Raw genomic sequence first — 56,169 nt, forward strand, 5'->3', positions numbered from 1 at the left:
AGCTCGCGGCGGGTCCCTGCAGCGGGGCCGAGAGCCGTCGGCAGAGGACCATCCAGCTCGACTCAGACCGCGGTGATGTCGAGGATGCGGACCGTGCCGTCGCCGAGGTTGGTGACGTAGGCCTGCCGACCGTTCGGCAGCACCGAGATGCTGCTGGGCGAGTCGCCGGTCGGGATCCGCGCCGTCACGACGTTGGTCGTGGTGTCGACGACGTCGACCGTGCCGTCGTCGACGTTGGCGGTGTACAGGTGCTTGCCGTCGGGGGCGTAGGTGACGTCCTGCGGGCGGAGCCCGATGTCCACCGTCGCGACGACGGCGTTGGTGGCCGTGTCGATCACCGAGAGCGTGTTGCTCTCGAAGTTCACCACCGACACCCGGGTGCCGTCCGGGGAGACGGCGAGGCTGTGCGGCGCCCTGCCGACGGGGATCTGGGTGATGAGCCCGTTGGTGGCCGAGTCGAAGACGGTGACCACCCCGGACTCGTGGTCGGCGGTGTAGAAGAACTTGCCGTCCTTGCTGAACGCCACCCAGTGCGGGTTGGGCGGCGTCGGGACGTTGCCGACGACCTCACCGTTGGTGGTGTCCACGATGTCGACGCGTCCGTCGTTGTGGCTGGGCACGTAGAGCAGGCGGCCGTCCGGGGTGGTCGCCGGGGCGTAGGGGCGGTGCCCCACCGGCACGGTCTTGGACACCTCGTTCGTCGCGGTGTCCAGGAACACGACGTCGTTGACCGTGAAGTCCTTGTTGAAGACCGTGACGTAGGCGGTCCTGCCGTCGGGGGAGAAGGCGATGAACTGCGGCGGCCCGGCGTCGATGGTGATGGTCGCGGTCACCGCCGCCAGAGCCGTGTCGAACACGGTGACCACACCGGCGTCGCGGTTGGCGATGTAGGCGAAGCGTCCGTTCGGCGCGACCTGGATGTAGCCGGGGGTGGCGCCGACCGGGACGACACCGCCCGCCGCCGGGATCGGGACGCTGGCCGCGATCTCCGGCGGTGGCGGGCTCTGCGCGGCCGTGGGCTCGGCGGAGGGCTGCGCGGCGGTGCCCCCGGAGCCGTCGGACCGGAGGAACACCACGCTGACCAGGACGAGGGCGGCGACCACGACGGCGACGAGGGCCATCAGCGCCAGCGTGCGGTTCCGCCGCCGACCGGGACCCCGGGCCGAGCGCCGCCGCCCGGCGTCGGGTGGAGGAGGGGACCCGTGCCCCGGGGCGCTGCGGGGGTCACCGCCTCCGCCGTCGCCGCCACCCGGGGCAGGTCCGCTCCCCGCCCCGCTGCCGCCGGTCGGCGACCCGCCGGCGGGGGGCGCGAAGCCCGCCGGAGTCGGCAGCTGGTCGACCGAGCGGTGCCCGCCGGCCCCTGAGGCGATGCCCAGGGCCCCGACCGGCGGGGGCGACACGACGTGGGTGGGCTGGAAGGCAGCCGGGGCCGGTGCCGCCGGGAGAGCCGAGCCGGGAGGCGCCGTGCGGAGGGCCGCACGGGCCGCCGCCGTGAACGCCGGCGTCGTCTCGTAGCGGTCGTCGGGACGCTTGGCCATCCCGCGGGCGACCACCTCGTCCAACGCTCCCGGGACGTCGGGCACGACGCTGCTCGGCCGCGGCGGCGTGCTGTAGAGGTGGGCGTACATCAGGGCCGGCAGTTCCTCGCCGGGGAAGGGGCGCGTGCCGGTCAGGCACTCGTAGAGCAGGCAGGCCAGCGAGTAGGTGTCCGCGCGGCCGTCGATGGGCTGGTTGGTGAACCGCTCGGGCGCCATGTAGTCGAGCGTCCCGACCGTGGCGCCGGTGATGGTCAGCGCCGTCCGGCTCGTGCCGATCGGGCGGGCGATGCCGAAGTCGACGACGTAGACGAAGTCCGCGGCCGTCACCAGGACGTTGGACGGTTTGACGTCCCGGTGCACCAGACCCTCGGCGTGCGCCGCGTCGAGTGCCTCGCCGACCTGCGAGATGAGGTGCACCGCGCGGGACGGGGGGAGCAGGCCGTCGCGGCGGAGCAGGGCCCCGATGTCCTCGCCGTCGACCAGCCGCATGTCGATGTAGAGCCGTCCGTCGACGTCGCCGTAGTCGTGGATGGGGATCACGTGCGGCTCGCGCAGCCGTGCCGCGACGTGCTGCTCCCGCCGGAAACGGGACAGGTACTCCTGGTCGTGGCGGAAGATGTCCGGCAGCACCTTCAGGGCGACCAGCCGTTCGCGCCGGGTGTCGCGGGCGCGGTAGACCTCGCCCATGCCGCCGCTGCCGAGCAGGGACTCGATCTCGTAGGGGCCGAACGTCCGCTGGGTCATGCCGGCTGCTCCCTCAGGCCTTGGCGGGGCGGCGCTGCGGGTCGAGCCGCGCGACGAGGACGACGGTCAGGGCGGCCAGCACGACCATGATCGCGATCAGCAGCGTGGCGTTGGAGTACCAGTCGGCCGCTGTCGGCGCCCACCGCGGATCGGCCGTGGTCGGGTCGAGCCGGCTCAGGTCGGTGGTGGCCGCCGTCATCCCGAAGGCCCACCGGGAGGGCACCAGCCAGGACAGCGGCTCGATGACCGCCCGACCGTGGACCGGGAACAGCCCGCCGCAGAAGACCAGCTGGACCATGATCACGAGGACCAGGAAGGGCATGCCGCGGTCGGCGTTGTCGATCGCGGCGGAGATCGCCAGGCCGATCATCATGCTGGTCCAGGTGACCCCGAGGACGGCCAGGAGCACCTCGACCCGTCCCCATGGGAGGACGACGGGGTCGTCGGGGCCCTTCCGGCCGGCCAGGCTGAGCAGGGTGAAGACGGCCGCCTGCACCCCGGTGATGACGAGGAGCACGATGACCTTCGAGACCAGGTACGCCCCGAGCGACAGGCCGATCGCCCGCTCCCGCTGGTAGATGGGTCGCTCCTTCACCAGCTCGCGTATCGAGGCGGCGGTCCCCATCAGGCAGCCGCCGATGATGAGCACGAGCAGCAGCTGGCTGGCCGACTGGATGGCCGACTGGGTGCCGGTCGCCAGCGCGGCGGCGACCGACAGCCCGCCCGAGCCCGGGACGGCGCGCGCCAGCAGGCTCATCACGATCGGGAGGACGGCGAGGGAGACCGCGTACTGCCGGTCGGAGACGATGACGGCCACGTACCGGCGGAGCAGTACCGACAACTGGGCCATCGGCCCCTGCTGGCGCGGGCTGCCGCCAGGGAGCTCCCGTGGGGTCCGCTGCCCGTCGTGCGGCGCGGGTGCGGCACGGCCGACGTTCCGCTCGTGGTCGGCGGACTCCCGGAACACGCGGGCCCAGTGCTCACCGGGAGCCGTGCCGAGCAGGATGAAGATGTCGGCGAAGTCGGCCTGGTCGAAGTACCGCAGCGCCTCGGCGGGCGGGCCGAACCAGGCCACCCACCCGCCCGGGGCCAGCAGCAGCAGCTGGTCGCACACCTGCAGGTTCGCCACGTTGTGGGTGACCACCACGACGGTGCGGCCGTCGTCGGCGAGCGACCGCAGCGTCCGCATGACCGACCTGTCCATCCCCGGGTCCAGGCCGGACGTGGGTTCGTCGAGGAACAGCAGGGACGGCTTGACCAGCAGCTCCAGGGCCACGCTGGTCCGCTTGCGCTGCCCTCCGGAGAGGCTGGTGATCGTCTGGTCGGCCTGCGCCGTCAGGCCGAGCTCGCCCAGCACCTCCTCCACCCGCTGCTGACGGTCGGCCTCGGTGGTGTCGGCGGGGAACCGCAGCCGGGCGGAGTAGGACAGCGCCTGCCGGACCGACAGCTGGGTGTGCAGCACGTCGTCCTGCGGGACGAGCGCGATGCGGTGCCGCAGCTCGTCGTAGTCCTCGTACAGGTCCCGCTCGGCGTACCGGACGTGACCGACGTCCGCCGGTCGGACGCCGATGAGGGCGTTGAGCAGGGTCGACTTGCCGGCTCCGCTGGGCCCGATGACCGCCAGCAGGCTGCGTCCGGGCAGCGTGAAGCTCACCGACTGCAGCAGCGTCCGCCCCTTGGGGGTGGTGACCGTGAGGCCGTCGGCCTCGAACGTGTTCTCGCCGGTGTCGACGTAGGCCATCAGCCGGTCGCCGTCGAGCTGCAGCAGCGCGTGCCCGATGCCGATGACGTCGCCCGGTTCCAGCGCCGCCTCGGTCACCCGCCGGCCGTTGACGTAGGTCCCGTTGCCGGTGCCCAGGTCGGTGATCCGGGGCCCGGCCGGGGTCAGGTCGAGCCGGGCGTGCCGGCGGGACACGAGCAGGTCGTCCAGGACGACGTCGTTGTCCGGCAGCCGGCCGACCGTGATAGCGGCCCCCCGCACCTGGTGCATGCCGGTGAGGCGGCCCTGCCCGGCCAGCCGGGACTCGGGGGCGGACCGTTCGCCGGCCCGGCGGGGCACCAGCTCGAGCTGCACCCCTTCCTCCACGCCGCCGAGCCGCACGGTCGTGGGGCTGGTCAGCGTCAGCCGGCTGATCCGCTCCGCGCCGCGGAAGGTGCCGTTGCGGCTCCGGTCGGTCGCGGTCCACCCGGCCGGTGCCGGCTCCAGGACCAGGTGCTGGCGGGACACGTTGGGATGGGCCAGCTCGAGGTCCACCCCCACACCGCGGCCGATGACGAACGAGCGGGTCGGGGACAGCACGAGCCGCCGGTCGTCGACGACCACCTCCAGCCCGGCGGCCGTGTCGCGCAGGTGATCGGCGGTCACCGGGCGCACCCCGCGGCGCGGTGACCGGCCCCGCCCCGCGGCCACGGGCAGCCGGGGAGCGCCAGACCGGAGCGCTGCTGCCCGTGCACGTTGCGCATCGCGACTCCCGGGCGACCGACGTCCTCGGCCGGGGACGGTCCTCGATGGGTCGCGGGCAGGTCAAGGGCGTGGTGGGCCGGTGCCGGACCCGAGGACGTGCGGACAGCGTCGCCGGGCGTGTCGGGGCAGCGGGAGGAACGGCTGTGACGATCGGTGACGGTCGTGACGTCGGACACCGCCGGGCACGCGCGTGCGCACCCATCCGGCCGGGCGGTCCCGCACGAAGACCGGGGCATGAGCACCGCCGCCCCGGAGACCGCCGGACACCCGCTGACCGGCTCCCCGGCAGTTCAGTCGCGCACAACAGGCCGGGCCCGGAGAGCTGACCTACAGTCCGGACCCGTGGGCCTCCCGATGCACGAGGACGCGACCGTGCGGGAGCTCCCCCTCCCCGGGCTCGCGCTGGGAGAGGTCATCGCGGCCCTCGATGCTCGCTACGACCCGGCCCTGGCGGAGGACTGGGACGCCGTCGGCCTGGTCTGCGGCGACCCCGCCGAGCCGGTGCGCTCGGTGATGTTCGCCGTCGACCCGACCACCGCGGTGGTCGACGAGGCGATCGAGGCCGGCGTCGACCTGCTGGTCACCCACCACCCGCTGCTGCTCACCCCGGTGCACGGTGTGCCCGCCGACGACCCCAAGGGCCGGCTGGTGCACCGGCTGATCCGCGCCGGCGTCGCCCTCTTCGTCGCCCACACCAACGCCGACCGGGCGCCCGACCACGGCGTCAACGACGCGCTCGCCGCCGCCCTCGGCCTGGACGGCGTCCGGCCGCTGGAGTCCCTCGCTTCGCCGGAGACCGACACCCTCGTCGTCTTCGTCCCGGTGGGCGTCAGCGACCAGCTGGTCGACGCGCTGTCGAGTGCCGGCGCCGGCGTGATCGGTGACTACACCCGCTGCGTGTGGCAGACCACCGGCACCGGCACCTTCATCCCCGGCGACGAGACGCACCCGGTCATCGGCCGGCACGGCCAGGTCGAGCGGGTCCCGGAGATCCGGCTGGAGATGGTCGTGCCCCGGGCCCGCCGGGCGGAGGTGCTCGGTGCCCTGCTGGACCTGCACCCCTACGACGAGCCGGGCTACGCCTTCTTCGAGAACTCCGCGACCGCCAGCCGCGCCGGGCTCGGCCGGGTCGGGAACCTGGCCCGTCCGGTGACCCTGCGGGAGTTCGCCGAGCGGGTGGCCGCGACGCTGCCCGACACCCCCGGTGGCGTGCGGATCGCCGGTGACCCCGAGCGGCTCGTGCGCACCGTGGCCGTCTGCGGTGGCAGCGGTGCCTCGATGGTCGAGGCGGCGGCCGCCGCGGGCGCCGACGTGTTCGTCACCAGCGACCTCGAGCACCACGCCGTGTCCGAGGCCACCGAGATGGCCGGGCCGGCGCTCTGTGACGTGGCACACTTCGCGTCCGAGTTCCCCTGGCTGCCCTGCGCCGCCGACCTGTTGCACCGCGACCTCGGTGCGCGGGTCCAGGTGCGGGTCTCCGCCCGGCCCACGGACCCGTGGACTTGGCAGGTCGGGGGTTCCAGCGGTACCAGTATCGGAACCAAGCGACTGCACTCGGCCGAGGACTCGGCCGACTGAGCCCGGAGGTCTCCTCCGGGGAGGAGGAGACCGTGTCCAGCGCAGACGCACCGCCCGCGGGGGTGGCGCCGCGACGCAGCGACCGCAGCCCGTGGAACTGGTTGCTCATCGTGCCGATCGTCGTGCCGCTGATCGTGCCGCTGTACAACAAGATCGAGCCCACGTTGTTCGGCTGGCCCACGTTCTACTGGCTCCAGCTGGCGTTCGTGGTCCTCGGCGTGCTCACGACCTCGATCGTCTACCGCATGACGCGCCGCAGCCCCGGCGAGCAGCAGGCCGCCCGGGACGCCATCGCCCGCGGCCGGACCGGCCAGGGCGGGGAGCGCCGACCGTGAACGTCGTGGAACTGACCATCGTCATCGCGGTCTTCGTGCTGGTCACCGTGCTCGGCTTCGCCGCGTCCCGGTGGCGGCGGGCCGAGAGCCTCATGCACCTGGACGAGTGGGGCCTGGGCGGCCGCAGCTTCGGCACCTGGGTGACCTGGTTCCTGCTCGGGGGCGACCTCTACACGGCCTACACCTTCGTCGCCGTCCCGGCGCTGATGTTCGGTGCGGGCGCGGCCGGTTTCTTCGCCGTCCCGTACACCGTCGTGATCTACCCGCTGGTGTTCCTGGTGGTCATCCGGCTGTGGTCGGTCAGCCACGTGCGCGGGTTCGTGACGCCGGCGGACTTCGTCCGCAGCCGGTTCGACTCCCCGACGATGGCGCTGCTGGTCGCCATCACCGGCATCGTCGCGACGATGCCCTACATCGCGCTGCAGCTGGTCGGCATCGAGGCGATCCTCAAGGCGATGGGCGTGGAGGGTGAGCTCCCGCTGATCGTCGCGTTCATCATCCTGGCGGTCTACACGTACAACTCCGGCCTGCGCGCGCCGGCGCTGATCGCCTTCGTCAAGGACGCGCTGATCTACCTGACGATCATCGTCGCGGTCATCGTGATCCCGTCGAAGCTCGGCGGCTGGGACGCCATCTTCGGCGCCGCCGAGGCGAAGTTCTCCGCCGGGTCGGGGGTGATCCTGCCGGCCACCGGGCAGCTGGGGTACGCCACGCTGGCTCTCGGCTCGGCCCTGGCGCTGTTCCTCTACCCGCACTCGATCACCGGCGTGCTGGCCGCCAGCAACCGGGACGTGCTCAAGCGGAACATGAGCGCCCTGCCGATCTACAGCCTGGCCCTGGGCCTGATCGCGCTGCTGGGCTTCATGGCCATCGCGGCCGGCACGCAGCCGATCGGCACCGACGGCAACACGATCGTCCCGGTGCTCTTCCAGCAGATGTTCCCGAGCTGGTTCGCCGGCATCGCCTTCGCGGCGATCGGCGTCGGTGCGCTGGTGCCGGCGGCCATCATGTCGATCGCCGCAGCCAACCTGTTCACCCGCAACATCTACAAGGAGTACCTGAAGAAGGACGCCACCTCGCGGCAGGAGGCCCAGGTCGCCAAGATCGCCTCGCTGGTGGTCAAGCTGGGCGCGGTCGCGGCCATCCTGTTCCTCAACCCGCAGTTCTCCATCGACCTGCAGCTCATCGGTGGCGTGATCATCCTGCAGACCATGCCCTCGGTGGCCCTCGGGCTGTACACGCGCTGGCTGCACCGGGGCGGCCTCATCGCCGGCTGGATCGCCGGGATGGCCACCGGCCTGGCGCTGGTCTACAACATCCCGAAGCTCAACCCCGACGGCACGGTCGCCCGCGAGCACTTCGGCGGGTCGTCGTTCGCCCTCAGCAAGCTGGGCTTCGACACCAAGGTGACGATCTACGCCGGGCTGCTGGCCCTGCTGGTCAACCTGGTGGTGACCGTCGTCGTGACGGCGGTGCTCCGGGCCATGAAGGTCGTCGACGGCGTCGACGGGACGGCGGACAGCGACTACACCGCGGAGCGGGAGGACCCCACCTTCCGTGACCTGCCCGACCCGCTGTCCGACGAGCCGCTGAGCGGCTCGCCTCCGGGGTCGGAGGGAGGGGCCACCGCGTCCAGGCGCTGAGCAGGAGGCAGCCCACCGGCCCCGGTCCGCACTCCGCGGACCGGGGCCGGTGGGTCTGCGGCACCCTGACCCGGTGCCCTTGCCCCGCGGGTAGGTTGACGGCGTGCAGGCTGACCACTTCGACCAGCAGAAGCTCCTGGCCCTCGCCGCGGAGGACGTCGCCCTCGCGCAACTCGCCCACCGCGCGCGCACCCTTCCCGAGCTCGCCGCCGTCGACGCGGCCCAGGAGGCGCAGCGGACCCTGTCCGACGACGTCGTCCGGGCCGAGACCGAGGTGCGTGACCTCGACCGCGAGCAGAAGCGGCTGGAGGGCGACGTCGACACCGTGGCGCAGCGCGCCGCCCGCGACCAGTCCCGGATCGACTCCGGCGGCGCGACGCCCAAGGAGATCACCGGGCTGCAGCACGAGCTCGAGTCCCTGCACCGCCGGCAGGGCGACCTGGAGGACCAGGTGCTCGAGCTGATGGAGCGCCGGGAGACCGCCGACGCCGCGCTGGCCGCGGCGCAGGGTGGGCTGGCCGGGGCGCAGGCCGACCAGGAGCGCGCCGAGCAGCAACGGGACGCCGCGCTGGCCGACATCGCCGACGCCACGTCCCGGCACCAGGCCACCCGGGCCCAGATCGTCGGCACGGTCCCCACCGACCTGCTCAAGCTCTACGACCGGGTCGCCCAGCAGACCGGCAGCACCGGCGCGGCACACCTGCGCGCCGGCCGCTGCGAGGGCTGCCGCATCGAGTTCTACGGCACCGAGCTGGCCACCTACCGCAACGCCGACCCGCACACGGTGCTGCGCTGCGAGAACTGCGGCCGGATCCTGGTCCGCAACGCCGAGTCCGGGCTGTGAGCGGGTCCTCCGCGGGCAGGCGTCTCATCGTCGAGGCGGACGGCGGGTCGCGGGGGAACCCCGGCCCGGCCGGCTACGGCGCGCTGGTGCGCGACGCCGAGACCGGTCGGCTGCTCGCCGAGCGGGCCGAGTCCGTCGGCCGGGCCACCAACAACGTGGCTGAGTACGGCGGGCTGGTCGCCGGGCTGCAGGCAGCCCTCGACCTCGACCCGGCGGCGAGCGTCGAGGTCCGGATGGACTCCAAGCTCGTCGTGGAGCAGATGTCGGGTCGCTGGCAGATCAAGCACCCGGACATGAAGGCGCTCGCCGTCCAGGCCCGGGACATCGCCCGGCAGCTGGGCGCGGTCCGCTACACCTGGGTGCCCCGGGCGCAGAACGGCGCCGCGGACGCGCTCGCCAACAGCGCGATGGACGGCAAGCCGGTGCGCCGTGACCTGGCCGCCGAGCCGGTGGTCCTCGAGGACGAGACGCAGCCGGCCACCGAGCCCGCGCCCGTCGTCGTCACCACGACCCTCCTGCTGCGGCACGGGCGCACCGAGCACACCCCGGAGCGCCGGTTCAGCGGCAGCAGCGACCTGCCGCTGTCCGAGCTCGGCCGGGCCGACGCCGCGGCCGCCGCCCAGCACCTGGCCGGCCGGGGCATCGACGTCATCGTCGCCTCGCCGCTGCAGCGCACCCGGCAGACCGCCGAGGCCGCCGCCGCGGTGCTCGGCGTCCCGGTCGAGGTCGACGGCGACCTGCGGGAGCTGGACTTCGGCGCCTGGGAGGGGCTGACCGCCGCCGAGGCGCAAGCGATGAGCCCGCTGGCGTTCCGCCGCTGGTCCGGAGCGCTGGACGTCCGGCCCCCCGGGGGCGAGTCGATCGCCGACGTCTCCACCCGGGTCGCCCGGGCGCGGGCCCGGGTGCTGGACCGCCACGCCGGGAAGACCGTGCTCGTGGTCAGCCACGTGACCCCGATCAAGCTGCTGCTGGCCGCCGGGCTCGGCGTCGGCGACGACATCGTCCACCGGGTGTTCCTGGAGGCCGCGTCGCTGTCGACGGTCACCTGGTCCTCCGACGGCCGCACGAGCGTGCGGCTGGTCAACGACACCTCGCACCTGGGCGGCTAGCCCGCCCGCACTGTGGCCACGGACCGGTCGCGCCGGGCCGCGGACGGCCAGGGGACACTGGTCGTGACAGGTGGACAGCGAGCACCGGGAGCACCGCCATGACCGCAACGACCAGCACCGCGCGCGCCACCGGCGACCGCACCATGTCCGACCTGGAGTACGAGACCTGGGCGGCCGAGGTTCGCCGGCTGGCCGACCAGCGCGGCGCCGTCATCCTGGCGCACAACTACCAGGTGCCCGAGATCCAGGACGTCGCCCACTTCACCGGCGACTCGCTGTACCTGTCCCGCGTCGCGGCCGAGACCGACGCCCGGGAGATCGTCTTCTGCGGCGTCCACTTCATGGCCGAGACCGCGAAGATCCTCTCGCCGGACAAGACCGTGCTGCTGCCCGACCACGCCGCCGGCTGCTCGCTCGCCGACAGCATCACCGCCGAGCAGCTGCGCGAGTGGAAGGCCGAGCACCCGGGTGCGGTGGTCGTCAGCTACGTCAACACCACCGCGGCGGTGAAGGCCGAGACCGACATCTGCTGCACCAGCTCCAACGCCGCCGACGTGATCCGGTCGATCCCCGAGGACCGCGAGGTCCTGTTCTGCCCCGACCAGTTCCTCGGCGCGCACGTCAAGCGGGTCACCGGCCGGCAGAACATCTCGATCTGGGCGGGGGAGTGCCACGTGCACGCCGGGATCAGCCCCAGCGACGTGCGGGCGCAGATCGCCCATCACCCGGACGCGGAGGTCCTGGTGCACCCCGAGTGCGGCTGCACCACGTCGGTGCTGGACCTGGTCAGCCACGGCGACCTGCCCGCCGACCGCACCCGGGTGCTGTCCACCGGCGGGATGGTCGAGGCCGCGGCGGCGACCCGGGCGCCGCAGGTGCTGGTGGCCACCGAGATCGGCATCCTGCACCAGCTCCGCTCGCTGAACGGCGGCACCGAGTTCATCCCGATGAACGCCCGTGCCTCCTGCCGCTACATGAAGATGATCACCCCGGCGAAGCTGCTGGCCACGCTGCGCACCGGCGAGGGGGCGGTGGACGTCGACCCGCAGGTCGCCGCCCGGGCCCGCCGCGCGGTGGAGGCGATGATCGCCATCGGCGAGCCCGGCCGCGGCGGGGAATGAAGGACCCCGTCGCCCCCCACGACGCGCTCCGCACGCCGTGGGTCCCTGCGACGGGGCCGAGGGGCGTCACCTGTCAGACCAGCAGCGCGGCCCAGAGGGCGGTGGTGGCGGCGATCATGGTCAGCGGGACGGTGGCCAGGCCGACGGCGCTGAAGCGGGCGGTGTCCGGGGCGTGCTCGCCGAGCACCCGCCGCCACAGCAGGTTGGCCAGCGACCCGGCGTAGGTGAGGTTCGGGCCGAGGTTCACCCCGATCAGCATCGCCAGCACGGTCGGGACGCCGCCGGCCGCGGCCACCGGCACCAGCGCCAGCGTGGCCGGCAGGTTGTTCACCAGGTTGGCCAGCAGCGCCGAGACGCTGGCGACGGCGAGGAGGGCGAGCAGCCCGTCCCCGTCCGGGAGCACGGCGTGCAGCACGGCCTCCAGGCCGTGCAGCTGCAGCACCAGCACGAGCACCGCCAGGCCGACCACGAACAGCCCGAACGGCAGGTTCGCCGCGACCAGCTGCTCGCGCAGCGTCGTCCGGCGGGTGGCCAGCTGGCGGACGCCCAGGACGAGGACCCCTGCGGCGGCCGGCCAGACCGGCGGGATCCCCACCAGCGAGGCGACGCCGAAGCCGAGCACGGTGGCGCCGACCACCACCAGCGCCAGCACGGGCGTGCCCGGGACGTCGTGCACCGGGACGTCGACCGACCCGCGGAGGTCCCGGCGGAACAGCCACCGCAGCACCAGGTACTCCAGCGCCACCGTGGCCAGCTGGGGCAGCACCATGAGCCCGGCGAAGTGCACGAAGGACAACCCGGTGGCCGCCACGGCGAGCAGGTTCGTCAGGTTCGACACCGGCAGCAGCAGCGACGCCGAGTTGGCCAGGTGCCCCACCGCGTAGCCGTGCGGCCGCACCGGCACCCGCATCCGCAGCGCGGTCGCGACGACCACCGGCGTCAGCAGCACGACCGTGGCGTCCAGGCTCAGCACCGCGGTGACCACGGCGGCCAGCAGCGTCACCCGGGTGAGCAGCCGGGTCGCCGAGCTGCCCGCCTGCCGGGCGGTCAGCGCCGCGGACCAGGTGAACAGCCCCTCCCGGTCGGCGAGCTCGGCGAGCAGCAGCACCACCACGAGGAACGCGACGGTCGGCGCCACCTCGCGGACGGTGGCCGTCGTGTCCTGCCAGCTCACCGCCCCGAGCAGGACCAGGAGCAGCGCACCCGGGACGGCGACGACGGCCGGCGGGAGCCACGGCGAGTCGGCGGCTGCCGCGGCGAGGGTCGCCGCCAGCAGGACGGCGGCCAGCAGCAGGGCGAGCGGGTCGGACACCGCGTCGGGCCGGTCAGCCGCGGAAGAACAGGTAGATCGACACCACGATGCCGAAGACGACGATCAGCACCCGCAGCGGCGTGCTCGGGATCCGGGTGGCGACCTTGGCGCCGAGGAAGCCGCCGAGCAGGGCCGCCGGCGCGCAGACGGCGACGTAGGCCCACTCGACCGGGCCCCAGATGCCGAAGACGACCACCGTGACCGAGGCGGTGACCAGCGAGATCGCGCTCTTCATCGCGTTGGCCAGCTTCAGCCGCCCCAGGCCGAGCCCGAGGACGCCGACCAGGATCACCCCCAGCGCGCCGCCGAAGTAGCCGCCGTAGACGGTGGCCAGGAAGAGCGCCACGTACAGCCACGCCGGGTCCCCGGTCCGGCCGCCGTCCTCCTGCCGCTTGAGCCGCTTGGTGATCAGCGGCTGGAAGGCCAGCAGGATGCTGGCTCCGAACACCAGCACCGGGACGACGGTGTCGAACGCCTCGCTGGGGGTGGTCAGCAGCAGGACCGACCCGACGATGCCGCCGAGCACCGCGACGACCGAGAAGCGGACCAGCCGCCCGCGCTGGCCGGCGTACTCGCTGCGGAAGCCGAGCACCCCGCCGATGTAGCCGGGCCACTGGGCGACCGAGTTGGTGACGTTCGCCGGCACCGTGCCCAGGCCCAGCCCGACCAGGACGGGGAAGAGGATCAGCGACCCGCCGCCGGCGATGGAGTTGATGCCACCGGCGAGGAGCGCCACCCCGGCGGCGATGAGCAGGTCGACAGCGGACACGACCGGCGAGCCTACGGTGTGCCCATGCCGAGGGACGCGCGAGCGCTGGCCATCGCGGCGGGGATGACCGGGACCGGCGTCTTCCACCTCGTCCGTCCGCAGGCCTACGACTGGATGATCCCGCCCGAGCTCGGCCGGCCCCGGCCCTGGGTGATCGGCAGCGGGGTGGCCGAGCTGGCCACCGCCGCACTGGTCGCCGTCCCGGCCACCCGCCGGATCGGGGGCTGGTCCGCGGTGGCCGTGCTCGTCGGCGTGCTGCCCGCCCACGCGCAGACGCTCCGCGCCTTCCGCCGTCAGCCGTGGAAGCTGGCCGTCGCCGCCGGCCGCATCCCCTTCCAGGTGCCGATGATCCAGGCCGCGCTGCGGGTCGCCCGCGGGGTGGATCCGAGCGGCCCGGTGATCAGGTGACCTGATCACCGGGCGTCCTCCCGCACCAGCGTTGGTGCGGGAGGAAGGTCATTGATCAGGTGACCTGATCGAAGTCCCGGCGGCTCAGCGGCCGCGGACCGGTGGCGGCTCGGGGTCGGTGAGCCGCGGGCCGTCCATCAGGCTGCCGGCCTGCTTGACCCGGCGCAGCACGGTGGAGGTCTCCAGGCTGCGCACCGGCAGGGCGCCGACCCGGTCGGTCAGGAACCGGTACAGGTGCGCGGTGTCCCGGCAGGTCACCGCCACCATCAGGTTGGCCGGGCCGGTCACCACGGCGGTGAAGGCGGTCTCCGGCTCCCGGGCCAGCGACTCCCCGACGTGGGCGATGTCGGCCGGCGCGACGCCGAGCCACAGCAGCGCGCTGACCGGGTGCCCGAGCAGCTCGCTGGCGATCTCCAGGTCGAAGTACAGCGCACCGGCCGACCGGAGGGCCTCGACCCGTCGCGCCACCCGGCTCTCCGACCAGCCGGTCACCCCGGCGAGCTCGGCGTAGCTGAGCCGGCCGTCGGTGGCGAGCGCCGCGAACAGCAGGTCGTCCTCCGGGTCCAGGGCCACCGGGGTGGTCGCGATCCGCGCGGACTCGTGGCTGAGTGCGGCGATCTGCTCGTCGGTGAGCGGGTCCTCGAAGCCGGTCCACTCGTAGACCCCGCCGACGTAGGCGTGCAGGACCGAGAAGGCGGCCAGGTCGATGACCTGCACCGTGCGCGGCAGCCGGTCCAGCAGCAGCGCGTCGCGCTGGCGGGGCGTGCGCGGCCGGGTCGAGCAGGTGATCTCCGCGCCGCCGGCGGTCAGGCTCACCCAGGAGACGTCGGGACGGCGGGCCAGCGCGTCGGCGACCGCGCCGGCCGCGGCCGGCTGCACCCGCATCCGGATGTGCCAGCTGGGCTCGGTCGCCTCCGGTGTGGTCAGCCCCAGCACCCGGACGACGCCGTCGGCGCGCAGCCGCCGCCACCGGCGGGCCACGGTCTGCTCCGAGATCCCGAGCACCGTCGCCACCCGGCTGAACGGCGCCCGCCCGTCGACCTGCATCGCGTGCACGATCTGACGGTCCACGGCGTCCAGCACGGTCAGCATCCTGCACCATGGTGCCCTCCGGTGGAGGATCCCGTCACCGATGCGATGCTGGTGTCTCTTCTGTCGCTGGGTCGTTGCACAGTGGGCGCATGCGCAAGTGGTTGCCGCTGGTCGCGATCTGCACCGGCACGTTCATGCTCCTCATCGACGTCACGATCGTGAACGTCGCCCTGCCGGACATGGCCCTGGACCTGGGCACGTCGTTCGACCAGCTGCAGTGGGTGGTGGACGTCTACGCGCTCGCGCTGTCCGCGCTGGTGCTCGGCGCCGGCTCGCTCGCCGACCTGTACGGCCGGCGGAAGGTCTACCTGGCCGGGCTGCTGCTGTTCGCGGTCGCCTCGCTGGCCTGCGGGCTGGCGCCGAACGCGGAGCTGCTGATCGGCGCGCGGGCAGTCCAGGGGATCGGCGGCGCGGCGATGCTGGCCACCACCATCGCGCTGATCAACACCAGCTACGAGGGGCGGGACCGCGGGACCGCCTTCGGGGTCTGGGGCGCCGTCGTGGGTGCGGCCGCCGCGCTGGGCCCGATCCTGGGTGGCGCGCTCACCGAGCTGTCCTGGCGGTGGATCTTCTTCGTCAACCTGCCGATCAGCGTCCTCGCCGTCGCGGTCACGCTGGTCGCGGTGCAGGAGGCGCGCCAGCCGAACGCGCCCCGGCCCGACGTCCCGGGCATCGCGCTGTTCACCCTTGGCGCCGGCGGCGTGGTCTTCGGACTGGTCCGGGCCGCGGCGGACGGCTGGGGCGCGCCGGTCGCCTGGGGGCCGCTGGTCGGCGGTCTCGTCGTCCTGGGGGTGTGGGTGCTCGTGGAGCGCGGCCGCCGGGCGCCGATGCTCGACGTCTCGCTGTTCCGCAACCGCTCCTTCAGCGGGATCATGCTGGGCGCGCTGCTGCTGAACGCGGCCGCGTTCTCCGCGAGCCTCTACACCTCGTTGTGGCTGCAGTCGGTGCTCGGGCTCTCGCCGCTGCAGGGTGGTCTGGTCTTCATCCCGCTGTCGGCCTGCAGCTTCGTCGTCGCCGCCCTCGCCGGCCGGTTCCTGCAGACGATGGCGCCGCGGCTGGTGCTCGGCGGCGGGCTGCTCCTCATCGGGGTCGCGTCGCTGCTGCTGGCCCTGGTCGACGCCGACTCGTCCTGGACGGTGCTCGTGCCCGGGCTCGCGGTGCTCGGCGTCGGGGTCGGGGTGGCCAACCCGACGCTGGCCTCCGCGGCGCTGGCGACGGTTCCGCGGGAGCGCAGCGGCATGGCCTCCGGTGCGGTGAACACCGCCCGCCAGCTCGGCTTCGCCCTCGGCGTGGCGGTGCTGGGCAGCGTCTTCACCGCCCAGGCGACCGCCGCGCTGCGGGACGGCGGTGCGCCGGACCCGGCGGGCACTGCGTCGGCGCTGACCGCCGGTCAGGCCGGCCAGCTCATCGGCTCGGCACCCGCCGAGCAGCGGGCCGGCCTCGCCGACCTGCTGGGCAGCGCCTACGCCGGCGGGCTGCGCGACGTCTTCCTGGTCTGCGCCGCCGCAGCGATCGTGGGCGGGTTGCTGGTCGTCTGGCTGGTCCGGGCGGCCGCGCCGGCGTCGGGTGCGCCGGTCGAGCGGCCGCACGAGGCGCCGGAGCCTGCCGCCAGGCGCTGAGCCCGGGCAGACTCCCGGCATGGCTCCTACGGCGTTCCCGGACGACTGGCAGCGCGCACTCGTCGTCGCAGCCCACCCCGACGACATCGAGTACGGCCTCGCAGCCGCCGTCGCCTCCTGGACGTCGGCGGGCAAGGAGGTGCACTACCTGCTGGCCACGCGAGGCGAGGCCGGGATGGCCGGGGTGCCGCCGGAGGAGGTCGGGCCGCTGCGCGAGGAGGAGGAGCGGCGGTCGGCCGCCGTCGTCGGGGTGAGCGAGGTGGAGTTCCTCGACTTCCGCGACGGTGTGCTCGTCGAGGGGCCGGACCTGCGGCGGGCGATCGCCGGCGCGATCCGCCGCCACCAGCCGAACCTGGTGGTCACCGGGTACTTCGGCGCGACCTGGACCCCGCCGGGCATGTCCCCGGGCTACCTGAACTCCCCGGACCACCGGGCGCTGGGCCAGTGCGTGCTGGACGCCGTCGCGGACGCCAACAACGAGTGGATCTTCCGGGACCTGACCGAGCCGCGGTGGCGGTCGCAGTACGTCGCGGTGACCGAGATGCTCGATCCGGCCCACCTGGTCGACGTCGGCGAGCACGTGGAGACGGCGGTGGCCTCGCTGAGCGAGCACCGGCGCTACCTGGAACTGCTGTCGGACACCCCGGTCGAGGAACAGGCCCGGCAGATCGTCGACATGGCGACCGCGGCCGAGGACGGCACGCGCCGGGTGGGCTTCCGGCTCTACTGGGGATGACCGGCGGGTAGGCTGCCGACCACGACGGACGAGTCGGCTGGGCGGTCGCGTCGGCGGGGGAGACCCCGTCGCCGAGGAACGTCCGGGCTCCACAGGGCAGGGTGGTCGCCAACAGCGACCCGGGGTGACCCGCGGGACAGTGCCACAGAGAACAGACCGCCAGTGCGTGCACTGGTAAGGGTGAAACGGCGGTGTAAGAGACCACCGCACACCGGGTGACCGGTGTGGCTCGGTAAACCCCACCCGGAGCAAGGTCGAGAGGGACGGCGGCTCGCCGCCGGCCTGCGCAGGCGTTCGAGGGCTGCCCGCCCGAGCCTGCGGGTGGACCGCTCGAGCCTGCTGGCAACGGCAGGCCTAGATGGATGGCCGCTCATCGGGATGCCGTGAGGCACCCGGGGACAGAACCCGGCGTACAGGCCGACTCGTCCGTCGCCCGCCGCTGAGCTGCGGTTTCCTCCTCAGAGGGCTGTGTCAGTCCGCACAGAGTCCGCAACCCGGCTGAGGACGGAGCCCACCGCGGCCTCGTCCGGTCGTCCGAGTCGGGCCAGAGATGGCTGTAGGTGTCGAGCGTCTCGGCGGCGCTGGCGTGCCCGAGCCGGGCCTGGACGGTCGTCACCGACTCCCCGTGCCGGATGAGCAGGCTCGCGTAGAAGTGCCGGAGGCTGTGCATGGTGACGCCGCCGAGGCCGGTCCGCTCCACCGCCGGGCGCCAGGTGCGCTCGGAAAGGCCATGCGGTGGATCGGGTCACCGAGCTCCGTGGCGAAGACGAGCCCGTCGGTCGGCCAGGTGGCGAGGTGAGCCGCCACGGCGTCGACGACGACCTGGGGAGCGGCACGACCCGGACGGAGGCCTGGGTCTTGGGCGGCGCGAGGAAGGGCGCACGGCTGCTGCTGACGTCGAGTCACCTCACTGCCACCGGGCGAACCGACCGTGCGCGGTGCGAACGGTGCGGCGTTCTCCAAAGGGAGAACTACCGAGTCTGGATGTCGAGCCATGCCCGCAGCTCGTCCGCCAGGGCCACTGGAGCGTCGTGGTGCATGAGGTGACCGGACGCTCTCACCAGGCTCAGCGTCGATCTCGGTATCGCATCATGGAGTGACGTCGCCCGATCGACCGGAATCCAGGTGTCTTGCTCTCCCCAGACGATGCGGACTGGTGGGCGAACATCACCCAGGCGGGGCCTGATCTCATCGGTGAACCGTTCGTCGGCCTGGGCGATCTGGCGATAGAAGGCCGGACGACCATCGTCGGTCAGCCACGGACCCGTCAGCTGGTCGAGTTCATCCCCGCGGAGACCGCTGTGGCTCGCGCTCTCGATGTAGGCCCGTAACGCACCTTCATGGACACCGGCAGGGAGATCCGAGAAGACGTCCGCGTGCTCCTTGACCAGGTTGAAGAAGGGCGATCCCCATGGACTCAGCGCGACGACGTCCACCAGGAACAACGACGCGAACTGCCGACCAAGCAGCAGATGCGCGCGGAGCGAGACCGCGCCGCCGAAGTCGTGCGCCACCACGTGTGGTGCGTTCAGGCCCCACTGGGCAAGCAGGTCGGCGAACAGCTCGCCTTGCACACCCAGGTCGACCGGATGCTCAGGCCTCTTGGACGAAAGACCGTAGCCAGGCATGTCCCACAAGTAGACGGTGAAGTCCCTGCTGAGAGCGTCGGCGAATGGCGCCCACAACACGGACGACCAGGGTGTGCCATGACAGAACACGACGGCGGGTCCCGAACCGGTCTTCGACCAGGCGACGACGCGTCCTCGCCACTCGATCCGCTCGCCCATCTCTGTCATCCCCGACCCCTTCCTTCCCTTGCCGTCCAGCACGACAGTGACCCTTCGCCTGGGCCTGCCGTCGTCACGTGAGCGACAGCCGTTGGCCGGGTCCCGCCCTGATGCACGGCTGTGCAGGGTGGCGCCAGAACGCTGCGAGGCGACGGCCCCTCCACGAGTGGTCGGCCCCCGGTGCCTCGGTCAGGGCACATCCGTCCTTGGGACTGACGCCGCACAGCGGAACCCGTCGCTGGTCCCACCAGGGAGGTGATGGGGTGCAGTCTGCACGTCCATGGACGTCACGCGGTGCCTTCTGCTTCCGTCGAGCCGGGTTCATCGACTGGCCGATGCTGGTGACCGGTCGACCACGAGCCCAACGGCGAGAGCTCCCAGGACGGCCCCCATGAAGTAGCGCTGCAGGCGGAGCCACGACGGTCGGGCGCCCAAGAACGAGGCGATGGCTCCGCCGAACACGACGATGAGGGTGTTGACCGTCAGAGCGATGACGATCTGGGTGCCCCCGAGGACCAGACTCTGCGCCGCGATGGAGCCGCGGTGGGAGTCGATGAACTGGGGCAGCAAGGACACGTACAGGACCGCGATCTTGGGGTTGAGGAGGTTGGTCACCAGCCCCATCGTGAACAGGCGCCACGGTGAGTCGACGGGCAGTTCCCCAGGAGCAAAGGCGTTCGTCCCGCCAGGGCGGACAGTCCGCCAGACGAGGTAGAGCAGGTAAGCGGCGCCGGTGAGCTTGAGGACCGTGAACGCGGCCGGGACGGCGACGAAGACCGTCGCCAGCCCGGCGGCCGCAGCGCCCAGGTAGACGAGGAAACCGGCGGCGACCCCGAGGAGTGAGACCAGCCCGGCGCGGCGCCCTTGTGTGACGGACCGCGAGACGAGGTAGATCATGTTCGGTCCCGGCGTCAGCACGAGCCCGAGGGCGATGACCGCGATGCCGGCGATGGCGTTACCACTGACCACGACCGGAAGTCCCTCCGGTGTTGCAGACGGCGGCAAGATCGAGCGCTCTCACCGCACCCACGACATCACCATGTCCCGCGCCAGCGCGTTGACCGCGGTGGCGCCCCACTCGGCCCAGCTCGTGACCACGCTTCTTCATGCGCCCGTGCCTCACGCACCCGTCCGGGCGTGCGCTTGCACCGTGTGCCTGGTGGGCCTGACCAGAACGAGCCGTACCGATTCCGGCGTTCCGCGGGACTGAGGACCGGACCCTCACGACGGCGTCCCCACGCGCGAGGCATTCAGCCCAGCTGCCGGCCGTTCCGGGCCGGGAGTCGGTGTGGCGGCCGCTGTCCCCCGCCCGCGCATCACGGTCAGGAGGCGGTGGACCAGCCGCCGGGCTGCACGGGGCCGCCGGTGTCGCACCGATGCCACCAGCGCCCCGCTCGGACTCGCGGAGCAGGTCCAGCCGTCGTCGCCTGGCCATCTCCTCGGCGGTCCACGAATGCATCGCTCACTCCCGATGTCGGAAAGACGGTGGGCACGGGCGGTCAGAGAGATGGCGCCGTTCCCGGGCAGAAGCCGGCCCCGGTGGGCATGGATCTGAGCTCTCGGCCGTCGAACCTGCGTCTCCATGCTCGACCTGGCTCCCCCGGACAGACAGTGGCAGATCTGCCGCTTCTAGCGGCATCTCTGCCACCGGCGCGTGCTTCGAACCGCCGAGGCGAGTCCGAGGCTCAGGGTGGTGAGATCCCGAACGTCTGCTGGGCGGGGTGTTGACCGCTGGAAGACCTGCTGGCTGGAGATCCTCAGCTGGACCTGGTGGGAAGCCGCCGAGCGGGCCGCGCGGTCAACGGCTCAGAGCCGCGCTCCACGAGCGCGGCGCCGACCTGTTCTGGCCGTCCGCCGCGGGCGCTGCTGCTCAGGGGCCGCGACGCGCGCGGTTCGTGTCGCGCAGCACGGCCCAGGCGTCGGAGACGGGGCCGACGTGGCCGAGCTTGTCGGGGTTGACGACGGACCGGATCGCCTGGACACGTCCGTCGAGGATGTCCAGCGCGAGGGTCGCGACAACTCTGCCCTGGCCGTCGCGCAGAACCGCGCCGGGCTGTCCGTTGATCTCCCGGGGCTCGGCGGCGCCGCCGATGTCGACGAAGGCGGGCACGTTCGCGGCGAGGACCCTGGCGACATCGTCGGCGCCGTAGACGCCGCTGCCCCACAGCGGGGCCTTGCCGCCGGCGTCGCCGATCATCTGGACGTCGTCCGCGAGCAGGGACCGCAGCGAGCTCACGTCGCCGTCCTTGAAGGCGGCGAAGAACCGCTCGGCGAGCTCGCGCCGTTCGTCGCGGTCGGCCTGGAACCGCGGGCGTCCCTCGCCCATGTGACGCCTGGCCCTGGCGGCGAGCTGGCGGCAGGCCGCCTCCGACCGCCCCACGGTCGAGGCGATGTCGGCGTAGCCGAAGCCGAACACGTCCCGCAGGACGAACACCGCCCGCTCGAGCGGGGTGAGCTGCTCGAGCACCAGCAGCGCGGCCATCGAGACGGAGTCGGCGAGCTCGGCGGACCGCTCCGGGTCCTGGTAGGGGTCGGCGAGCAGCGGCTCGGGGAACCAGTGGCCCGGGTAGGCCTCGCGGCGGACGCGAGCCGCGCGCAGGACGTCGATGGAGATCCGGGTGACGACCGCGGACAGGAACGCCTTGGTCGAGTTGGGCTCGGCCGCGGACCCGTGGTAGCGCAGCCAGGTCTCCTGGACGGCGTCCTCGGCGTCGTTGACGCTGCCCAGGAGGCGGTAGGCGATGGAGAACAGCAGTGGCCGGAGCTCCTCGAACCGCTCGGACCTGTTCACGACAGCCCTTCTCTGAAGCCCTGGCGCCACGACGGATACCGCAGCGTCCAGCCGAGCTCCCGCTTGGCCTTGGCGTTGGAGAAGCCGCGGCCCTCGACCATCATCATGACGGCGACGTCGCCGGCCGCGGCCCGTCCGAGCCACTTGGGCACGCGCATGGGGCGCTTTCCGCCGGCGGACTCGGCCAGGTACGGCAGCCACTCGCTGGCGGGCGCGGGCTCGTCGTCGACGATGTTGAACACGCCGGCGGCCCTGCGCTCGACCGCCAGGACGGTGGCGCTGGCGGCGTCGTCGAGGTGGATCCACGAGCTGTACCCGCCGCCGTCGCCGATGAGGGGGTACTGCCGCTTACGGACGAGCTCGACCTGATCGTCGGTCGCCCCGGGGCCGTAGAGCGCGCCGTACCGCAGGGCTGCGCCGCCCGCGGCGATGACGACCTTCTCGAGGTAGCGGACCGCCTCCATCGGCTCCTGCGCCGGGGTGCCGGCGTGCGTGTCCAAGGGGTCCTCCTCGGTCTTGACCCAGCCGCCCTGGCGGATGCCGTTCCAACTGGCGTAGCTCTGCGCGACGACGTGAGGCCGGCCGGCCGCCTGCGCGGCGGCGAGCAGGTGATCAGTCCCTTCGGTGCGCAGCCGGACGGTGAGCGAGAACCACTTGTCGAAGTGCTTGATGTCTGGCTTGCCGGCGTGGGCCGGGGCGATGGCCGTCATCTGGTGGACGATGGCATCGGGACGGGCTGCGGCGACGGCCTCGCCAACGGACGCCGCGTCCAGGCCGTCCATGACGATGGCCCTGGCCCCGAGCCTCTCGAGCAGGGCGAGCCTGTCCTTGCTGGTGGTGGTGGCGGTCACCTGGTGGCCGCGGGCCACGAGCTGGGGGACGAGCCTGCGGCCGAGCACTCCGCTGCCGCCTGCGACGAACACGTTCACGTCGATCACCTCTCTGTCGTGTCGGTGGACGTGACCCGAGACGAGCCAGCCCGCCCCGCTGTGACATCCGGGCGGCCCGGCGTGCGGCGGCGGCGCGCGGCCCGGCGTGGGCTCGGACGTGACTGACGAAGGCTCCTTCGCATCCCGTACCGGCAAACGGCTCACCCTCACCAACACCGGCCGCGCAGCGGGGAACCAGGTGTCGCAGCACTCGTACAGCTCGGCGGTGGCGCCCGAACCCCCGTGCAGCAGCACCTCGAGGTCCGGGTTGGTGCCGACCCGCTCGGTCCACACCCGGAAGGTGCCGCTGGCCGTCTCGATCGGGACGAGGCGCGACCCTCCGGAGACGACGGTCCGGGGGTCCCAGCCGGAGGTGTCGAAGCAGGACGGGAGGGGCGTGCTCGTCATGCTGGCCCCCTGCCCGCCCCCCGTCGGTCGACGCGGGGCGCTCCCTGGCAGACGAGGAGACCGCGTGGACGTCGGGCTGGACGGGCTCGTCCCGGAAGAGCTGGAGAGGCACGTCCCGGAGAGCCGGGCGTTCTACGCCGCGCGGGGGGAACGGCGAGGGCCCGCGTCGCTCGAGGAGCTCCGGGCGGTGCGCGCCCAGCACGCCGCGCCCCCGCCCGCCGGGGGCGTCACCGTCGAGCAGGTCGTGGACTCGGCTCGGCGGGAGGTCCGGCTGCGCATCTCCCTGCCGGCGCGTACGGAGGTGCGCGGCGTCCACCTCGACATCCCCGGTGGGGGCTTCTACCTCGGGCCCACGGCGGGCGGGGACGCACGCAACGCGGCGCTCGCCGAGTCGCTGGGGATCGCCGTGGTCAGCGTCGACCACCGGCTCGCGCCGGAGGACCCCTGGCCGGCGGCGCCCGACGACTGCGAGACGGCTGCGCTCTGGCTCGTCGACCAGGCCGGGGCCCGCTTCGGTACGACCGCCTTGGCGATCGGTGGCAGCTCGGCTGGAGCGACCCTCGCGCTGACCACGCTGCTCCGGCTCCGCGACCGGGGCCTGGCGGGTTCCTTCGCCGGCGCCGTGCTGGAGTTCGGGACCTACGACCTGAGCGGCCGGACCCCGGCGGGCCGGCTGATCGCCGACGAGTACTTCCTCGAGGCCTACGCCGGACACCTGGCCGACCGCACCGTGCCCGACGTGTCACCCGTCTTCGGCGACCTGCGCGGCCTCCCGCCGGCACTCCTGGTGGTCGGGACCCGGGACGTCCTGCTGGAGGACAACCTGGTCATGGCGGCCCGGCTCTCCGCGGCCGGAGGTGCCGTCGACCTCCGCGTCTACCCGGAGTCGCCGCACGGCTTCACCGGCCACCCGACCGCCATGGCGAGGGCCGCGCTGGCCGGTCGGGACCGCTGGCTCACCGAGCGCCTCACTGCACGGACCGCAGCGGTCAGGCGGTCGGCCGGCGGCCGGCCATCCCGGTGATCGAGACGCGGGCGAACGGGAGGTGCCCCCGCGGGTGCCCAGCCGCCGCTCCACGGTTCAGCGGCGCGACCCATCGACGGCGGAGGGCAGGCCCGCCGCCGGCGTGCCCGTCGCTTCTGGAGCACCTGGAGCTGCAGCACGCGCGGGCCGAGGTGTCGGCCGATCTCGTAGCCGACGGAGTCGCCCGCCACGGCGGCTCCCACCACGACGGCGAGGACGGCGACCAGCGGCACGTGCCCGAGGCCGGCGGCGACCCCGGCCGGCACCGCCGCGGTCTCACCCGGCAGCACGAAGCCCACGAACAGGGCGTCCTCGGCGAACACGACCGCCGCGGTGACCAGCAGCACGACCCAGCCGGGCACGCTGAGCAACTGGTCGACGAGGCCGCTCACCGGACCTCGGGTCTGCGGGCGGCGGGGTGCACCTCCCGAGCACCGCGACCGGGCGCGACCACCACCAGACCGGCCGCCACGGAGCCGGCGCGGAGCGCGCCCCGGAGGTCAGCGCAGCGAGTCGGGTGCCACGTCGGCGACGATCGCCTTGAAGGTGCTGGTGTCGACCTCGTCGTCCACGGTGACGCGGACGATGTCGGTGACCTGCTGCCGCGACGTGGTGCGGGCGGCGCTGACCCGGGCGGCGGCGATCAGCTTCAGCTGGTGCAGCCGCGCGGTGGCGTTCGGGACCGGGGGGAGTCGGTTGTCGGGCATGGACGGACGGTAGGCAGGACGTCCATCCCGGCCGGGCGTGCCGGGTCGCCGTGTCGCCAGAGACCCGTCCCGTGGGTCACACCAGGTCACTCGGCCCCCGCGCACACCGCGGCGCGGCCGGACCTGGAGGTCAGTCGTCCTCCAGGTCCAGGTCCAGGGTCAGGGTGCCCGTCCCGTCGCCGTTCTCCACGAGGACGCCGTCGCCACCCACCGACCGGAAGGGCCCCGACCCGCCCGTGACGGCCAGCACCTTGCGCGGCGGCGGAGCGTTCTCCAACGAGTAGGCGATGGTCCCGCCGGCGTCCAGGGTGATCACCGCGGTGCAGGAGGCGAGCCCGTCGGCATCGACGACGACGCAGCTGCCCACCTCGTGGCCCACCTCGGTGCCGCTCCTGGACAAGAGGTCGTGGAAGACGATCAGGTCCGCTGGGGACGGGCCCGGCTCGCCCAGGTCCGTGTAGTCGAACGGGCTGAACTGGACGTCGAACCGCAGGACGTCGTCGTGCCCACCGCCACCGCCCGCGGAGCCGGGCGGACTCGCACTGGCCAGCGAGCCCTGGAGCAGGACCACGGACGCGGCCACCACCGCTCCGGCTGCCAGGACGCGAGCACCCTTGATCATCGTCTACTCCCTCGCTGTCGGTCGTTGCACAGTGGGCCCTCGGGCACGTTGGCCCTGGGCACCCGACCGGTCAACCAGGAACTGCGCCGGCGCCGGGAACCCACGGGGGCACCTGCCGGTCGCGGACAGCGGGTGACCGTCCGGAAGAGCAGGGCCACCACGGCTGCTCCTCGCCGGCCGAGGCCCCCTTCCGCGGGCACCTCGGCGCCGACTGACCGATGGTTGCGTTTACCGCGTAAACCCCCTGGGGCACAACCAACTGGTGAGCTCTCCTCCCGCGCCCCGGGTCCAGCCCCCGGTGCCGACCCGCACCATCCTGGCCACCATCGGCCTCCTGCTGACGACGGCGCTGCTGCTGTACGTCCTGCTGGAGACCCGCCAGATCCTCACCTGGTGCGTGGTCGGTGCGTTCTTCGCCGTCGCTCTCGCTCCGGTCGTCGGGTGGGTGCAGCGGAAGGTGTTCAGGGGCAAGCGCCGGTCGCTGGCCACGCTGCTGGTCTTCCTGGTCGCGTTCATCCTGTTCGCCGCCCTGGTGACGGCCTTCGCCGTCCCGCTGGCGCAGGAGGGCACCAAGGTGGCCGGCCAGCTGCCCGGCCTGGTCGACGACGCCCGCAACGGCCGCGGCCCGGTCGGGGACCTGCTGGAGCGGACCAACGCGCTGCAGTGGGTGCAGGACAACCAGCAGAAGATCAGCGACTTCGCCAGCGGCCTGACGACGCCGGCCGCCGGGGTGCTGGGGGGCATCGCGACCGGGGTCACCGGCCTGGTCACCGTGATCGTGCTGGCCTACCTGATGGTGCTGGAGGGCCCGAAGATCGTCGACGGCTCGCTGGCCCTCTTCGCACCGCCCACCAGCAAGCGGATCCGCCGGGTGGCCACCGACTGCGCCAAGTCGGTCACCGGCTACCTGTCGGGGAACCTGCTGATCAGCTTCATCTGCGGGGTGCTGACCTACGTGGTGCTGCTCCTCGCCGGCGTCCCGTTCGCCGGGCTGATCGCGCTCTTCGTCGGCATCGCCGACCTCATCCCGCTCGTCGGCGCCACCATCGGCGGGATCGTCGCGGTGCTGGCCGGCTTCCTGCACTCGGTGCCGGCCGGCATCGCCGTGCTGGTGTTCTTCCTGCTCTACCAGCAGCTGGAGAACCACCTGCTGCAGCCGCTGGTCTTCGCCCGCACGGTGAAGGTCAACCCGCTGACGGTGATCATCGCGATCCTGGTCGGCGTCGAGCTGGTCGGCGTGCTCGGTGCGCTGCTGGCCATCCCGGTGGCCAGCATCATCCAGGTCATCGCCCGCGACGTCTGGGACCACCGGCGCGGTCAGCTCAAGGAGGAGCCCACGGTCGGCGAAGAGCGGGACCCGGCGCTCGCCGTGCACGAGCGGGAGGACGGCGGCCTCCCCTCCGGCGCCTCGGTGGCGGAGCCGGCCGCGCGGCGCTGACCTCGACCCGCACTGCTCAGCAGGTCGCCCGACGCCCACGAGCCGGCCCGCCGGGCACTGACTTCCCCAGCAGCGGCGCCGCCTCGACGGCCCGGCCGTGCGCCCGTGCGAGGCTGACCGCCGTGCGCGTCGCCATCCCCGGCCCCCTGCCGTGAGCCCGCTCCTCGTGCTCGCGTACGCCGGCGCAGCGCTGCTCGGGTCCTGTGCCGGTGCGCTGGTGAACCGGCTGGCCGGCCGGTTCCCCTGGCCGGACGACGTCCCACTGCGAACGGTCCTCACCCGCTCGGGCCCGCCGGCCGTCCGGTGGCCGCTGCTGGAGGTGGGGACGGCGGTGCTCGCCGTCCTGGTCGTCGTCGGGTGGGGTGTCTCCTGGCAGCTGCCGGCCTTCCTGCTCCTGGCGGTGGCCGGCGTGCTGCTCACGGTCATCGACCTGCAGCACCGGCTGCTGCCCAACCGGGTGGTCCTGCCGACCCTCGTCGTCGGCGCCGCGCTGCTCCTGGTCGCTGCCGCGACCGAGGGGAGCTGGACGGACCTGATGCGGGCCGTGCTCGGTGCGGCCGTGCTCTTCGTCGTCTTCCTGGTGCTGGCCGTCATCTCGCCGAGCGGGCTGGGCATGGGCGACGTCAAGCTCGCCGCGGTGCTCGGGTTGTTCCTCGGCTGGCTGGGCTGGGACGTCGTCCTGCTCGGGGCGGTGGCCGGCTTCCTGGTGCAGGCCGTGCTCGCGCTCGTGCTGCTGGCCCTCGGGCGCGTCCGGCGGGACAGCGACCTGCCGTTCGGCCCCGCGATGCTGGTCGGGGCCGCCCTCACCATGGCGCTCGCGGTCAGCTGACCGGCCCGAGCGGTCGCCGCTCCGCAACACAGTGTGACGATCCGGTCGCCCTGAGCACCCGGATGGCGTAAGGAACCGGCTCGTCCGGGTGGAGTCGCTCAAGGCCAGGGCGCTCGCACCCGATGGTCGTGGAGCAGCCGCACGGCCGGGTCAGCCGACCCGGGTCCAGCCGGCAGACACCACCCAGGAGTCCTCCGTGACGCAGCTCTACACCACCCTGTACACCCTCGCCGCCTTCACCGCCGACCGGGTCAAGAAGGAGACGAAGGGCGCGACCGCCGTCGAGTACGGCCTGATGGTCGGCCTGATCGCCGTCGTGATCATCGTCTCGGTCGGCCTGCTCGGCGGGAAGCTCAACGGCCTCTTCGACTCGATCCAGAAGGCCCTGCCGGGCACCGCCCCGGCTGGCGGCTGACCCGCACACCCGACGCCAGTAGCGGCTGCCCGGCGCGGCGGTCCCCACGGGGGGACCGCCGCGCCGCTGCACACACCGAGGAGGTGGCACGGATGACCCGACGGCGCGGTGAGCGCGGGGCGAGCGCGGTCGAGTTCGCGTTGATCGTGCCGCTGCTGGTCCTGCTCGTGCTCGGCATCGCCGAGTTCGGTCACGCCTTCCAGGTGCAGGGCACCCTGTCGGCCGCCGCCCGTGAGGGTGTGCGGGCGATGGCGCTGCAGAACGACCCGGTGGCCGCACGCACCGCGGTGCGGAACGCGGCGGCCTCGCTCCGCCCCGCCGTCACCAACACCCAGATCGTCATCACGCCGGCGACCTGCCCGGCCGCCGGTGGCAGCACGAACGTCCGGGTGAGCATCAGCTACCGGATGCCCTACCTGACCGGCTTCTTCGGCTCCGGTGTCAACCTCAGCGGAACGGGGGTCATGCGGTGCAACGGCTGATCCGTCGGGTCCGCGGTGAACGCGGCGCGGCCGCAGTGGTCCTCTCCCTGCTCATGGTCCCGATGATCGGTTTCGCCGCCATCGCCGTGGACGTCGGCGCCGTCTACGCCGAGCGGGCCCGGCTGCAGGTCGCCGCCGACGCCGCGGCCCTGGCCGTCGCCGCGGACTGCGCCCGCGGCAACTGCGGCAACATGACCGCCACCGCCTCGGCGATGGTCGCGGCCAACAACGACGGCGCCAGCGCCGCGCCACCGGTGCTCGCGTCGAACCCGATGCGGGTCACCGTGAACGGCAGCGACCCGGTCCAGCACTGGTTCGCCCCTGTCATCGGCCACGACTCGACCCGGGTGACCGCGTCGGCCACCGTGGCCTGGGGCGGACCCGAGCAGGGCACCGCCGTGCTCCCGCTGACCTTCTCCTGGTGCGAGTTCTCCCAGCAGACCGGCGGCGGGCTGCCCTCGGGCACCACCGTGCGGACCATCTACTTCACCAAGACGTCCAACACCGTCGGCTGCACCGGGCCGTCGCAGAACATCGTCCCCGGCGGGTTCGCCTACCTGGACACGCCGGCCAACGCGTGCACCGCGGCCAGCGCCCGCGACCAGCGCACGTACTCCTCGACCGGCAACACCCCGCCGAGCACCTGCACCCAGGCCTACATCAGCTCCTGGGTCGGCAGGACCGTGCTGCTGCCGCTGTTCGACAGCTCCGGGGACACGGGTTCCAACGCCTGGTACCACGTCTACGGCTACGCGGCGTTCCGGATCACCGGCTACTCGTTCGGTGGGCAGTTCACCACCACGTCCAAGCCGTGCTCGGGGAACGAGCGCTGCGTGTCGGGCTACTTCACCCGCCTCGTCGACCTCTCCGAGGCCTTCTCCTACAGCTCCGACGCGCCGAACCTCGGCGCCTCGGTGCTCCGACTCGTCCGATAGGGGCACCCGGCATGAGACGTCGACTCCTCGCTGCCCTCGCAGCGCTCGTCCTGGCTCTCGTGGGGGCGCTCGTCCTGGTGGCCTACGCCCAGGGCGCCGACCAGCGCGCCATGGCCGGCATGCGGACCGTCCCGGTCCTCGTCGTGGACCAGCCCGTGGCCGAGGGCACGCCGGCCGAGGACCTCGGCGCCCTCGTCCGCACCGAGCAGCTGCCGGTGAGGGCAGCGGTGGCCGGCCGGGTCACCGACCTCGCCGACCTGGCCGGCGAGGTCGCGACCGTGGACCTGCAGCCCGGCGAGCAGCTGCTGGGCAGCCGCTTCGCCGCGCCGGAGAGCCTGCAGGCCCCAGGCACCGTCGCCGTCCCCGCCGGGACGGCGGAGGTCAGCGTGCTGCTGGACCCGCAGCGCGCCGTCGGCGGGCGGCTGGTCGCCGGCGACGAGGTGGGCGTGTTCATCTCGCAGGCCGAGCCGGTCTCCACCCACGCCGTGCTCCACCGGGTGCTGGTCACCCAGGTGCAGGGCGCACCGGCGCCGGCCGACCCGGAGGCGGACACCGAGACCGCCTCCGCCGCAAGCGCGGTGCCGACCGGCAGCCTCCTGGTCACCCTGGCACTGACCGCCGAGCAGGCCGAGGGCGTCGTCTTCGGCGCCGAGCACGGCACCCTCTGGCTCGCCCTCGAGCCGGCGGACGCCGACCTGGACGGCACCGAGGTCATCACCCCGGACACCGTGTACGGAAAGGACTACTCATGAGTCGCGTGGTGCTCGCGGCCGCAGGCGACGACCTCTGCCGGCGGGTGCACGCGGCCGTCGACGGCGACGTGCACGTGCTGCCCGCCGGGCGGCTGCCCGGTGACCCGGCGCGCCTGTTCGAGCAGCTGGTGGACGGCGAGCTGCCCGAGGTGCTGGTGATCGGCCCCGAGGCGCCGGCGGAGGACGTGCTGGGCCTCGCGGCCCGGCTGGACGTCCAGTGCCCCGGCATCAGCGTCCTGCTCCTCGCCCGGCCCGAGCCGGCGCTGATGCAGGCAGCCATGCGTGCGGGCATCCGGGACCTGCTGGACCCGGCCGCCGACGCTCCGGAGATCCGGGCGGCTGTCGAGCGTGCGGCCGCCGCCGCGGCGGGCCGCCGTCGGGCGTTGCGCCCGGTCGAGGACTCCGCCCGCTACACCGGTCGGGTCATCACCGTGGCCTCGCCCAAGGGCGGGGTCGGCAAGACCACGATCGCCACCAACCTGGCCATCGGGCTGACCGCGTCGGCGCCCCAGTCGACGGTCCTCGTCGACCTGGACGTCCAGTTCGGCGACGTGGCCTCGGCCCTCGGGCTCGTGCCCGAGTACAGCCTGCCCGATGCCGTCCAGGGGCCGGCCCGCCAGGACACCATGGTGCTGAAGACCTTCCTCACCCAGCACCCCAGCGGCCTCTACGCGGTCTGCGGGTCCGAGTCGCCGGCTGCGGGGGACACCGTGACCGCGGACGACGTCAGCCGGTTGCTGGCGCAGCTGGCCCGGGAGTTCCGCTACGTCGTCGTCGACACCGCCCCGGGGCTCTCCGAGCAGACCCTCGCGGCGCTCGACCGGGCCAGCGACGTCGTGATGCTCAGCAGCATGGACGTCCCCGGCGTCCGTGGACTGCGCAAGGAGCTCGACGTCCTGCGGGAGCTGTGCATGATCCCGGCCGGTCGGCACGTGGTGATGAACTTCGCCGACCCCAAGGGCGGCCTGTCGGTGCGGGACGTCGAGACGACGATCGGCACCGGCGTGGACGTCGTCCTGCCCCGCTCGGCGGCGGTGCCGGCGTCGACGAACCAGGGGGTGCCGCTGCTGGAGAGCGGCCGCCGCGACCCGATGACCAAGGAGCTGCGCCGGCTGGTCTCCCGCTTCGCCGCCACGCCGCTGGTCAGCCCGAGCGGCCGGCGCGCCAAGCACCGGGCGGCGTCCTGATGAACCTCGCCCACCGCCTGGACGCCGCGCGGAGCCGCCCGCTGCCCGCGGTCGCCCCGGTCACGGTCGCGGTGCCGGCGCCGCCGGTGCCCACCGGTCCGGTCGGGCCGCCGCCCCCGGACGCGCTGAGCAAGCTCAAGGACCGCGTCGGCAAGGCGCTGTTCGAGCGCATGGGCAGCCGGATGCACGACGCCAGCCTGAGCGAGGAGGCCCTGCGGGCGATCGTGCTCGGTGAGCTCGACGAGGTGGTCGAGGCCGAGAAGGTGCCGCTGAGCGCCGAGGAGCGCCAGCGGCTCACCGCGGAGCTGGCCGACGACGTGCTCGGCTTCGGCCCGCTGCAGCGGCTGCTCGACGACCCGACGGTCACCGAGATCATGGCCAACGGTCCGGACTCCATCTACGTGGAGCAGAACGGCAAGCTGACCCGGACCGCGGCCCGCTTCACCTCGGAGGAGCACCTGCGCCGGGTGATCGACCGGATCGTGTCGCGGGTCGGCCGGCGCATCGACGAGTCCTCGCCGCTGGTGGACGCGCGGCTGGCCGACGGGTCCCGGGTGAACGCGATCATCCCGCCGCTGGCCTTCAGCGGCTCGACGCTCACCATCCGGAAGTTCGCGAAGGACCCGTTCGGCGTCGACGACCTGATCGGCTTCGGCACGCTCTCCCCGGAGATGGCGGAGCTGCTGCACGCCTGCGTGGAGGCCCGGCTGAACGTCATCGTCTCCGGCGGCACCGGCACCGGTAAGACCACCCTGCTCAACGTGCTGTCCTCCTTCATCCCGGAGGGCGAGCGGATCGTCACCATCGAGGACGCCGTCGAGCTCCAGCTGCAGCAGGAGCACGTCGTCCGGCTGGAGTCCCGGCCGCCCAACATCGAGGGCAAGGGCGCGATCACGATCCGCGACCTGGTCCGCAACTCGCTGCGCATGCGCCCGGACCGGATCGTGGTGGGGGAGTGCCGCGGCGGGGAGAGCCTGGACATGCTGCAGGCGATGAACACCGGGCACGACGGATCGCTGTCCACGGTGCACGCCAACTCCCCGCGCGACGCCATCGCCCGCCTGGAGACGCTCGTGCTGATGGCCGGGATGGACCTCCCGCTGCGGGCGATCCGGGAGCAGATCGCCTCGGCGGTCGACGTGATCGTGCAGCTGACCCGGCTGCGTGACGGCACCCGGCGGGTCACCCACGTCACCGAGGTCCAGGGCATGGAGGGTGAGACGGTCACCCTGCAGGACGCCTTCCTCTTCGACTACTCCGCCGGCGTCGACGCGACCGGCCGGTTTCTGGGCAAGCCCGTGCCGACCGGGGTGCGCCCCCGGTTCACCGACCGGTTCACCGAGCTGGGCATCAGCCTGTCGCCGCGGGTCTTCGGCGCGACCGAGGCCTCCCGGCCCAGGAGCTGGTCCTGATGGCGACGGTCCTGCTGCTCGTCGGGATCGCCGCCGTCGCGGGCGCGCTGCTGCTCGTCGCGCTCGTGGTGCTGCCGGCCGGGCCGCCCCGGCTGCCGCTGAGCCGACTCGATCCCTCCGTTCCGGCACCGCCGTCCGCGCTGGCCGGCCCGGCCGCGGTCGCCCGGGACGCCGTCCACCGGATCCTGGTCAGACGCGGCAGGACCGCAGCCGGTGCCGCCGCCCTGGAGCGGGCCGGGGTGTCGACCCCGCTGGCCGACGTGGTGCTGCTCGTCGGCGTGGCCACGCTCGTGCTCGCGGCGGTCGGCGCCCTGCTCGGTGGTCTGCTGCCCGCGGTGCTGCTGGCCGGAGCCGGTCCGCTCGGCGCGAAGGCGCTGCTCGCCTTCCGCACCGGACGACGGCAGGCCGCGTTCGCCGACCAGCTCGACGACTCCCTGCAGCTGATGGCCAGCAGCCTCCGTGCCGGGCACTCCCTGCTCCGCGCCCTGGACTCGGTGTCCCACGAGGCGGCGTCGCCGACCGCCGAGGAGTTCGCCCGGATCGTCAACGAGACCCGGGTGGGCCGCGAGCTCGCTGACGCCCTGGACGAGGTGGCCGCCAGGACGGCCAGCGAGGACTTCACCTGGGTGGCCCAGGCGATCGCCATCCACCGGGAGGTGGGCGGCAACCTGGCCGAGGTGCTCGACTCGGTGGGGCACACGATCCGGGAGCGGAACGCCATCCGCCGGCAGGTGAAGGCGCTGGCCGCGGAGGGGAAGCTGTCCGCGATCGTGCTGATGGCCCTGCCGTTCGGCGTGACCGCCTTCCTGTCCCTCAGCAACCCCGCGTACCTGGCGAAGTTCACCCAGAGCCTCGCCGGCTGGGCCCTGCTCGCGGCGGCACTGGTGATGATGGTCGTCGGCGGGCTGTGGCTGAAGAAGACCGTGGCGATCAGGTTCTGATGACGAACACTGCTCCGCAGGGGGACCCGTGCTGACGCCCTCCTCCCTCCCGCCGCTCGTGCTCGCCGCGGCCGCCGCCGTGGCCCTCGCCCTGCCGCTGCTGGGCTGGGCGGTGCTGGCCCGCCCCGACCCGACCGTCGTCCAGGCCCGGGACAACCTGGGTCGCGGGCTGGAGCTGACCGGACCCGGCGCCGGCACACGGTCCGGGACCGCGGCCGGTGCCGGCCTCGTGCGCGCCCTGACCCCGCGCGGCACGGTCGCCCGGCTCAACCGGCTGGCCGGCACCGCGGGCCGTCCCGCGGCCTGGCCGGTGCCCCGGCTGGTCGCGGCCAAGCTGGTGCTCGCCGCGATCGGTGCCGGGCTGACCCTGCTGCTGTTCCTGGCCACCCCCGGCATCAGGACGGGCCTGCTCGGGCTCGGGGTGACCGGGGTGGCGTACATGGTCCCGGAGCTGCTGCTCTACAGCCGCGGGCAGGAGCGCAGGCAGGCCATCGGCCTGGAGCTGGCCGACACGCTGGACCAGATGACGATCGCGGTCGAGGCAGGGCTGGGTTTCGAGTCGGCCATGGCCCGGGCCGCCACCAACGGCAAGGGGGCGCTGGCGGAGGAGCTGGTGCGCACCCTCCAGGACATCGCGGTGGGCCAGCCCCGGCGGGACGCCTACCTGGCGCTGGCCGAGCGCACCGGCGTGCCCGACCTCGCCCGGTTCATCCGGGCCGTCGTCCAGGCCGACGCCTACGGCGTCTCCATCGCCGACGTGCTCCGCACCCAGGCGCAGGAGATGCGGCTCAAGCGGCGGCAGCGGGCCGAGGAGAAGGCGATGCAGATCCCGGTGAAGGTGATCTTCCCGTTGATCCTGTGCATCCTGCCGACGCTGTTCATCGTGCTGCTGGGCCCCGCCGTGATGGACATGGTGAAGGCGTTCAGCGGCTGAGCCGGCTGCCCCGGGGCAGCCGGCCCGGCCGCCGGTCAGCTACCGGAGCGTGGCTGCGCCGGGTTGGTCGGGTCGCCGTGCGACGGCGGGTTGATCGGCGGGCCGGACGTCGCCTGGGAGACCTGGGAACCGCCGGCCGCAGCGGGGGCGTGCTCGGGTTGGGCAGCTGCCGGGTCGCCGGCCGAGGGCTGTGTCCCCGCCTTCAGGTCGTCGAGCCGGTGGGTCATCGCGGAGACCACCTGCACCCGGTTCGCGTGCGCCTTCTCGTAGCTGAGCACCGACTGCAGTCCGTCGGCGTCCAGGGTGCGGATGCGGGAGATCAGGCTGCCCACGGGCAGGTGGTCGTAGTCGGGCAGCGGGAGGTCGAGGCGCTCGCTCATCCCGGCTCCTTCCGTTCGGTTCGTCGGCTCCCCAGCAGGGTCCCGCCGCGAGCTCGCGAGTGGCGGGGGGCAGGAGGTCCTCCTGCTACCCGGCACCGCCGTGCTGACACACCGGGTGTGAGCCGGAGGGCGGTGGGTAGGCCGGTCGTCGTAGGACGCGGGCCCAGCACCGGCCCCTGACCGCACGCACCGAAGGAGCAGCCCGTCCCATGGACGTGACCTTCCTGGGGTCTGTGACCGACCACCCCGGCCCGTTCGCCACCGTGTGTGCCGACGTCACGCACACCACCGAGAACGCCGACACCGAACTCGACCTGCGGGTCAGGGCGCTGGCCGACCGGCTCACCGAGCAGGGCGCGCCGGAGTCCGTCGTGGAGGCCGTGCGGAGCCGGCTGCTCGAGGGCAACGAGGGCGGTGAGGCCGGCACCTACCGCGGGCGGGCCGTCGTCACCGGTCCCGACGGGACGGTGCTCTTCGACGCACCGCTCGCTGACTCCCCGCGCGCCGAGACCGCCGAGTGGTCGCCGATGCCGGACCTGGTGAGCGTGCTCCGCGCGCTGCCCGGCCGCATCCCGCACGTCGTCATCGTCGCCGACCGGGTGGGGGCGGACATCACCGTCGCCACGGCGCCCGGCCTGCCCACCGTGGAGAAGTCGATCGAGGGCGACACGCACCTGATGCGGAAGGTGCAGGTCGGCGGCTGGGCGCACCACCGTTACCAGCACACGGCCGAGAACGTGTGGATCCACAACATGCAGCAGGTGATCGACGAGATCGACACCCTGGTGGAGAAGTCCGGCGCACGCTTCGTGCTGATCGCCGGCGACATCCGGGCGCGGCAGATCTTCACCGACCGGGCGACCCCGAAGATCAAGGCCGTACTGGTCGACATGAACGAGGGCGGCCGGGCCGAGGGCGCCGACCGCTCGGTCATCGACGAGCGGGTGCAGGAGCTGCTCGCCGAGCACGAGGCCGCCGAGGACGCCGCGGTGCTGGAGCAGATCTCCGCCGCCTCGGCGCACGGGCTCGCGCTGACCGGCACCGCGCTGGTCGTCGAGGCGCTGCGCAAGGCGCAGGTGGAGACGCTCGTGCTGGCCGAGGAGCAGGACGACGAGCAGCTGTTCGTCGGCACCTCCCCGCTGGAGATCGGGGTGAGCACCGAGGACATGGCTGCCCTCGGGGTCGCCGACGCGGCCCGGGTGCCGGTCGAGCGGGCGCTGCTGCGGGCCGCGGTCGGCAGCAACGCCGGGGTCGTCGTCCTGCCCCGGTCGGCGATGCCCGGCGACATCCCGGTGGCCGCCGTCCTGCGCTACACCGACGACTCCACCGCCAGCTGACCACTCGGTCGGCCCTGACCCCAGCCGCCTCGCGGCTGCCCGACAGAACGGAGCACCACCCATGACCGACCCCCATCAGCCCGCGACCTCCCCGGGCACCGACCCGGCCGACGTGGAGCGTCGCGCTGCCATCGCCGAGACCCTGGGCAAGGAGGTGTGGCCGGCCGACCGGGACACCCTGGTGAGCAAGGCCCAGGAGTCCAACGCCCCGGACGCCGTCCTCGCCCAGCTGCGCCGCCTGCCGGCCGGCACCGAGTTCACCAACGTGCAGGAGGTCGCCCAGGCCCTGGGCATGGGAACGGAGCAGCAGCGCTTCTGAGAGGCGTCGTGCATCGCCTCGGGGGAGCGGGGTAGGTGGGTCCCATGCCTGACATGAAGGACCCGTCCCCCGAGGCGATCGCCAACCTCACCGAGCACAACGTCGACAGCCGGGCCCAGCTGCTCCCCGAGGAGCAGTCCGTGGAGGGGGACGCGAACCCCACCAACGGCGGCCTGGACCCGAGGGTGCAGGCCGCGGTGATCCTCGCCGAGTCCGAGGAGCGGACGGTCAACGCCGACCCCGACGACGCACAGGGCGGCCACCGGCAGTCGGCGGAGACCGCCGACCTGCCCTGAGCGGAGGAGCACCCGTGGCGAAGACGACGAAGAGCGGCGACGCGCGGCAGGACGAGATCCCCAGCACGCTGCAGCGCTCGGACGAGAAGGCGCAGCGCACCTTCGCGAAGGCGCACGACTCGGCAGCCGAGTCCTACGGCGACGAGCAGCGGGCCAACCAGGTGGCGTGGGCGGCGGTCAAGCACACCCACGAGAAGGTCGGCGACCACTGGGAGCCCAAGGACCACAAGGGCCCGAGCGACCCGCAGGCCGAGGGCGGCGCCGGCACCGACCGCGAGACGTACGGCGGGGTGGACGCCAGCGCCACCAAGGAGCACCTGATGGACCTCGCGCGGCGGCTCGACGTGCACGGCCGTTCCTCGATGACCAAGGACGAGCTGGTCGAGGCCATCCGGAAGGCGAACGACAGGGAGACCGCTGCCGCGCGCCGGAAGTGACCCGGCCAGACTGACGCGGTGAGCAAGGACGCCCTGCGCAGACGGTACGAGGAGCTCAGCCAGTGGCCGCTGGTCCTGCTGGCGCTGCTGTTCGTCGCCGCCTACGCGTGGGGCGTGCTGCGCCCGGACCTGCCGCACCCGCTGCTGGTGACGCTGCGGGTGGTCACCGTGGTGGCCTGGCCGGTGTTCCTCGCCGACTAAGCGCTGCGCCTGGTGCTCGCCGACCACCGGTGGCGGTTCGTGCGGCAGAACTGGGTCGACGGCCTGGCCGTGCTGCTGCCGCTGCTGCGCCCGCTGCGGATTCTCAGCCTGGTCCGGGTCGCCCGGGTGCTCGACCGGCGGCTGACCACCAGCCTGCACGGCCGGGTCGCCGCCTACGTCACGATGACCGCGTCCCTGGTCGTGTTCATGGCCTCGCTGGCCGTCTACGACGCCGAGCGCGGCGCGCCGGGCGCCTCGATCACCAGCTACGGCGACGCGGTGTGGTGGGCGCTGACCACCATCACCACCGTCGGCTACGGCGACGAGTACCCGGTCACCGGCGACGGCCGGCTGGTGGCCGTGCTGCTCATGGTCAGCGGGATCGCCCTGCTCGGCGTCGTGACGGCCGCCGTCGCCTCCTGGTTCGTCAGCCGGGTCGCGGAGGCCGCGCAGGCGCAGGACGACGCGGACGACGCCGCGCTGCTGGTCGAGGTCCGCGCGCTCGCCGACGAGGTGCGCCGGCTGCGCGCCGAGCTCGCCGACCGCCGCGAGCTCGACGCGCCGCCGGTCAGCTGACGCGGGGACCGGTCAGGACGACGGGATCAGGATGAACTCGGTCTGCCGCTGGTCGAGGTACTCCACCCCGCGCTGGGTGAGCGCGATGCCCTGCTCCAGCGCCATCCGCACCAGCTGACCGTCCCACTCGGGCACCGGCACCCGCACGCACAGCTCCAGGGCCCACACGGTGTCGGTGTGCACCGGCGCCGAGCCCGCGCCCGGCACGCCGTCCTGCTGGTCCCACATGCCGATCGCCGGACCGGCGCCGTGGCCGTGGACCCCCACCGGGTGGGAGTAGACGTCACCGTCCACGCCCTCCGCTGCCGCCGCGGCACGCGCGGCCGCCAGCACCTCGTCCCCGGTGCGCCCCGGCTGCAGGGCCGCGGTGGTGAGGTCCTGCATCCGGTTGCCGACGGCCAGCGCGGCGACCAGGCCGGCCGGGGCCCCGGTCTCCCCGGGGCGCAGCACATAGCCGTTGCGCTGGGTGTCGGTCATCAACCCCAGCGTCGACAGCCCGACGTCGCAGTGCACCAGGTCGCCGGGCTCGATCACCGCGTCGTAGGGGACGCCGGGCAGGACCGTGCCCTGCTCGTCGACCAGCGGTGACCCGGCCCGCTGCAGCCCGACGGTCGGCTGGAACCAGCCGTCGACGCCGAGGTCGGCGAAGCGCTGCCGGATCCACCAGGCGACGTCCAGCGCGGTGGTCTCCCCGACGGTGATGACGGCGGGGGAGTAGGCCTCGTCGATCACCTGGTGCACGAGGCGGTTCATCGCGTGCATGGCCGCGATCTCCTCCGGCAGCCGGGTCTCCAGCCAGCCCACGGCGAGCTGCTCGGCGGAGACGATCGCGTCCGCGTGCGGACCCAGCGCCTGCACCAGCAGCCCGTGCTCGGTGTGCGAGAGGCCGTCGGCGTGCGCGAAGGCAGGGGAGGAGTCGACCCCGATGCTGCGCGGCGCGGCCTGGTCGACGAACCGGCGCAGGGCGGCCCACTGCGACTGGGCGGCGGTCATCCCCGGTGTTCCCTCGGGCTCCCAGGCGGTGAGGAACTGGCCGACCGGGTAGCGGGCGACGGCCGCGGCGGTGACGCCGTCGTCGCTGCGGTGGAACAGCAGGATGGTCCGCCGCCGGGCCGACAGCCAGGTCGCCGGCAGCATCGTGGCGAGCACCGGGTCCTCGTTGTACTCGCGGCCGACCACGATCCACAGGTCGATGCCGGCGCGGTCCATCAACCCGGGCAGCACGTCGAGCAGCCGCTGGGTCAGCCAGCGGTCGCGCACGTCGGCCTGCTCGCGGAGCGGCAGGGGCACGGTACTGGTGGGATCCGGGACGGTCCGGTCGACGGTGGCGGTCATGCGGGTAGGAGACCAGACCCGATGGGCCAGCGCAGGGTCGAGCGGTCAGGCCCGCCCGCTGGCCGCGCGCGGAGCGGGGCCGCCGGGGACCCGGGGTGCCGGGACGACCGCCGCGGTGGCCAGCGCCACCTGGTCCCGGCCGCCCTGCTTCGCCTGGTACATCGCGACGTCCGCCCGGTCGATGAGCCGCCACAGCGCGTCCGCGGGGTCCTCGCCGTAGCCCGGGCGGGTGAGTGCCACCCCGATGGAGACGGTGACCTTGCGGTGGTGCTCCGAGCCGCTGGCCGCCACGGCCGACCGCAACCGCTCAGCCAGGTGCCGCGCCTCGCTGTGGTCGGCGACCAGCCCGAGCACGACCAGTTCCTCGCCACCGGTGCGGGCCAGGACGTCGGCCGGGCGGACGGTCGCGGACAGCGCGGCGGCGACGCACCGCAGCACGTCGTCGCCCGCGGCATGGCCGAAGGCGTCGTTGAGCCGCTTGAAGTGGTCGAGGTCCAGCACGAGTGCGGCCACCCGCTCCCCGTCGCGCCGGGCCTGCTTCCAGATCCGGGGGGCCTGCTCGACCAGCGAGCGGCGGTTCGCCAGCCCGGTGAGCGGGTCGGTGGAGGACAGCGCCACGGTGTGCACGAGCAGCCGCTGCACCCGGCGGCGCAGCAGGAACACGACCAGGGTCATCAGGTCGAGGACGGCCGCGGCCACCGTCACCTGCACGACGAGGCCCGCGGTGTCGGGGAAGCTGCGGCCCAGGGCGGCGGCGCAGGCGGCCACCACCAGGACCATGTGCACGGCGAGCATCCGGGGTCCGAGGAACCACGCGGCGGCGACGCAGCACAACAGCAGCATCAGCGGTGAGGCGAAGCGCAACGGGTCGGTGACCGACTCGGCCACGACGACGTAGACGAGGTCACCGACGACGACCAACGCCGCGGTGGCGGCCGCGGTGACCCGCCGGCGCACCAGGACGACCAGGCCGAGGGCCAGCAGCAGCCCCATGGTGGCCACGTACAGCGTCCGGGTCGGCCCGGCCTGCAGAGCCCCGTCGATGACGAGGTTCAGTGATCCCAGCAACGCCCCGACGCCGAGCAGCGCGGCCAGGCAGCGGGCGGCGAGCCAGGTGTCCGAGCCGTCGTCGGGGAGTGCCGGGTCGTCGTCCCGCCGCAGGTCGGGGCCGGTGCGGGCAGTCCGTCCGTGACCGCGTTGCAGCGGTTCGTCCCCCGGCATGGCAGCAGGATGCACCACGCACGGGCTCTGCAGAACCCCATCGAGCACCTTTGTATCCGGAACTCGTTCGGATCGCGGCCGGCTCGGCCGACCCAGCGCCGAGCTGGGACGGGATGGAAGGCTGCACGCCGGAGCAGTTCGTGAGAGGAGACGACGTTGGACGAGGGCCCCTTCTTCTTCTGTCTGAAGCACCACACCGTCGAGACCAGGGACGGCTGCGCCGAGCGTCACCGGCTCGGTCCCTTCGCCACCCGGTCGGAGGCCGAGCACGCGCTGGAGAAGGTCGCCGAGCGGAACGAGCGGGCCGACGCCGAGGACCGCGCCTGGAACGAGGGCGACCGCTGAGCCGACCGGGTCGGCCGCCGCAGGACCGTCGAGGCATGATCCTGGGCAGGGGCGTCCGGACGGGCCGCCCGCGGGGACAGGAGGGCTCGTGACGGACGGACGTGCGGTGGAGGACCTCGTCGTCGGGGTGCTCGGGGGCACCGGACCGCAGGGGCGTGGGCTGGCGGTCCGGCTGGCCGCGGCCGGCCAGCGGGTGCTGCTCGGGTCCCGGGACGCCCAGCGCGCCGAGGAGGTCGCGAGCGAGGTGGCCACCCGGGCCGGGGCGGCCGCCGGCGGGGTCGAGGTGTCGGTGCGCGGCGGGTCCAACGTCGACGTCGCCGGTGCGGCCGACGTGGTCGTCGTCGCCGTCCCCTACGCCGGGCACGCCGAGACCATCGCCGAGCTGGCCACACCGCTGGCGGGCAAGGTCGTCGTCGACTGCGTGGTGCCGATGGGCTGGGACGAGCTCGGTGCCTACGTGCTCGACGTCCCCGAGGGCAGCGTCTGCCAGCAGGCGGCCGTGCTGCTGCCGGACAGCTCGGTCGTCGGCGCGTTCCACCACCTGTCCGCGGTGACGCTGGAGGACCTCTCCCAGCCGACCCTGGACGGCGACGTCATGGTCGTCGGCGACACCCGCGAGGCCACCGACCTGGTGCAGGCGCTGGCCGGCCGTCTCCCGGGCATGCGGGGGGTCTACGCCGGACGGCTGCGGAACGCGCGCCAGGTCGAGGCGCTGACGATCAACCTGGTCTCGGTCAACCGCCGCTACAAGGCCCACGCCGGCGTCCGCATCACCGACGTGTGAGGCCAGGCATGTGGGTCTTCGATCAGGTCACCTGATCAAAGGCCGTCCTCCTGCACCAACGCTGGTGCAGGAGGACGGACGGTGATCAGGTCACCTGATCACTGCTGAGACCGGAGGACGTCAGTCGAACGAGTGCTCGGGGCCGGGGAAGACGCCGTCGCGGACCTCGGCGGCGTACTCCTGCGCCGCGCGCAGCAACTCGCCGCGCAGGTCGGCGTACTTCTTCACGAACCTCGGCACCCGGCCGCCGTTGAGCCCGGCCATGTCCGGCCAGACCAGCACCTGGGCGTCGCAGTCGGCGCCGGCACCGATGCCGATGGTCGGGATGGACAGCTCCTTGGTCACCTGGCCGGCGATCTCGGCCGGCACCATCTCCAGCACGACGGCGAAGGCCCCGGCGTCCTGCACCGCGTGCGCGTCGGCCAGCAGCTGCTCGGCGCCGGCCCCGCGGCCCTGCACCCGGAACCCGCCCAGGGCGTGCTCGCTCTGCGGGGTGAAGCCGATGTGCGCCATCACCGGGATGCCGGCGTCGACCAGCAGCCGGATCTGCGGCGCGACCCGCACGCCGCCCTCGAGCTTGACCGCCTGCGCGCCGCCCTCCTTCATCAGCCGCACCGCGGTGTCGAAGGCCTGCTGCGGGCCGGACTCGTAGCTGCCGAAGGGCAGGTCGGCGACGATCAGCGATCGTGAGGTCGACCGGGTGACCGCCTTGGTCAGCAGCAGCATGTCCTCGACCGTCACCGGCACCGTCGAGGTGTGGCCGAGGACGACGTTGCCGGCCGAGTCGCCCACCAGCATCACCGGGATGCCGGCCTCCTCGAACACCTGCGCGGCGTAGGTGTCGTAGGCGGTGAGCATCGCCCACTTCTCCCCGCGCTCCTTGGCCTGCTGCAGGTGGTGCACGCGCACCCGGGCGGTGGACGTCCCGCCGTACAGCACCGATTCGGTCATGAGTGGGCCGCTCCTCCGCGGACGCTGGGCAGGCTCTCCCGCCAGCGGTTGGTGACCGGCAGCCGCCGGTCCCGGCCGAACGCCTTCAGCGAGATCTTGGTCCCGGGCGCCGCCTGCCGGCGCTTGAACTCCGCGGTGTCGATCAGCCGGAGCACCCGGGCGACGACCTCGGGGTCGTGGCCGCGTTCGAGCAGCTCGGCCATCCCGAGGTCGCGGTCGACGTAGTCGGTGATGACCGCGTCGAGCTCCTCGTAGGAGGGCAGCGAGTCGCTGTCCTGCTGCCCGGGTGCGAGCTCGGCCGACGGTGGCTTGTCGATCGAGTTCTGCGGGATCGGCTCGACCTCGCCGCGGTCCCGGGCGTACCCGTTGCGCCAGCGGGCCAGGTCCCACACCAGGGTCTTCAGCACGTCCTTGATCGGGGCGAACCCGCCGGCCGCGTCGCCGTAGAGGGTCGAGTAGCCGACCGCCACCTCGCTCTTGTTGCTCGTCGCCAGCAGCAGGTGGCCGTGCTGGTTGGACAGCCCCATGAGCAGCGTGCCGCGCACCCGCGCCTGCAGGTTCTCCGCGGCCACCCCGGACAGCTCCACCGAGCTCTCGTACGCCTCGACCATCGGGGTGATCGGGACGACGGAGTAGTGCATGCCCAGCCGCTTGGCCGAGTCCTCGGCGTCGGACAGGGAGTGCTCGCTGGACCACCTCGACGGCAGGCCGACCCCCACCACCCGGTCCGGGCCGAGCGCGTCGACGGCCAGCGCGGCCACCAGGGCGGAGTCGATGCCCCCGGACATGCCGAGCACGACCGAGGGCATGCCGTTCTTGTCGATGAAGTCCCGCAGCCCCAGCACCAGCGCCCGCCAGACCTCCTCGAGGTCGCTCAGCGGCTCGGCGACGGTGCCCGGCCGCGGCTCGAACGGCGCGACGGGGGAGTCCGACACCAGGTGCCGGGTGACGGTCATCGGGCCGATCCGGCCCTCCCGCCGGTCGGTGACCGCGGCGACGTCCAGCGTCAGGTCGACGGTGAGCAGGTGCTCCACGAACTGCGGTGCCCGGGCCAGCAGCTCGCCGTCGGCACCCACGACGAGCGAGTCGCCGTCGAAGACCAGCTCGTCCTGGCCGCCCACCTGGTTGCAGTAGACGACCGGCGCGTGTGCCTCGGCCGCCCGGCGCCGCACCAGCGGGAGCCGACTGTCGTCCTTGGCCCGCTCGTAGGGGGAGGCGTTGGGCGACACCACCAAGTCCACCCCGGCCTCGCCGGCGCACCCGCACGGGCCACCCTCGACCCACAGGTCCTCGCAGATGGTCAGCGCGACGTCGACGCCGTGCAGCCGGACGATCGGCAGCTCGGTGCCCGGCACGAAGTAGCGGGCCTCGTCGAAGACGCCGTAGTTGGGCAGGTGGCGCTTGTGGTAGCGGGCCACCACCTCGCCGCCGTGCAGCAGCGCCGCGGCGTTGCGCGGCGCGCCCCGACGCGGGTTGGCGTCGCCGGGGGTGTCGTCGGCGTCGGTGGGCATGCGGTCCACTGGAGCCGGCCCGCTGCCCTGGGTGTGCGCGAGGTAGCCGACGACGACGGCGGTCTCCCCGAGCCCGTCGTCGGCCAGCCGCGCCGCCAGGTCGACCAGCGCGACCTCGCTGGCCCGGGCGAAGGACTCCCGGAGCACGAGGTCCTCGGCGGGGTAGCCGGTGAGCGTCATCTCCGGGAACACCACCAGGGAGGCGTCCTGCCCGGCGGCCTTCCTGGTCCACTCGACGACGAGGTCCGCGTTGCCCGCGAGATCGCCGACCCGGGTGTCGACCTGGGCGAGCGCGACGCGCAGCTGTACCGGTGCAGTCACGGCTCCCAGTCTGGTCGCCCGGTGCACGGCGCGGCCATCCAGGGCACCCGGCCGGAGGGTGTCTACCGTCACAGCAGGCCCCGGACCTGCCGATACGGTCGATGTCGTCCGTCTCAGCCCGGGGAGCGCCATGTCCGGATCCCGCTCCTCCCGTGCCGCCGCCGTCCTCACGGCGCTGCTGGTGCTCGCCCTGCCCGGCTGCCGTTCCGGTGGGGCCGACCACGCCCGGGCGGCGCCGGCGGCGACGACGAGCGCACCGGCGCCGCCGGTGGCGGCCGAGCCGGTGGTGATCAGCACCGACCCGCCGCTGGACTCCGTGGACGTCGACCCGGTGACCCCGCTGCACGTCAACGCCGGTCACGGGGAGCTCACCGCGGTCACGGTCACCGACGAGGACGGCGTCGTCCTGCCCGGCGGCCTGGACCCCGACGGGACGACGTGGACCGCCGCGGCCGACCTCGCCTACGACACCACCTACGCCGTCGCGGCCACCGCGGTCGGCGCCTCCGGCACGCCCGCCGAGACGACCGGCACGATCAGCACCGTGCGCCCGCGCACGCTCACCCTGCCCACCGTCTACCCCGAGGGGGGCTCGGTGGGGGTCGGCCAGCCGATCTCGGTGACCTTCGACGAGGACGTGACCGACCGGGCGGCGGTGGAGCGGCAGCTGCGGGTCACCAGCACCCCGGCGGTCGCCGGCTCCTGGTCCTGGCTGTCGGACCGGACGGTGCACTTCCGGCCCGAGCAGTACTGGCCGGCCCGCACCCACGTCGCGTTGGACGTCGACGTCTACGGCCTCGACGTGGGCGACGGCGTCCACGGCCAGCAGAGCGAGCACGTCGAGTTCGACGTCGGGCCCAGGAAGGTGGCCGTGGTCGGCGCCGCGGAGTTCCAGCTCTACGTTGACGACCAGCTGGTGCGGACCATGCCCACCTCGCTGGGCAACCGGGCCAACCAGACCCCGACCGGCACCTACGTGGTGATGGGGCAGTCGCGGCACTACACGATGGACTCCTCGACCTACGGCGTGGCGATCGACGCCCCCGGTGGCTACCGCACCGACGTCGAGTACGCCTCGCGGCTGTCGAACTCCGGCATCTTCGTGCACGCGGCGCCCTGGTCGGTCGGTGACCAGGGCCGGCGCAACGTCTCGCACGGCTGCCTGAACGTCTCCACCGCCGACGCGGGCTGGTTCTACGAGAACTTCGGCCGGGGCGACGTCGTGGAGGTGGCCGCCGCCGGACCGGCGCTCCAGGTCTGGGACGGGTACGGCGACTGGAACGAGAGCTGGGCAGACTGGCAGGCCGGGTCGGCGATGGCCGCTCCGGCCGCCTGAGGGCACGGCGGTCCCCCCGCAGGCGAGAGCCCTTTCGTGAATCGATGTTGGTCTTAGAATCGACGGATGGACGACCGTCGCAGTGCGCAGGTGGCCGCGGTCGCCGCGTTGGCCGAGCCGACCCGGCGCCGGGTGTACGACCACGTCGTCCGGAGCCCGGAGCCGGTGAGCCGGGACGACGCGGCGGCGGCGCTGGGGGTGCCCCGCCCGACCGTGGCCTTCCACCTCGACCGGCTGGTCGCCGACGGTCTCCTCGACGTCCACTACGAGCGCCGGAGCGGGCGCAGCGGGCCGGGGGCGGGCCGGCCGGCGAAGCTGTACCGCCGCGCCGAGCGCTCCGTGTCGGTGCAGCTGCCCGAGCGCCGGTACGACCTGGCCGGGCAGTTGCTGGCGGCGGCGCTGACCGAGGTCGACCGGACCGGGGAGCGGCCGGCCGAGGCCCTGGGCCGGCTGGCCCGGGACCTGGGCGAGCAGTGGGGGGCCAGACTCACCGGGGCCGACCCCGGCGGGTCGGTGCTGGCGCTGCTGGAGCGCCACGGGTTCGAGCCGCACGCGGAGTCCGGCGGCGTCGCGCTGGCGAACTGCCCGTTCCACGCGCTGGCCCGGGACCACACCGAGCTGGTCTGCGGCATGAACCTCCACCTCCTGCAGGGAGTCCTCGACGCCGTGCCCGGTGCGGGGCTGGCCGCCCGGCTGCAGCCGACCGACGGCGCCTGCTGCGTCCGGATCGGCCCTACCGACGCCGGCTGACCCCCGCGCGCGGCGCCCTTGACACCGGTGTGACCCAGGTCTCTACTGCCAATCATCATTGGTTTTAGAGGAGGTCCCCATGGCCACCCACCTCACCCGGTCCCGGACGGCGGAGACCGCCGCCGATCCCGCGCACCAGGCCTTCCTGCTGCTCCGGACCGTGTTCACCGTCGCGCCGATCGCCTTCGGCCTGGACAAGTTCGCCAACCTGCTCACCGACTGGCCGCAGTACCTCGCCCCCTGGATTGACCGGCTGGTGCCAGGCACGGCCCAGCAGGCGATGCCCGTCGTCGGCGTCGTGGAGGTGGTCGCCGGAGTCGCGGTGGCGGTCGCCCCCCGGTTCGGCGCCTGGCTGGTGGCGGCCTGGCTCGCCGGGATCATCGTGGACCTGCTGACCCTGCCCGGGTACCACGACGTGGCGCTGCGCGACGCCGGGCTGCTGGTGGCCGCGGTCGCTCTCGCCCGGCTCGCCGTCCGGTACGACGTCCCGGCCTCTCGGCCCGCTGGGGCGCGACGATGAGCGCGGTGGAGGAGGCCCTCCCGCAGTCCGACCGGCTGCGCGTGGTCCGCCGCCGACCCGCGGTGGACCTGCCGGCCGCCGAGCAGGCGGTGGCCGCACTGCTGCGGGCGCTGGGCCGCGACCCGGCGTCCGCGCACCTGACCGACACCCCCCGGCGGGTGGCCGGCGCCTACGCCGAGCTCCTCACCGCTCGGCCGTTCGACCTCACCACCTTCCCCAACGACGAGGGCTACGACGAGCTGGTGCTCGCCCGCGACCTCCCGGTCCAGTCCCTGTGCGAGCACCACCTGCTGCCCTTCCGCGGGGTGGCGCACGTGGCCTACCTCCCCGGCGGCCGCATCCTCGGGCTGTCGAAGCTCGCCCGGGTGGTCGAGCTGTTCGCCGGCGACCTCCAGGTGCAGGAGCGGCTCACCCAGCAGGTGGCCGACTGGCTGCAGGACACCCTCGCCCCACGGGGGGTGGGCGTGGTCATCGAGGCCGAGCACCTGTGCATGTCGCTGCGCGGGGTCCGCGCCGCGGGCGCCCGGACCACGACGTCGGCCCTGCGCGGCGTCCTGCGCGAGGACGCGCGCTCCCGGCAGGAGTTCTTCGCCCTCGCCGGCACGGGCCGGTGACCGGGCTGACCACCACCTCTGGAGAGGACGGCACACCATGAGCGGACCGGACGGCGTCGTGGTCGTCGGCGCGGGCCTGGCCGGCGCCACGGCGGTGGAGACCCTGCGGGCGGAGGGCTTCGACGGGCGGGTGGTCCTGGTCGGCGCCGAGGAGGAGCGGCCCTACGAGCGGCCACCGCTGTCCAAGCAGTACCTGCTCGGCGCCGCCGGCCGGGACGGCGCCCACGTGCACGCAGCGGAGTGGTACGCCGACTCCGACGTCGACCTGCGCACCGGCGTCCGGGCGGTCGGACTGGACCCGGCGGCGCACGAGGTGGAACTGGACTCCGGGGAGGTGCTCCGGTACGGCGTCGTGCTGCTGGCCACCGGGGCGTCGGCCCGCCGGCTGCCCGTGCCCGGCGCGGAGCTGGACGGGGTGCGGTACCTGCGCACCCTGGCCGACGCCGACCGGCTGCGCGCCGAGCTGACCGGCGGAGGGCGGCGGGTCGTGGTCGTCGGCGGCGGGTGGATCGGCCTGGAGGTCGCCGCGGCCGCGCGCCACCACGGCAACCCGGTGACGCTGGTGGAGCCCCGGCCGACGCCGTTGCACGGCGTCCTCGGTGCGCGGCTGGGGGAGGTCTTCGCGCGGCTGCACCGCAGCCACGGAGTGGACCTGCGGACCGGGGCGTCGGTCCGCGCACTGGAGGGGAGCGGTGGCCGGGTCCGGTCGGTGCTCCTCGACGGCGGGGACCCGCTCCCGGCCGACCTGGTCGTCGTCGGCGTGGGCGCGGTGCCGGAGACCGCGCTGGCCGAGGCCGCCGGGCTGCCGGTGCGCAACGGCATCGTCGTGGACCCCGCGTTGCGCAGTGCCGTCCCCGACGTCTTCGCCGCCGGGGACGTGGCCGCTGCCTTCTCCCTGCGGTACGGGCGGCACCTGCGGGTCGAGCACTGGGCGAACGCGCTGCACGGCGGGCCGGCCGCGGCGCGGTCGATCCTCGGCCAGGACGTCGTCCACGACCGGGTGCCCTACTTCTTCACCGACCAGTACGAGCTCGGCATGGAGTACTCCGGGCTCGGCCGCCCCGACGGCCCGGTGGTGTGCCGCGGCAACCCCGACGAGGGCCCGTTCATCGCCTTCTGGCTCGGCCCGGACGGCCAGGTGGAGGCCGGCATGAACGTCGACGTCTGGGACGTCGCCGAGCAGGTCCAGGCCCTTGTCCGGTCCGGCGAGCCGGTGCCGGTGGAGCAGCTCACCGACCCGGCCGTGCCGCTGGCGGAGCTCGTGCCCACCGGCTCTGGCTGACCGGGGGCGACCGACGCCGCGGACCATGGACGGGAGCAGGGCGCCGGCCTGCCGTTCCCTCGTGGCCGAGTGGCTCACCATCGAGGTCCTGGATGCGGACGTGCCCCCGACGCGGTGGCGCCGCGGGCACGGGGACGCCCCCCCGAGGCGGCGGTCACCCACGGGGCGATCGCCTGGGAGTGGCACGACACCCGGTGGGGTCTCGTCCTGGAACTGCTCGTCACCGCCGACGAGGACGTGGACCGCTACCGGGACCTGCCCGGCGTGCAGGCCGCCTTGGACGCCGTCCCCGACCGGGCCCGCGGCCTGCTCGTCCACCGCGGCCGCGGGGGGCGGCGCGGGCGCCGCGGTGCCACGCCGACCCGTTCGCTGCCGGCCGGCAGCACGAGGTGCCACGACCGGTCGGCGTCTGAGCGGCCGGCCCCCGCCGGCGACACGCCCCCGGTACACCCGCCGTCCACCTGGACCAGGCAGGGTGGGGGCCGTAACACCACCGACATGCCCGGAGACGACGATGGCCACCATGGACCGCCAGCAGGAGTTCGTCCTGCGCACCCTGGAGGAGCGCGACATCCGCTTCGTGCGGCTGTGGTTCACCGACGTCTCCGGATACCTGAAGGCAGTGGCCGTCGCCCCGGCCGAGATCGAGGCCGCCTTCGCCGAGGGCATCGGCTTCGACGGCTCGGCGATCGAGGGCTTCGCCCGGGTCTACGAGTCCGACATGCTCGCCAAGCCCGACCCCGGCACCTTCCAGGTCATGCCGGCCTCGCGCGGGCAGGCCAGCGACACCGCGCGGATGTTCTGCGACATCACGCTGCCCGACGGCTCACCGGCCTGGGCCGACCCGCGGCACGTGCTGCGCCGCGCGCTGGCCAAGGCCGCCGACATGGGCTTCACCTTCTACACCCACCCCGAGATCGAGTTCTTCCTGCTCAAGGACCTGCCCAGCGACGGCAGCCCGCCCGAGCCGGCGGACACCGGGGGCTACTTCGACCTGTCCACGCACAACGTGGCCCACGACTTCCGCCGGGAGGCGGTCTTCGCGCTGGAGGCGATGGGCATCTCGGTGGAGTTCAGCCACCACGAGGTCGCCCCGGGCCAGCAGGAGATCGACCTGCGCTACGCCGACGCCCTGTCGATGGCGGACAACATCATGACCCTGCGGCACGTGGTGCGGGAGGTCGCGCTCGCCCAGGGCGTGCACGCCACCTTCATGCCCAAGCCGTTCACCGAGCTGGCCGGCTCCGCGATGCACACCCACCTGTCGCTGTTCGAGGGCGACCGCAACGCCTTCCACGACCCAGGCGACCCGATGCGGCTGTCCACGACCGGCAAGCAGTTCATCGCCGGCCTGCTGACCCACGCCCGGGAGATGACCGCGGTCACCAACCAGACGGTCAACTCCTACCGGCGGCTGCTGGCCGGCACCGAGGCGCCGACCGCAGCCACCTGGGGCCGGGCGAACCGCTCGGCGCTGGTGCGGCTGCCCTCCTACAAGCCGAACAAGGGCAACTCCGCGCGGGTCGAGGTCCGCTCGCCGGACTCCGCGTGCAACCCCTACCTGACCTTCGCGATGCTGCTGACCGCCGGGTTGCGCGGCATCGAGAAGGGCTACGAGCTGCCGCCGGAGGCGGAGGACGACGTCTGGTCGCTGACCGACACCGAGCGGCGCGCCGCCGGCTACGAGGACCTCCCGGTGTCGCTCGGCGAGGCGCTGACCGCGATGCAGGGCAGCGAGCTGGTCGCCGAGACCCTCGGCGAGCACGTGTTCGACTTCTTCCTGCGCAACAAGTGGGAGGAGTTCAACTCCTACCGGCAGAACGTGACGCCCTTCGAGCTCAAGCGCTACTTGCCCGGCCTGTAGGAGGACCCCCTCGCCCCCACGACGCGCTGCGCACGCCGCGGGTCCCTGCGAGGGGGCCGTTCCATAAGCTCACCCCCGTGGCCCGCCTGCTCGTCGTCGTCCCGTCCGACACCGACCCGCCCACCCGCCTCGGGGAGTGGCTGACCGACGCCGGGCTCGAGCTCGACGAGCGGCGGCTGTCCACCGGCGAGCCGCTGCCGGCCGACCTGACCGGCGTGGACGGGCTGCTCGTGCTGGGCGGCCCGCAGTCCTCGATGGACCCCGAGGAGGTCGCCCCGGAGCTGGTCGGGGTGCGGCACCTGCTGGGCCAGGCGATCGCCGCCGACGTCCCCACGCTGGCGGTCTGCCTCGGCGCCCAGCTGCTGGCCCAGGTCGGTGGCGGCAGCACCCGGGTGGGCGTGGACGGCCCGGAGGTCGGCGCCGCCCTGGTGGCCAAGCGGGACGCCGCGGACGCCGACCCGCTGTTCGGCCCGCTGCCGCTGTCGCCGGACGTGCTCGAGTGGCACCACGACGAGATCGACCGGCTCCCGCCCGGCGCGACGCTGCTGGCCAGCAACCCCAGCTACCAGAACCAGGCCTACCGGGTCGGCGACCACGTCTACGGCCTGCAGTTCCACATCGAGCCCGACGAGCCGCTGATCCGGCAGTGGGCGGAGACCGACCCGGTCGGGGTGGCCGCCAGCGGGCTGGACGCCGACACCATCTGCGCGCGGGCGGCCGCCGTCCAGCCCGACGTGGCCGAGGTCTGGGGACCGTTCGCCGCCCGGTTCGCCGAGCTGGTGCGCGCCCGGGCCGGCCGGCGGAGCGACGCGCCCCACGGCGCCTGACCGATGGCGATCGCGCCCGGTCCGGCTGCCGAGGACGAGGTCCCCCGCCGGGCCGTCGTCCGGCTGGTGCGGTTCGGCTTCGAGGACGGCGCCCGGGCCGCCCGGCTGCTGGCCGACCCCACGCTCGGTCTCTGGGACCTCGAGCGCAACGAGCCGGCCGACCCCGAGGCCGGTCCGGTCGTCTCCGCGCTGGCACGCACCGGCGACCCCGACCTCGCGCTCCGCTCGCTGGCCCGGCTGGTCGAGGCGCTGGACGCCACCGACCCGGCCGGTGAGCTGGCCGCGGGCCTGCTCGCCCGGCTGCGGGGCTCCGGCGCGCTGCGCTCCCGGCTGCTCGCCGTCCTCGGGGCCTCCGCCGGCCTGGCCGACCACCTGGCCACCCACCCGGCCGACTGGGTGGTGCTGGACGCCGACGAGCGCGGCGCGGGCCGCCCCAGCCCGCACGAGCTGGAGCAGCAGATGCTCTTCGCCGTCGGCGCGGACCCCGACGACCCGCCCTGGGGCGTGCGGCTGGGCACCGCCGCGCCGGACCCCGACCCGGCGCGGGTCCGCGAGCTCAAGCACGCCTACCTGCGGGCCGTGCTGTCGGTGGCCGGCCGCGACCTCGGGGACGGGCTGCCCGCCGACGAGGTGGCCGCCGAGCTCGCCGACATCGCCGGCGCGGTGCTGACCGCCGGCCTGGCGCTCGCCGTCGCCGAGCAGCCCGCCGACGCCGCGGCCTGCCGGCTGGCCGTCATCGCGCTGGGCAAGACCGGCGGCCGGGAGCTCAACTACGTCAGCGACGTCGACGTAATCTTCGTCGCCGAGCCGGTGGACGCCGGCGAGGACGACGCGGCCGCGCTGGCCAGCGCCACCCGCGTCGCCGGATCGCTGATGCGGATCTGCGGGCAGGCCGCCTGGGAGGTCGACGCGGCGCTGCGCCCGGAGGGCAAGGCCGGCGTGCTGGTGCGCAGCCTGTCGGGGATGCGCGCCTACTACGAGAAGTGGGCGAGCACCTGGGAGTTCCAGGCGCTGCTGAAGATGCGCCCGGTGGCCGGGGACCCGGCCCTGGGCCGGGAGTACGTCGACGCCCTGTGGCCGATGGTCTGGACGGCCGGCGACCGGACCGGCTTCGTCGGCGAGGTGCAGGCGATGCGCCGCCGGGTCGAGGCCAACATCCCGGCCGGCCAGGCCGACCGGGAGCTGAAGCTGGGCCGCGGCGGGCTGCGGGACGTCGAGTTCAGCGTCCAGCTGCTGCAGCTCGTGCACGGCCGCGCCGACGTCTCGCTGCGCGACGGCGGCACCATCCCGGCGCTGATCGCGTTGGGGGCCGGTGGCTACATCAGCCGGGACGACGCCGCGACGCTGGTCGCCTCCTACCGCTTCCTGCGCACGGTGGAGCACCGGCTGCAGCTGCTGCGGCTGCGGCGCACCCACCTGCTGCCGGTCGCCGAGGACCAGCTGCGCTGGCTGGCCCGCTCGCTGGGCTACAAACCCGACGACCGCGGCGACTCGGTCGCCGTGCTGCGCGCCGAGCTCGCCCTGCACACCCGGGTCGTGCGCCGGCTGCACGAGAAGCTCTTCTACCGGCCGCTGCTGTCCTCGGTGGCCCGGGTGCCCGGCGAGCAGCTGGCGCTGGGGCCCAAGGCGGCCGGGGACTGGCTGCGGGCGCTGGGCTTCGCCGACCCGGACGGCGCGCTGCGGCACCTGACCGCGCTCACCGGCGGGCTGACCCGCTCGGCGTCGATGCAGCGCTACCTGCTGCCGGTGCTGCTGCAGAGCTTCGCCTCCTGCGCCGACCCGGACGCCGGGCTGCTGGCCTACCGCCGGGTCAGCGAGGCGCTGGGCAAGGACCAGTGGTTCCTGCGGCTGCTGCGCGACGAGGGGCAGGCCGCCGAGCGGCTGGCCGTGCTGCTGGGCTCCAGCCAGTACGTCGCCGGCCTGCTGACCCGCACCCCCGAGGCGATGCGCATCCTGGCCGACGACGCGCAGCTCGAGCCGCGCGGCGCGGACGTGCTGGCCTCGGCCTGGCGGCAGGCGGTGGCCCGGGCCGGGGACGCGGGGGCCGGCGTCCAGGTGCTCCGCTCGCTGCGCCGCCAGGAGCTGCTGCGGATCGCCTGCGCCGACCTGCTCGGGCGGCTGGACGTGCTCCAGGTCGGTCGGGCGCTGCACGACGTCGCGGTGGCGACGCTGCGGGCCGGGCTGGACGCCGCGGTGCGCAGCTGGGCCGCCGAGGCGGGGGTGGCCGCGGCCGACGTGCCGGTCGACCTGGCGGTGATCGGGATGGGCCGGCTGGGCGGGGCCGAGATGGGCTACGGATCGGACGCCGACGTCCTGTTCGTGCACCGGGCGAAGGCGGGCGCGGACGAGTCGCGCGCCGCGCCGGTGGCCAACGCCGTCGCCCACACGCTGCGCCGGCTGCTGGGTGAGCCGGCGCCGGACCCGGCCTTCGAGGTCGACGCCAACCTGCGCCCGGAGGGCCGGCAGGGAGCGCTGTCGCGCAGCCTGTCGGCGTTCGCCGAGTACTACCAGCGCTGGGTCTCCACCTGGGAGGTGCAGGCGCTGCTGCGCGCCGAGCCGGTGGCCGGGGACGAGCAGCTGGGCCGGGACTTCCTCGCCCTGGTCGACCCGCTGCGGTACCCGGGTGCCGGGCTGACCGCAGGGCAGGTCGCCGAGATCCGCCGGATCAAGGCCCGGGTGGACAGCGAACGGCTGCCGCGCGGCGCCGACCCGGCCACCCACCCCAAGCTCGGCCGCGGTGGGCTGGCCGACGTGGAGTGGACCGTGCAGCTGCTCCAGCTGCAGCACGCCGCCGGGCACCCGGAGCTGCGGGTCACCCCGACGATCGAGGCGCTGGAGGCACTCGGTCGCGCCGGGCTGCTGGACGCCGAGCAGGTGACCGCGCTGCGGTCGGCCTGGGAGCTGGCCAGCCGGGCGCGCAACGCCGTCTTCCTGGTCCGCGGTCGCCCCGGCGACCAGCTGCCGCGGCAGGGGCTGGAGCTGCAGGGCGTCGCCCGGGCCTGCGGCTACGGCGCCGACACCGACCCCGGTCAGTTCCTCGACGACTACCGGCGGATCACCCGGCACGCCCGCACGGTCGTCGAGCGGGTGTTCTACGGCCGCACCGAGGAGGACTGAGCCGTGTACGTCCCCGCGCACTTCGCCGCCCCCGACGACGCCCTCGTCCAGCTGCTGGCCGCGCCAGGGGCCGTGGACCTGGTCAGCAGCACGCCGGCGGGACTCACCGCCACCACGCTGCCGATGCTGTACGACCCGCAGGCGCACGCCCTCACCGGGCACCTCGCGCGCAACAACCCCCAGTGGCGGGACACCGTGGGGGAGGTGCTGGTCATCGTCCGCGGACCCGACGCCTACGTGTCGCCGTCCTGGTACGCCAGCAAGGCCGAGCACGGCCGGGTGGTGCCGACCTGGGACTACGTGCTGGCGCACGTCCACGGCGAGCTGGTGCTGCACGAGGACGCCGACTGGCTGGCCGCGCACGTCACCCGGCTCACCGAGGCGCACGAGGCCGGCCGGCCCGAGCCGTGGGCGGTGACCGACGCACCCGCCCGGTTCGTCGCCGGCCAGCTGCGTGCCATCGTCGGCGTCGAGGTGCCGATCAGCCGGGTCGAGGCCAAGTGGAAGCTGTCGCAGAACCGCCCGGCCGCCGACGTCGACGGCGTCGTCGCCGGCCTGACGGCCGACGGGGCGCTGGGGACGACGGCCGCGGTCCAGGCCGTCCGGGCGGAGCGGGGTTGAGCCGGGCACCGGGAGGGCACGACCGATCGGTGCCCGAGACCAGCCCGGCCAGCGCCGCCCCGCTCCCGACCGCCCCGCTCCCGACCGATCAGCTCCCGGCCGCCGACGACGTGAGCGACGAGGTGGTGCGCGACCTCCCGCCGGCCGACGAGCCGACCGCCACCATCACGCCCTACCGGGACGGCCCGCTGGTCGTCCGCGGGGACTTCCGGCTGGTCGACACCGAGGGCAACGAGATCGACCCCGGCCGCAAGACGGTCGCGCTCTGCCGGTGCGGCAAGTCCAGCATCAAGCCCTTCTGCGACGGGACCCACAAGCG

At 73.8% G+C, this 56,169-nt stretch carries 54 protein-coding genes, 1 other RNA gene and 1 pseudogene; 39 read left to right on the forward strand and 17 right to left on the reverse strand.

The window, feature by feature from the left end; translation table 11 throughout:
- Positions 1–62: 62 nt before the first annotated feature.
- Both FHL80_RS26615 and FHL80_RS00810 read right to left on the reverse strand, forming a co-directional pair.
- Entirely contained in the window at positions 63–2,282 is a 2,220-nt protein-coding gene (locus FHL80_RS26615; RefSeq protein ID WP_138731567.1) for a serine/threonine-protein kinase, read from the reverse strand.
- Between the two features lie 13 nt (positions 2,283–2,295).
- Complete coding sequence (locus FHL80_RS00810) at positions 2,296–4,647, reverse strand: ATP-binding cassette domain-containing protein (protein WP_138731568.1); 2,352 nt, start codon at positions 4,645–4,647, stop codon at positions 2,296–2,298.
- Between the two features lie 441 nt (positions 4,648–5,088).
- Between FHL80_RS00810 and FHL80_RS00815 the strand changes: the two genes are divergently transcribed.
- The 6 genes from FHL80_RS00815 to nadA all read left to right on the forward strand — a co-directional run bounded on the left by FHL80_RS00815 (position 5,089) and on the right by nadA (position 11,376).
- Positions 5,089–6,324, forward strand: a complete 1,236-nt coding sequence (locus FHL80_RS00815) for a Nif3-like dinuclear metal center hexameric protein (RefSeq protein WP_246078365.1) — start codon at positions 5,089–5,091, stop codon at positions 6,322–6,324.
- A 32-nt stretch (positions 6,325–6,356) separates the two neighbouring features.
- Positions 6,357–6,659: a DUF3311 domain-containing protein gene (locus FHL80_RS00820; RefSeq protein WP_216870316.1), complete on the forward strand. Its 303-nt coding sequence runs from the start codon at positions 6,357–6,359 to the stop codon at positions 6,657–6,659.
- Positions 6,656–8,302 (forward strand): monocarboxylate uptake permease MctP, encoded by a 1,647-nt coding sequence (mctP, locus tag FHL80_RS00825; protein ID WP_246078366.1) that lies wholly within the window; start codon positions 6,656–6,658, stop codon positions 8,300–8,302. Before FHL80_RS00820 ends, mctP begins: the two co-directional genes overlap by 4 nt.
- Positions 8,303–8,405: 103 nt before the next feature.
- Entirely contained in the window at positions 8,406–9,146 is a 741-nt protein-coding gene (locus FHL80_RS00830; RefSeq protein WP_138731570.1) for a zinc ribbon domain-containing protein, read from the forward strand.
- Positions 9,143–10,255: a bifunctional RNase H/acid phosphatase gene (locus FHL80_RS00835; protein ID WP_138731571.1), complete on the forward strand. Its 1,113-nt coding sequence runs from the start codon at positions 9,143–9,145 to the stop codon at positions 10,253–10,255. The genes FHL80_RS00830 and FHL80_RS00835 overlap by 4 nt, the downstream gene beginning before the upstream one ends.
- Before the next feature lie 98 nt (positions 10,256–10,353).
- Positions 10,354–11,376: a quinolinate synthase NadA gene (gene nadA / locus FHL80_RS00840; RefSeq protein WP_216870317.1), complete on the forward strand. Its 1,023-nt coding sequence runs from the start codon at positions 10,354–10,356 to the stop codon at positions 11,374–11,376.
- 73 nt (positions 11,377–11,449) lie between these two features.
- Here nadA and FHL80_RS00845 read toward each other — a convergent pair whose 3' ends face one another.
- Positions 11,450–12,688: an SLC13 family permease gene (locus FHL80_RS00845; protein WP_216870318.1), complete on the reverse strand. Its 1,239-nt coding sequence runs from the start codon at positions 12,686–12,688 to the stop codon at positions 11,450–11,452.
- A gap of 13 nt (positions 12,689–12,701) precedes the next feature.
- On the reverse strand, positions 12,702–13,457 hold the full coding sequence (locus tag FHL80_RS00850; RefSeq protein WP_138731572.1) for a sulfite exporter TauE/SafE family protein: 756 nt from the start codon (positions 13,455–13,457) through the stop codon (positions 12,702–12,704).
- Positions 13,458–13,481: 24 nt separating this feature from the next.
- On the opposite strand from FHL80_RS00850, the gene FHL80_RS00855 reads away from it, so the two are divergent.
- Positions 13,482–13,865 carry a DoxX family protein gene (locus FHL80_RS00855; RefSeq protein WP_246078367.1) on the forward strand — a complete coding sequence of 128 codons (384 nt, stop codon included), beginning with the start codon at positions 13,482–13,484 and terminating at the stop codon, positions 13,863–13,865.
- Between the two features lie 84 nt (positions 13,866–13,949).
- Here the strand turns inward: FHL80_RS00855 and FHL80_RS00860 are convergent, their stop codons facing one another.
- On the reverse strand, positions 13,950–14,957 hold the full coding sequence (locus FHL80_RS00860; RefSeq protein ID WP_138731573.1) for an Lrp/AsnC family transcriptional regulator: 1,008 nt from the start codon (positions 14,955–14,957) through the stop codon (positions 13,950–13,952).
- An 89-nt stretch (positions 14,958–15,046) separates the two neighbouring features.
- On the opposite strand from FHL80_RS00860, the gene FHL80_RS00865 reads away from it, so the two are divergent.
- The 3 genes from FHL80_RS00865 to rnpB all read left to right on the forward strand — a co-directional run bounded on the left by FHL80_RS00865 (position 15,047) and on the right by rnpB (position 17,741).
- Positions 15,047–16,576 carry an MFS transporter gene (locus FHL80_RS00865; RefSeq protein ID WP_138731574.1) on the forward strand — a complete coding sequence of 510 codons (1,530 nt, stop codon included), beginning with the start codon at positions 15,047–15,049 and terminating at the stop codon, positions 16,574–16,576.
- A 19-nt stretch (positions 16,577–16,595) separates the two neighbouring features.
- Positions 16,596–17,312: a PIG-L deacetylase family protein gene (locus tag FHL80_RS00870; RefSeq protein WP_138731575.1), complete on the forward strand. Its 717-nt coding sequence runs from the start codon at positions 16,596–16,598 to the stop codon at positions 17,310–17,312.
- A gap of 29 nt (positions 17,313–17,341) precedes the next feature.
- Positions 17,342–17,741, forward strand: an RNA gene (gene rnpB / locus FHL80_RS00875) — RNase P RNA component class A.
- Between the two features lie 130 nt (positions 17,742–17,871).
- Here the strand turns inward: rnpB and FHL80_RS27170 are convergent.
- The 5 genes and pseudogenes from FHL80_RS27170 to FHL80_RS00900 form a co-directional block, all read right to left on the reverse strand.
- A pseudogene (locus FHL80_RS27170) lies at positions 17,872–18,018 on the reverse strand (tyrosine-type recombinase/integrase); the annotation flags it as partial.
- Positions 18,019–18,283: 265 nt separating this feature from the next.
- Positions 18,284–19,141 (reverse strand): alpha/beta fold hydrolase, encoded by an 858-nt coding sequence (locus FHL80_RS00885; RefSeq protein ID WP_246078368.1) that lies wholly within the window; start codon positions 19,139–19,141, stop codon positions 18,284–18,286.
- A 279-nt stretch (positions 19,142–19,420) separates the two neighbouring features.
- Positions 19,421–20,068 (reverse strand): LysE family translocator, encoded by a 648-nt coding sequence (locus tag FHL80_RS00890; protein WP_138731576.1) that lies wholly within the window; start codon positions 20,066–20,068, stop codon positions 19,421–19,423.
- 901 nt (positions 20,069–20,969) lie between these two features.
- On the reverse strand, positions 20,970–21,890 hold the full coding sequence (locus FHL80_RS00895; protein WP_138731577.1) for an RNA polymerase sigma-70 factor: 921 nt from the start codon (positions 21,888–21,890) through the stop codon (positions 20,970–20,972).
- Positions 21,887–23,113 carry an NAD-dependent epimerase/dehydratase family protein gene (locus FHL80_RS00900; protein WP_246078369.1) on the reverse strand — a complete coding sequence of 409 codons (1,227 nt, stop codon included), beginning with the start codon at positions 23,111–23,113 and terminating at the stop codon, positions 21,887–21,889. Before FHL80_RS00900 ends, FHL80_RS00895 begins: the two co-directional genes overlap by 4 nt.
- Before the next feature lie 178 nt (positions 23,114–23,291).
- On the opposite strand from FHL80_RS00900, the gene FHL80_RS00905 reads away from it, so the two are divergent.
- Complete coding sequence (locus FHL80_RS00905; protein ID WP_216870320.1) at positions 23,292–24,251, forward strand: alpha/beta hydrolase; 960 nt, start codon at positions 23,292–23,294, stop codon at positions 24,249–24,251.
- A 500-nt stretch (positions 24,252–24,751) separates the two neighbouring features.
- Here FHL80_RS00905 and FHL80_RS00910 read toward each other — a convergent pair whose 3' ends face one another.
- Both FHL80_RS00910 and FHL80_RS00915 read right to left on the reverse strand, forming a co-directional pair.
- Positions 24,752–24,958, reverse strand: coding sequence for a hypothetical protein (locus tag FHL80_RS00910; RefSeq protein WP_138731578.1), 207 nt, complete (start codon positions 24,956–24,958; stop codon positions 24,752–24,754).
- A 130-nt stretch (positions 24,959–25,088) separates the two neighbouring features.
- Positions 25,089–25,580: a hypothetical protein gene (locus tag FHL80_RS00915; protein ID WP_138731579.1), complete on the reverse strand. Its 492-nt coding sequence runs from the start codon at positions 25,578–25,580 to the stop codon at positions 25,089–25,091.
- Between the two features lie 262 nt (positions 25,581–25,842).
- Here FHL80_RS00915 and FHL80_RS00920 point away from each other — a divergent pair, with 262 nt between their 5' ends.
- From FHL80_RS00920 to FHL80_RS00965, 10 genes are all read left to right on the forward strand, one after another.
- Positions 25,843–27,018: an AI-2E family transporter gene (locus tag FHL80_RS00920; RefSeq protein ID WP_138731580.1), complete on the forward strand. Its 1,176-nt coding sequence runs from the start codon at positions 25,843–25,845 to the stop codon at positions 27,016–27,018.
- A gap of 151 nt (positions 27,019–27,169) precedes the next feature.
- Positions 27,170–27,847: a prepilin peptidase gene (locus tag FHL80_RS00925; protein ID WP_138731581.1), complete on the forward strand. Its 678-nt coding sequence runs from the start codon at positions 27,170–27,172 to the stop codon at positions 27,845–27,847.
- A 196-nt stretch (positions 27,848–28,043) separates the two neighbouring features.
- Entirely contained in the window at positions 28,044–28,262 is a 219-nt protein-coding gene (locus tag FHL80_RS00930) for a Flp family type IVb pilin (RefSeq protein ID WP_138731582.1), read from the forward strand.
- Positions 28,263–28,354: 92 nt separating this feature from the next.
- Positions 28,355–28,744, forward strand: coding sequence for a TadE/TadG family type IV pilus assembly protein (locus tag FHL80_RS00935; RefSeq protein ID WP_138731583.1), 390 nt, complete (start codon positions 28,355–28,357; stop codon positions 28,742–28,744).
- Complete coding sequence (locus FHL80_RS00940) at positions 28,732–29,679, forward strand: pilus assembly protein TadG-related protein (RefSeq protein WP_138731584.1); 948 nt, start codon at positions 28,732–28,734, stop codon at positions 29,677–29,679. Before FHL80_RS00935 ends, FHL80_RS00940 begins: the two co-directional genes overlap by 13 nt.
- Before the next feature lie 11 nt (positions 29,680–29,690).
- Positions 29,691–30,431, forward strand: coding sequence for a Flp pilus assembly protein CpaB (gene cpaB, locus FHL80_RS00945; protein WP_138731585.1), 741 nt, complete (start codon positions 29,691–29,693; stop codon positions 30,429–30,431).
- Positions 30,428–31,618, forward strand: a complete 1,191-nt coding sequence (locus FHL80_RS00950; RefSeq protein WP_138731586.1) for a CpaE/TadZ family protein — start codon at positions 30,428–30,430, stop codon at positions 31,616–31,618. The genes cpaB and FHL80_RS00950 overlap by 4 nt, the downstream gene beginning before the upstream one ends.
- Positions 31,618–33,030, forward strand: coding sequence for a TadA family conjugal transfer-associated ATPase (locus FHL80_RS00955; protein WP_138731587.1), 1,413 nt, complete (start codon positions 31,618–31,620; stop codon positions 33,028–33,030). The genes FHL80_RS00950 and FHL80_RS00955 overlap by 1 nt, the downstream gene beginning before the upstream one ends.
- Positions 33,030–33,971 (forward strand): type II secretion system F family protein, encoded by a 942-nt coding sequence (locus tag FHL80_RS00960; RefSeq protein WP_138731588.1) that lies wholly within the window; start codon positions 33,030–33,032, stop codon positions 33,969–33,971. The genes FHL80_RS00955 and FHL80_RS00960 overlap by 1 nt, the downstream gene beginning before the upstream one ends.
- A 28-nt stretch (positions 33,972–33,999) precedes the next feature.
- Positions 34,000–34,905 (forward strand): type II secretion system F family protein, encoded by a 906-nt coding sequence (locus FHL80_RS00965; protein WP_246078370.1) that lies wholly within the window; start codon positions 34,000–34,002, stop codon positions 34,903–34,905.
- A 35-nt stretch (positions 34,906–34,940) separates the two neighbouring features.
- Here the strand turns inward: FHL80_RS00965 and FHL80_RS00970 are convergent, their stop codons facing one another.
- A complete protein-coding gene (locus tag FHL80_RS00970) occupies positions 34,941–35,285 on the reverse strand; it encodes a DUF8129 domain-containing protein (protein WP_138731589.1) in 345 nt (114 codons plus the stop codon).
- A gap of 209 nt (positions 35,286–35,494) precedes the next feature.
- Here FHL80_RS00970 and FHL80_RS00975 point away from each other — a divergent pair, with 209 nt between their 5' ends.
- The 6 genes from FHL80_RS00975 (at position 35,495) to FHL80_RS00995 (ending at position 38,451) form a co-directional block, all read left to right on the forward strand.
- Positions 35,495–36,622, forward strand: coding sequence for a baeRF2 domain-containing protein (locus tag FHL80_RS00975; RefSeq protein ID WP_138731590.1), 1,128 nt, complete (start codon positions 35,495–35,497; stop codon positions 36,620–36,622).
- 61 nt (positions 36,623–36,683) lie between these two features.
- On the forward strand, positions 36,684–36,941 hold the full coding sequence (locus FHL80_RS00980) for a DUF2795 domain-containing protein (RefSeq protein WP_138731591.1): 258 nt from the start codon (positions 36,684–36,686) through the stop codon (positions 36,939–36,941).
- A gap of 44 nt (positions 36,942–36,985) precedes the next feature.
- On the forward strand, positions 36,986–37,237 hold the full coding sequence (locus FHL80_RS00985) for a hypothetical protein (protein ID WP_138731592.1): 252 nt from the start codon (positions 36,986–36,988) through the stop codon (positions 37,235–37,237).
- Between the two features lie 14 nt (positions 37,238–37,251).
- A complete protein-coding gene (locus FHL80_RS00990) occupies positions 37,252–37,674 on the forward strand; it encodes a ChaB family protein (RefSeq protein WP_138731593.1) in 423 nt (140 codons plus the stop codon).
- Positions 37,675–37,692: 18 nt separating this feature from the next.
- Positions 37,693–37,875 carry a hypothetical protein gene (locus tag FHL80_RS25975; protein ID WP_246078371.1) on the forward strand — a complete coding sequence of 61 codons (183 nt, stop codon included), beginning with the start codon at positions 37,693–37,695 and terminating at the stop codon, positions 37,873–37,875.
- Positions 37,876–37,887: 12 nt separating this feature from the next.
- Complete coding sequence (locus tag FHL80_RS00995) at positions 37,888–38,451, forward strand: potassium channel family protein (RefSeq protein ID WP_246078372.1); 564 nt, start codon at positions 37,888–37,890, stop codon at positions 38,449–38,451.
- Positions 38,452–38,463: 12 nt separating this feature from the next.
- Here FHL80_RS00995 and FHL80_RS26620 read toward each other — a convergent pair whose 3' ends face one another.
- Complete coding sequence (locus FHL80_RS26620; RefSeq protein ID WP_138731594.1) at positions 38,464–39,786, reverse strand: M24 family metallopeptidase; 1,323 nt, start codon at positions 39,784–39,786, stop codon at positions 38,464–38,466.
- Positions 39,787–39,831: 45 nt separating this feature from the next.
- Positions 39,832–41,007, reverse strand: a complete 1,176-nt coding sequence (locus FHL80_RS01005; RefSeq protein ID WP_246078373.1) for a GGDEF domain-containing protein — start codon at positions 41,005–41,007, stop codon at positions 39,832–39,834.
- 156 nt (positions 41,008–41,163) lie between these two features.
- On the opposite strand from FHL80_RS01005, the gene FHL80_RS01010 reads away from it, so the two are divergent.
- Both FHL80_RS01010 and npdG read left to right on the forward strand, forming a co-directional pair.
- Positions 41,164–41,352 carry a hypothetical protein gene (locus FHL80_RS01010; protein ID WP_026845323.1) on the forward strand — a complete coding sequence of 63 codons (189 nt, stop codon included), beginning with the start codon at positions 41,164–41,166 and terminating at the stop codon, positions 41,350–41,352.
- Between the two features lie 88 nt (positions 41,353–41,440).
- Entirely contained in the window at positions 41,441–42,136 is a 696-nt protein-coding gene (npdG, locus tag FHL80_RS01015) for an NADPH-dependent F420 reductase (protein WP_138731595.1), read from the forward strand.
- A gap of 120 nt (positions 42,137–42,256) precedes the next feature.
- On the opposite strand, the gene panB is transcribed toward npdG, so the two are convergent.
- Positions 42,257–43,087: a 3-methyl-2-oxobutanoate hydroxymethyltransferase gene (panB, locus tag FHL80_RS01020; protein ID WP_138731596.1), complete on the reverse strand. Its 831-nt coding sequence runs from the start codon at positions 43,085–43,087 to the stop codon at positions 42,257–42,259.
- Entirely contained in the window at positions 43,084–44,919 is a 1,836-nt protein-coding gene (locus FHL80_RS01025) for an NAD+ synthase (protein ID WP_138731597.1), read from the reverse strand. Before FHL80_RS01025 ends, panB begins: the two co-directional genes overlap by 4 nt.
- Positions 44,920–45,049: 130 nt before the next feature.
- Between FHL80_RS01025 and FHL80_RS01030 the strand changes: the two genes are divergently transcribed.
- The 10 genes from FHL80_RS01030 to FHL80_RS01075 form a co-directional block, all read left to right on the forward strand.
- Positions 45,050–46,255 (forward strand): L,D-transpeptidase, encoded by a 1,206-nt coding sequence (locus tag FHL80_RS01030; RefSeq protein ID WP_138731598.1) that lies wholly within the window; start codon positions 45,050–45,052, stop codon positions 46,253–46,255.
- A gap of 66 nt (positions 46,256–46,321) precedes the next feature.
- Positions 46,322–47,005 carry a helix-turn-helix transcriptional regulator gene (locus tag FHL80_RS01035; RefSeq protein WP_138731599.1) on the forward strand — a complete coding sequence of 228 codons (684 nt, stop codon included), beginning with the start codon at positions 46,322–46,324 and terminating at the stop codon, positions 47,003–47,005.
- A 79-nt stretch (positions 47,006–47,084) separates the two neighbouring features.
- Positions 47,085–47,525, forward strand: coding sequence for a DoxX family membrane protein (locus FHL80_RS01040; protein WP_138731600.1), 441 nt, complete (start codon positions 47,085–47,087; stop codon positions 47,523–47,525).
- Positions 47,522–48,139, forward strand: a complete 618-nt coding sequence (gene folE, locus FHL80_RS01045; protein WP_138731601.1) for a GTP cyclohydrolase I FolE — start codon at positions 47,522–47,524, stop codon at positions 48,137–48,139. Before FHL80_RS01040 ends, folE begins: the two co-directional genes overlap by 4 nt.
- Before the next feature lie 37 nt (positions 48,140–48,176).
- Positions 48,177–49,421, forward strand: a complete 1,245-nt coding sequence (locus tag FHL80_RS01050) for an NAD(P)/FAD-dependent oxidoreductase (RefSeq protein ID WP_138731602.1) — start codon at positions 48,177–48,179, stop codon at positions 49,419–49,421.
- 514 nt (positions 49,422–49,935) lie between these two features.
- Positions 49,936–51,285 carry a type I glutamate--ammonia ligase gene (glnA, locus tag FHL80_RS01055; RefSeq protein ID WP_246078374.1) on the forward strand — a complete coding sequence of 450 codons (1,350 nt, stop codon included), beginning with the start codon at positions 49,936–49,938 and terminating at the stop codon, positions 51,283–51,285.
- A 77-nt stretch (positions 51,286–51,362) separates the two neighbouring features.
- The gene (locus FHL80_RS01060) at positions 51,363–52,112 is read left to right on the forward strand and encodes a type 1 glutamine amidotransferase (protein ID WP_138731603.1); all 750 of its coding nucleotides are present in this window, start codon (positions 51,363–51,365) and stop codon (positions 52,110–52,112) included.
- Between the two features lie 3 nt (positions 52,113–52,115).
- Positions 52,116–55,229, forward strand: coding sequence for a bifunctional [glutamine synthetase] adenylyltransferase/[glutamine synthetase]-adenylyl-L-tyrosine phosphorylase (locus FHL80_RS01065; RefSeq protein WP_138731604.1), 3,114 nt, complete (start codon positions 52,116–52,118; stop codon positions 55,227–55,229).
- A gap of 3 nt (positions 55,230–55,232) precedes the next feature.
- The gene (locus FHL80_RS01070) at positions 55,233–55,850 is read left to right on the forward strand and encodes an FMN-binding negative transcriptional regulator (RefSeq protein WP_138731605.1); all 618 of its coding nucleotides are present in this window, start codon (positions 55,233–55,235) and stop codon (positions 55,848–55,850) included.
- A gap of 29 nt (positions 55,851–55,879) precedes the next feature.
- Positions 55,880–56,169 (forward strand): CDGSH iron-sulfur domain-containing protein (locus FHL80_RS01075; RefSeq protein WP_246078375.1); only part of this gene is annotated, 290 nt, incomplete at its 3' end.

It is taken from the genome of Modestobacter excelsi (assembly GCF_005930495.1).
GTDB classification, from domain to species: Bacteria; Actinomycetota; Actinomycetes; order Mycobacteriales; family Geodermatophilaceae; genus Modestobacter; species Modestobacter excelsi.

Excerpts from the sequence above, each read along its gene's own strand:
- FHL80_RS01040 (WP_138731600.1), top strand. The coding sequence starts at position 47,085 with ATGGCCACCCACCTCACCCGGTCCCGGACGGCGGAGACCGCCGCCGAT.
- cpaB (WP_138731585.1), top strand. The coding sequence starts at position 29,691 with ATGAGACGTCGACTCCTCGCTGCCCTCGCAGCGCTCGTCCTGGCTCTC.
- FHL80_RS00855 (WP_246078367.1), top strand. The coding sequence starts at position 13,482 with ATGCCGAGGGACGCGCGAGCGCTGGCCATCGCGGCGGGGATGACCGGG.
- FHL80_RS00935 (WP_138731583.1), top strand. The coding sequence starts at position 28,355 with ATGACCCGACGGCGCGGTGAGCGCGGGGCGAGCGCGGTCGAGTTCGCG.
- FHL80_RS00910 (WP_138731578.1), bottom strand. The coding sequence starts at position 24,958 with ATGCCCGACAACCGACTCCCCCCGGTCCCGAACGCCACCGCGCGGCTG.
- FHL80_RS00985 (WP_138731592.1), top strand. The coding sequence starts at position 36,986 with ATGCCTGACATGAAGGACCCGTCCCCCGAGGCGATCGCCAACCTCACC.
- FHL80_RS00970 (WP_138731589.1), bottom strand. The coding sequence starts at position 35,285 with ATGAGCGAGCGCCTCGACCTCCCGCTGCCCGACTACGACCACCTGCCC.
- FHL80_RS00980 (WP_138731591.1), top strand. The coding sequence starts at position 36,684 with ATGACCGACCCCCATCAGCCCGCGACCTCCCCGGGCACCGACCCGGCC.
- FHL80_RS00865 (WP_138731574.1), top strand. The coding sequence starts at position 15,047 with ATGCGCAAGTGGTTGCCGCTGGTCGCGATCTGCACCGGCACGTTCATG.
- FHL80_RS01030 (WP_138731598.1), top strand. The coding sequence starts at position 45,050 with ATGTCCGGATCCCGCTCCTCCCGTGCCGCCGCCGTCCTCACGGCGCTG.
- panB (WP_138731596.1), bottom strand. The coding sequence starts at position 43,087 with ATGACCGAATCGGTGCTGTACGGCGGGACGTCCACCGCCCGGGTGCGC.
- glnA (WP_246078374.1), top strand. The coding sequence starts at position 49,936 with ATGGCCACCATGGACCGCCAGCAGGAGTTCGTCCTGCGCACCCTGGAG.
- folE (WP_138731601.1), top strand. The coding sequence starts at position 47,522 with ATGAGCGCGGTGGAGGAGGCCCTCCCGCAGTCCGACCGGCTGCGCGTG.
- FHL80_RS26620 (WP_138731594.1), bottom strand. The coding sequence starts at position 39,786 with ATGACCGCCACCGTCGACCGGACCGTCCCGGATCCCACCAGTACCGTG.
- FHL80_RS00950 (WP_138731586.1), top strand. The coding sequence starts at position 30,428 with ATGAGTCGCGTGGTGCTCGCGGCCGCAGGCGACGACCTCTGCCGGCGG.
- nadA (WP_216870317.1), top strand. The coding sequence starts at position 10,354 with ATGACCGCAACGACCAGCACCGCGCGCGCCACCGGCGACCGCACCATG.
- FHL80_RS26615 (WP_138731567.1), bottom strand. The coding sequence starts at position 2,282 with ATGACCCAGCGGACGTTCGGCCCCTACGAGATCGAGTCCCTGCTCGGC.
- FHL80_RS01005 (WP_246078373.1), bottom strand. The coding sequence starts at position 41,007 with ATGCCGGGGGACGAACCGCTGCAACGCGGTCACGGACGGACTGCCCGC.
- FHL80_RS00975 (WP_138731590.1), top strand. The coding sequence starts at position 35,495 with ATGGACGTGACCTTCCTGGGGTCTGTGACCGACCACCCCGGCCCGTTC.
- FHL80_RS01035 (WP_138731599.1), top strand. The coding sequence starts at position 46,322 with ATGGACGACCGTCGCAGTGCGCAGGTGGCCGCGGTCGCCGCGTTGGCC.
- FHL80_RS01050 (WP_138731602.1), top strand. The coding sequence starts at position 48,177 with ATGAGCGGACCGGACGGCGTCGTGGTCGTCGGCGCGGGCCTGGCCGGC.
- FHL80_RS00860 (WP_138731573.1), bottom strand. The coding sequence starts at position 14,957 with ATGCTGACCGTGCTGGACGCCGTGGACCGTCAGATCGTGCACGCGATG.
- FHL80_RS00915 (WP_138731579.1), bottom strand. The coding sequence starts at position 25,580 with ATGATCAAGGGTGCTCGCGTCCTGGCAGCCGGAGCGGTGGTGGCCGCG.
- FHL80_RS00870 (WP_138731575.1), top strand. The coding sequence starts at position 16,596 with ATGGCTCCTACGGCGTTCCCGGACGACTGGCAGCGCGCACTCGTCGTC.
- FHL80_RS00955 (WP_138731587.1), top strand. The coding sequence starts at position 31,618 with ATGAACCTCGCCCACCGCCTGGACGCCGCGCGGAGCCGCCCGCTGCCC.
- FHL80_RS01065 (WP_138731604.1), top strand. The coding sequence starts at position 52,116 with ATGGCGATCGCGCCCGGTCCGGCTGCCGAGGACGAGGTCCCCCGCCGG.
- FHL80_RS00960 (WP_138731588.1), top strand. The coding sequence starts at position 33,030 with ATGGCGACGGTCCTGCTGCTCGTCGGGATCGCCGCCGTCGCGGGCGCG.